At 63.9% G+C, this 57,671-nt stretch carries 51 protein-coding genes and 1 riboswitch (2 of these 52 cut by a window edge); of the genes, 23 read left to right on the top strand and 28 right to left on the bottom strand.

Features of this window, described 5'->3' with window-relative positions; all coding sequences use genetic code 11:
• The 3 genes from M4J40_RS09790 to M4J40_RS09780 form a co-directional block, all read left to right on the top strand.
• On the top strand, positions 1-338 hold the 3' portion of the coding sequence (locus M4J40_RS09790; RefSeq protein WP_251753898.1) for a hypothetical protein. Its footprint begins 190 nt before the window's first position; 338 of the gene's 528 nt are visible here — the last part of the coding sequence; its start codon lies beyond the left edge, outside the window; its stop codon occupies positions 336-338.
• Between the two features lie 100 nt (positions 339-438).
• Positions 439-891 carry a 30S ribosome-binding factor RbfA gene (rbfA, locus tag M4J40_RS09785; RefSeq protein WP_251753897.1) on the top strand — a complete coding sequence of 151 codons (453 nt, stop codon included), beginning with the start codon at positions 439-441 and terminating at the stop codon, positions 889-891.
• A gap of 95 nt (positions 892-986) precedes the next feature.
• Positions 987-1,625 (top strand): glutathione S-transferase family protein, encoded by a 639-nt coding sequence (locus M4J40_RS09780; protein WP_251753896.1) that lies wholly within the window; start codon positions 987-989, stop codon positions 1,623-1,625.
• Positions 1,626-1,627: 2 nt separating this feature from the next.
• Here M4J40_RS09780 and M4J40_RS09775 read toward each other — a convergent pair whose 3' ends face one another.
• Complete coding sequence (locus M4J40_RS09775) at positions 1,628-2,461, bottom strand: EamA family transporter (protein ID WP_251753895.1); 834 nt, start codon at positions 2,459-2,461, stop codon at positions 1,628-1,630.
• Positions 2,462-2,645: 184 nt separating this feature from the next.
• On the opposite strand from M4J40_RS09775, the gene truB reads away from it, so the two are divergent.
• The 5 genes from truB to M4J40_RS09750 all read left to right on the top strand — a co-directional run bounded on the left by truB (position 2,646) and on the right by M4J40_RS09750 (position 7,466).
• On the top strand, positions 2,646-3,557 hold the full coding sequence (truB, locus tag M4J40_RS09770) for a tRNA pseudouridine(55) synthase TruB (protein WP_251753894.1): 912 nt from the start codon (positions 2,646-2,648) through the stop codon (positions 3,555-3,557).
• A 156-nt stretch (positions 3,558-3,713) separates the two neighbouring features.
• Positions 3,714-3,983, top strand: coding sequence for a 30S ribosomal protein S15 (gene rpsO, locus M4J40_RS09765; RefSeq protein ID WP_251727742.1), 270 nt, complete (start codon positions 3,714-3,716; stop codon positions 3,981-3,983).
• 275 nt (positions 3,984-4,258) lie between these two features.
• On the top strand, positions 4,259-6,397 hold the full coding sequence (gene pnp / locus M4J40_RS09760; protein WP_251753893.1) for a polyribonucleotide nucleotidyltransferase: 2,139 nt from the start codon (positions 4,259-4,261) through the stop codon (positions 6,395-6,397).
• A gap of 212 nt (positions 6,398-6,609) precedes the next feature.
• Positions 6,610-6,885 carry a hypothetical protein gene (locus M4J40_RS09755; protein WP_251753892.1) on the top strand — a complete coding sequence of 92 codons (276 nt, stop codon included), beginning with the start codon at positions 6,610-6,612 and terminating at the stop codon, positions 6,883-6,885.
• A 260-nt stretch (positions 6,886-7,145) separates the two neighbouring features.
• A complete protein-coding gene (locus tag M4J40_RS09750) occupies positions 7,146-7,466 on the top strand; it encodes a hypothetical protein (RefSeq protein ID WP_251753891.1) in 321 nt (106 codons plus the stop codon).
• Positions 7,467-7,471: 5 nt separating this feature from the next.
• Here M4J40_RS09750 and M4J40_RS09745 read toward each other — a convergent pair whose 3' ends face one another.
• From M4J40_RS09745 to M4J40_RS09715, 7 genes are all read right to left on the bottom strand, one after another.
• Positions 7,472-8,413 (bottom strand): ABC transporter permease, encoded by a 942-nt coding sequence (locus tag M4J40_RS09745; RefSeq protein ID WP_251753890.1) that lies wholly within the window; start codon positions 8,411-8,413, stop codon positions 7,472-7,474.
• Complete coding sequence (locus M4J40_RS09740) at positions 8,410-9,459, bottom strand: ABC transporter permease (protein ID WP_251753889.1); 1,050 nt, start codon at positions 9,457-9,459, stop codon at positions 8,410-8,412. The genes M4J40_RS09745 and M4J40_RS09740 overlap by 4 nt, the downstream gene beginning before the upstream one ends.
• The gene (locus tag M4J40_RS09735) at positions 9,459-10,976 is read right to left on the bottom strand and encodes an ABC transporter ATP-binding protein (RefSeq protein ID WP_251753888.1); all 1,518 of its coding nucleotides are present in this window, start codon (positions 10,974-10,976) and stop codon (positions 9,459-9,461) included. Before M4J40_RS09735 ends, M4J40_RS09740 begins: the two co-directional genes overlap by 1 nt.
• The gene (locus M4J40_RS09730) at positions 10,973-12,388 is read right to left on the bottom strand and encodes an amidase (RefSeq protein ID WP_251753887.1); all 1,416 of its coding nucleotides are present in this window, start codon (positions 12,386-12,388) and stop codon (positions 10,973-10,975) included. Before M4J40_RS09730 ends, M4J40_RS09735 begins: the two co-directional genes overlap by 4 nt.
• 8 nt (positions 12,389-12,396) lie before the next feature.
• Entirely contained in the window at positions 12,397-13,383 is a 987-nt protein-coding gene (locus tag M4J40_RS09725) for a BMP family protein (protein WP_251753886.1), read from the bottom strand.
• A gap of 155 nt (positions 13,384-13,538) precedes the next feature.
• On the bottom strand, positions 13,539-15,944 hold the full coding sequence (locus M4J40_RS09720; RefSeq protein ID WP_251753885.1) for a hypothetical protein: 2,406 nt from the start codon (positions 15,942-15,944) through the stop codon (positions 13,539-13,541).
• A gap of 93 nt (positions 15,945-16,037) precedes the next feature.
• On the bottom strand, positions 16,038-17,069 hold the full coding sequence (locus tag M4J40_RS09715) for a LacI family DNA-binding transcriptional regulator (RefSeq protein ID WP_251753884.1): 1,032 nt from the start codon (positions 17,067-17,069) through the stop codon (positions 16,038-16,040).
• Positions 17,070-17,391: 322 nt separating this feature from the next.
• Between M4J40_RS09715 and yicI the strand changes: the two genes are divergently transcribed.
• Positions 17,392-19,710: an alpha-xylosidase gene (gene yicI, locus M4J40_RS09710; RefSeq protein ID WP_251753883.1), complete on the top strand. Its 2,319-nt coding sequence runs from the start codon at positions 17,392-17,394 to the stop codon at positions 19,708-19,710.
• 91 nt (positions 19,711-19,801) lie between these two features.
• Here the strand turns inward: yicI and M4J40_RS09705 are convergent, their stop codons facing one another.
• The 5 genes from M4J40_RS09705 to M4J40_RS09685 all read right to left on the bottom strand — a co-directional run bounded on the left by M4J40_RS09705 (position 19,802) and on the right by M4J40_RS09685 (position 25,025).
• Positions 19,802-20,869 carry an ABC transporter ATP-binding protein gene (locus M4J40_RS09705; RefSeq protein ID WP_251753882.1) on the bottom strand — a complete coding sequence of 356 codons (1,068 nt, stop codon included), beginning with the start codon at positions 20,867-20,869 and terminating at the stop codon, positions 19,802-19,804.
• Positions 20,866-21,693, bottom strand: coding sequence for a carbohydrate ABC transporter permease (locus M4J40_RS09700; RefSeq protein ID WP_251753881.1), 828 nt, complete (start codon positions 21,691-21,693; stop codon positions 20,866-20,868). The genes M4J40_RS09705 and M4J40_RS09700 overlap by 4 nt, the downstream gene beginning before the upstream one ends.
• The gene (locus M4J40_RS09695; protein WP_251753880.1) at positions 21,690-22,592 is read right to left on the bottom strand and encodes a carbohydrate ABC transporter permease; all 903 of its coding nucleotides are present in this window, start codon (positions 22,590-22,592) and stop codon (positions 21,690-21,692) included. The genes M4J40_RS09700 and M4J40_RS09695 overlap by 4 nt, the downstream gene beginning before the upstream one ends.
• Before the next feature lie 120 nt (positions 22,593-22,712).
• Positions 22,713-23,942 (bottom strand): sugar ABC transporter substrate-binding protein, encoded by a 1,230-nt coding sequence (locus M4J40_RS09690; RefSeq protein ID WP_251753879.1) that lies wholly within the window; start codon positions 23,940-23,942, stop codon positions 22,713-22,715.
• A gap of 405 nt (positions 23,943-24,347) precedes the next feature.
• Positions 24,348-25,025, bottom strand: coding sequence for an energy-coupling factor ABC transporter permease (locus M4J40_RS09685; protein WP_251753878.1), 678 nt, complete (start codon positions 25,023-25,025; stop codon positions 24,348-24,350).
• Between the two features lie 32 nt (positions 25,026-25,057).
• Positions 25,058-25,265: riboswitch (cobalamin riboswitch) on the bottom strand.
• A 284-nt stretch (positions 25,266-25,549) separates the two neighbouring features.
• Here M4J40_RS09685 and M4J40_RS09680 point away from each other — a divergent pair.
• Complete coding sequence (locus tag M4J40_RS09680; protein WP_251753877.1) at positions 25,550-26,845, top strand: solute carrier family 23 protein; 1,296 nt, start codon at positions 25,550-25,552, stop codon at positions 26,843-26,845.
• A gap of 17 nt (positions 26,846-26,862) precedes the next feature.
• Here the strand turns inward: M4J40_RS09680 and M4J40_RS09675 are convergent, their stop codons facing one another.
• Entirely contained in the window at positions 26,863-27,309 is a 447-nt protein-coding gene (locus tag M4J40_RS09675; protein ID WP_251753876.1) for a helix-turn-helix domain-containing protein, read from the bottom strand.
• A 101-nt stretch (positions 27,310-27,410) separates the two neighbouring features.
• Here M4J40_RS09675 and M4J40_RS09670 point away from each other — a divergent pair, with 101 nt between their 5' ends.
• Together M4J40_RS09670 and M4J40_RS09665 are read left to right on the top strand one after the other, a co-directional pair.
• Positions 27,411-28,436, top strand: coding sequence for a zinc-binding alcohol dehydrogenase family protein (locus M4J40_RS09670; RefSeq protein ID WP_251754261.1), 1,026 nt, complete (start codon positions 27,411-27,413; stop codon positions 28,434-28,436).
• A 140-nt stretch (positions 28,437-28,576) separates the two neighbouring features.
• Positions 28,577-28,735, top strand: coding sequence for a hypothetical protein (locus tag M4J40_RS09665; protein WP_251753875.1), 159 nt, complete (start codon positions 28,577-28,579; stop codon positions 28,733-28,735).
• A 110-nt stretch (positions 28,736-28,845) separates the two neighbouring features.
• On the opposite strand, the gene M4J40_RS09660 is transcribed toward M4J40_RS09665, so the two are convergent.
• Positions 28,846-29,925, bottom strand: coding sequence for a LacI family transcriptional regulator (locus M4J40_RS09660; protein ID WP_251753874.1), 1,080 nt, complete (start codon positions 29,923-29,925; stop codon positions 28,846-28,848).
• Between the two features lie 443 nt (positions 29,926-30,368).
• Between M4J40_RS09660 and M4J40_RS09655 the strand changes: the two genes are divergently transcribed.
• The 6 genes from M4J40_RS09655 to M4J40_RS09630 all read left to right on the top strand — a co-directional run bounded on the left by M4J40_RS09655 (position 30,369) and on the right by M4J40_RS09630 (position 37,429).
• Complete coding sequence (locus M4J40_RS09655) at positions 30,369-32,087, top strand: ABC transporter substrate-binding protein (RefSeq protein ID WP_251753873.1); 1,719 nt, start codon at positions 30,369-30,371, stop codon at positions 32,085-32,087.
• Positions 32,088-32,237: 150 nt separating this feature from the next.
• A complete protein-coding gene (locus tag M4J40_RS09650) occupies positions 32,238-33,230 on the top strand; it encodes an ABC transporter permease subunit (protein ID WP_251753872.1) in 993 nt (330 codons plus the stop codon).
• Positions 33,227-34,117 (top strand): ABC transporter permease, encoded by an 891-nt coding sequence (locus tag M4J40_RS09645; RefSeq protein ID WP_251753871.1) that lies wholly within the window; start codon positions 33,227-33,229, stop codon positions 34,115-34,117. Before M4J40_RS09650 ends, M4J40_RS09645 begins: the two co-directional genes overlap by 4 nt.
• Before the next feature lies 1 nt (position 34,118).
• Complete coding sequence (locus M4J40_RS09640; protein WP_251753870.1) at positions 34,119-35,081, top strand: ABC transporter ATP-binding protein; 963 nt, start codon at positions 34,119-34,121, stop codon at positions 35,079-35,081.
• Entirely contained in the window at positions 35,068-35,946 is an 879-nt protein-coding gene (locus tag M4J40_RS09635; RefSeq protein WP_251753869.1) for an ABC transporter ATP-binding protein, read from the top strand. Before M4J40_RS09640 ends, M4J40_RS09635 begins: the two co-directional genes overlap by 14 nt.
• Positions 35,947-35,998: 52 nt before the next feature.
• Entirely contained in the window at positions 35,999-37,429 is a 1,431-nt protein-coding gene (locus M4J40_RS09630; RefSeq protein WP_251753868.1) for an FAD-binding oxidoreductase, read from the top strand.
• 71 nt (positions 37,430-37,500) lie between these two features.
• On the opposite strand, the gene M4J40_RS09625 is transcribed toward M4J40_RS09630, so the two are convergent.
• The 5 genes from M4J40_RS09625 to speB all read right to left on the bottom strand — a co-directional run bounded on the left by M4J40_RS09625 (position 37,501) and on the right by speB (position 42,459).
• Entirely contained in the window at positions 37,501-38,298 is a 798-nt protein-coding gene (locus M4J40_RS09625; RefSeq protein ID WP_251753867.1) for an ABC transporter permease, read from the bottom strand.
• A 1-nt stretch (position 38,299) separates the two neighbouring features.
• Positions 38,300-39,151 (bottom strand): ABC transporter permease, encoded by an 852-nt coding sequence (locus M4J40_RS09620; RefSeq protein ID WP_251753866.1) that lies wholly within the window; start codon positions 39,149-39,151, stop codon positions 38,300-38,302.
• A complete protein-coding gene (locus tag M4J40_RS09615) occupies positions 39,148-40,179 on the bottom strand; it encodes an ABC transporter ATP-binding protein (protein ID WP_251753865.1) in 1,032 nt (343 codons plus the stop codon). Before M4J40_RS09615 ends, M4J40_RS09620 begins: the two co-directional genes overlap by 4 nt.
• 70 nt (positions 40,180-40,249) lie before the next feature.
• Positions 40,250-41,338, bottom strand: coding sequence for a PotD/PotF family extracellular solute-binding protein (locus M4J40_RS09610; protein WP_251753864.1), 1,089 nt, complete (start codon positions 41,336-41,338; stop codon positions 40,250-40,252).
• Positions 41,339-41,406: 68 nt separating this feature from the next.
• Positions 41,407-42,459: an agmatinase gene (gene speB / locus M4J40_RS09605; protein WP_251753863.1), complete on the bottom strand. Its 1,053-nt coding sequence runs from the start codon at positions 42,457-42,459 to the stop codon at positions 41,407-41,409.
• Between the two features lie 221 nt (positions 42,460-42,680).
• On the opposite strand from speB, the gene M4J40_RS09600 reads away from it, so the two are divergent.
• Together M4J40_RS09600 and M4J40_RS09595 are read left to right on the top strand one after the other, a co-directional pair.
• Positions 42,681-43,634: a LysR substrate-binding domain-containing protein gene (locus M4J40_RS09600; protein WP_251754260.1), complete on the top strand. Its 954-nt coding sequence runs from the start codon at positions 42,681-42,683 to the stop codon at positions 43,632-43,634.
• Between the two features lie 28 nt (positions 43,635-43,662).
• Entirely contained in the window at positions 43,663-44,844 is a 1,182-nt protein-coding gene (locus tag M4J40_RS09595; RefSeq protein ID WP_251753862.1) for an aminotransferase, read from the top strand.
• Here the strand turns inward: M4J40_RS09595 and M4J40_RS09590 are convergent, their stop codons facing one another.
• The 8 genes from M4J40_RS09590 to M4J40_RS09555 all read right to left on the bottom strand — a co-directional run bounded on the left by M4J40_RS09590 (position 44,845) and on the right by M4J40_RS09555 (position 53,084).
• A complete protein-coding gene (locus M4J40_RS09590; protein ID WP_251753861.1) occupies positions 44,845-45,852 on the bottom strand; it encodes an MBL fold metallo-hydrolase in 1,008 nt (335 codons plus the stop codon).
• 103 nt (positions 45,853-45,955) lie between these two features.
• Complete coding sequence (locus tag M4J40_RS09585; protein ID WP_251754259.1) at positions 45,956-46,633, bottom strand: DUF2161 family putative PD-(D/E)XK-type phosphodiesterase; 678 nt, start codon at positions 46,631-46,633, stop codon at positions 45,956-45,958.
• 70 nt (positions 46,634-46,703) lie between these two features.
• Complete coding sequence (locus M4J40_RS09580; RefSeq protein ID WP_251753860.1) at positions 46,704-47,459, bottom strand: ABC transporter ATP-binding protein; 756 nt, start codon at positions 47,457-47,459, stop codon at positions 46,704-46,706.
• Positions 47,456-48,289: an ABC transporter ATP-binding protein gene (locus M4J40_RS09575; RefSeq protein ID WP_251753859.1), complete on the bottom strand. Its 834-nt coding sequence runs from the start codon at positions 48,287-48,289 to the stop codon at positions 47,456-47,458. Before M4J40_RS09575 ends, M4J40_RS09580 begins: the two co-directional genes overlap by 4 nt.
• Positions 48,286-49,233 carry an ABC transporter permease gene (locus M4J40_RS09570; protein ID WP_251753858.1) on the bottom strand — a complete coding sequence of 316 codons (948 nt, stop codon included), beginning with the start codon at positions 49,231-49,233 and terminating at the stop codon, positions 48,286-48,288. Before M4J40_RS09570 ends, M4J40_RS09575 begins: the two co-directional genes overlap by 4 nt.
• Complete coding sequence (locus M4J40_RS09565; protein ID WP_251754258.1) at positions 49,230-50,237, bottom strand: ABC transporter permease; 1,008 nt, start codon at positions 50,235-50,237, stop codon at positions 49,230-49,232. The genes M4J40_RS09570 and M4J40_RS09565 overlap by 4 nt, the downstream gene beginning before the upstream one ends.
• 122 nt (positions 50,238-50,359) lie before the next feature.
• Positions 50,360-52,003 (bottom strand): ABC transporter substrate-binding protein, encoded by a 1,644-nt coding sequence (locus tag M4J40_RS09560; RefSeq protein ID WP_251753857.1) that lies wholly within the window; start codon positions 52,001-52,003, stop codon positions 50,360-50,362.
• A gap of 259 nt (positions 52,004-52,262) precedes the next feature.
• Positions 52,263-53,084: a pyridoxal phosphatase gene (locus M4J40_RS09555; RefSeq protein ID WP_251753856.1), complete on the bottom strand. Its 822-nt coding sequence runs from the start codon at positions 53,082-53,084 to the stop codon at positions 52,263-52,265.
• Positions 53,085-53,437: 353 nt separating this feature from the next.
• Between M4J40_RS09555 and M4J40_RS09550 the strand changes: the two genes are divergently transcribed.
• The 3 genes from M4J40_RS09550 to M4J40_RS09540 form a co-directional block, all read left to right on the top strand.
• On the top strand, positions 53,438-54,370 hold the full coding sequence (locus M4J40_RS09550) for a transcriptional regulator (protein ID WP_251753855.1): 933 nt from the start codon (positions 53,438-53,440) through the stop codon (positions 54,368-54,370).
• Positions 54,371-54,618: 248 nt separating this feature from the next.
• The gene (locus tag M4J40_RS09545; RefSeq protein WP_251753854.1) at positions 54,619-56,127 is read left to right on the top strand and encodes an alpha-N-arabinofuranosidase; all 1,509 of its coding nucleotides are present in this window, start codon (positions 54,619-54,621) and stop codon (positions 56,125-56,127) included.
• A gap of 171 nt (positions 56,128-56,298) precedes the next feature.
• Positions 56,299-57,671, top strand: the 5' portion of a protein-coding gene (locus M4J40_RS09540) for an ABC transporter substrate-binding protein (RefSeq protein WP_251753853.1). It continues 520 nt past the right edge of the window; the window shows 1,373 of its 1,893 coding nt (coding positions 1-1,373); the start codon lies at positions 56,299-56,301; its stop codon lies off the right edge, out of view.

The following is a 57,671-nucleotide window of genomic DNA, read 5'->3' as shown; positions in this document are numbered from 1 at the left end:
AGTGGCCGGTATGGTTTGCCAGCTTCGGACTAGCGGGACTGGCGGCGTGGCAGCTGTCGCGCTTCACGCTGAAGGCCGAGCGATCTCGATCGGCGCGACGCCACCCGGTGGGAACGGCGCAAGTCGACTATGCCGAGAGCCAGCTCATGGGCACGATTGGCGACGCCCGGGTCGATGCCACTGTAAATCCCGGCACCCGTATCGAGGTCGACGCGGGACACGTCTTTGTTGTCGCCGACGGCCAACCGGCAATCATCCTGCCACTTTCGGCCTTTGCCAACAGAGCCGACATGGACGGATTCGCCCGGGCACTTCGAGGGTTGGCCGACACGAACTGAAACGCACCGTCGTGGACCTATTCCCTATGGCCTAGGGTCCACGCATATCCCTATGATCGGGCGTCATCCGAGCGAGCGACGCCCAACCGAGGTTCCTATCATGGTCCAGCACGGACAAGGCCAGGGGCAGGCCCGAGCCCCTTCTCAACGTCAGCTTCGCGTGGGCGAACTGGTTCGTCACGCACTTGCCGAGATCCTGGCGCGCGGCGAGCTGATGGACGACGAAGTCACGCGGATGATGATTACCGTGCCCGAAGTGCGCGTCAGCCCCGACCTTCGCAACGCCACCGTCTACATCACGCCGCTCGGCGGCGGTGATCCGAAGCAGGCGGAAAAGGCGATGTCCCGTAACGCGCGGTGGCTGCGCGGGCAGGTGGCGCGTCGGATCAATCTCAAGTTCGCGCCGGAACTGGTCTTCCGCTACGATGATCGTTTCGACGAGACCGATCACATCGAGGCGCTGTTGCACTCGCCGGATGTGGCGCGCGACCTTGATGGAGAGGAACGGTCCCAAGACGACGCGGGAAAGAGCGATTCGGATACAGGCCGCTGACAAATTCCGTCAGCACCGCAACTGACAGGTCCTGACAGAACCCGGGTCGAAGCTTCTTCCAACGCGCCGCCCACGCGGCCGCAAGGAGGGAGCCTATGACCGACGGTCGCATCACGCTTCATTACGCGCCGCAGACCCGTGCGTTCGGAACCCTGGTTCTTCTTGAAGAGCTTGGCGTACCCTACGATCTCCACGTCGTGAACATCCGGGCCGGTGACAACCTCAGCCCGGCTTATGTTGCCGTCAACCCGATGGGCAAGGTGCCGGCCATCAGCCATCTGGGTGTTGTGGTGACGGAACAGGCCGCCATCGCGCTCTACCTCGGAGATCTGTTCACAAAAGCGGGGCTTGCACCCGGCGTGGATGATCCCCTGCGTGGCGATTATCTGCGCTGGATGGTGTTCTATGGCTCCTGCTTCGAGCCCGCGCTTGTCGACCACGCGATGAAGCGGCCGCCGATACCACGCAAAAGCTCTCCCTACGCCGACTACGAAACCGTCGTGAGCATCGTCCATGAGCATGTCGGGCGCACATCGCCCTTCTGGCTCGGCGATCGATTTTCGGCAGCCGATGCGTTGTGGGGATCGGCGCTATTCTGGGTCACCAACTTCGGCATCTTCGAGAAAACGCCCGAGGTCGCTGCCTATATCGAGCGGGTAACCAGCCGCCCAGCCTTCCGAAAAGCCCAAACCGACGAAGCGGCGTTGGTCGCCGCCCGCGACCGCGCTGGCTAAAGTCAGAACAGCCGAAGGCCGGCGACACCTGCCATCACCAGCATGGCGGCGGCAACCCGTCGCCCTCCGATGCTCTCGCCAAATACCAGCCGCGACAGCGCGAGAGCGAAGATGATCGACGTCTCGCGAAGCGCGGCAACGGGGGCGACGGCCGCCCGCGTCATGGCCCACAAGGCAACCCCATAGGAAAGCGTGGTCGCCGCCCCTCCGACAAGTCCAAGGCCAAGCGTTCGCATCTCGAGTCGCGGCCGAGCGCGCCCGGCGAAGACGACGCCCGCCGTAACGAAGCCGGTCAGAGTGGCCAGCAGCAAAGCATAGGCGACCGGCGCGCCCGAGAGGCGCACGCCACTGGCGTCGACGAGCGTGTAGGAGGCGATGACCATTGCATTGCAGAGCGCCGTGGCGGCTCCGGCGGCGGCCAACGGTTGCCGAAACGCGCCGAGCGCAAGCGCGCCGATGCCGGCCGAAATCAGGCCGATCGCCATCCACTGTCCGCCCCTTAGCGTTTCGCCGAAGACCGTTGCGCCCACCAGGGCCACGACAAGCGGCGCCGCGCCGCGCATCAGGGGATAGGCGAGGCTCATGTCGACGACGCGATAGGCGCGGGCGATCAACAGGAAATAGACGCTCTGGAGCAGCACCGACGCGCCGAGGAATGGCCAGCTTTCCGGCGCGGGCATGGGTTGGAACGGCAGGATGACCGCGGAGACGAGGGCGGCACCGATGGCCACGGAAACCGTCATGGCGAGTTTGTCAGTCGCGCCCTTGATCAGAACATTCCAGCCGGCATGCACAAGGGCAGCGGCAAGGACGGCTGCGAAGACGCCGAATGACATATGAACTCCTGAAGAATCGCCTGTGACGGCGACGGCACCATTTCATGCCCGCCGCATCGCCGCAATCTTCTGGCCTTGCCTTCCCCCGCCCCCCGGTGTAGGAGCGCGCCTTCCGGACGAAACGTCCGCCGTCTTCTCCGCCGCGCCGGGTTCCATCCCCAGCCGGCGAACGCAGGAACCAGGTATGGCACGCAAGAAAAAAGGCACGGTCCACGGCTGGGTGGTGCTCGACAAGCCCTATGGCATGACCTCGACGCAGGCGGTCGGCGCCATGAAGCGTATCTTCGGCACGCCGAAGGCGGGGCACGCCGGCACGCTCGACCCGCTCGCCTCCGGCATGTTGCCGATCGCGCTGGGCGAGGCGACCAAGACGGTGCCCTACGTGATGGATGGCGACAAGCTCTACCGCTTCACCGTGCGCTGGGGGGCGGAGACATCGACCGACGATGCCGAAGGCGAGGTGGTCCGCGCCTCCGATCACAGCCCGACGGCCGAGGACATCGACGCCGTGCTGGACGAGTTCGAGGGAGAGATTCTTCAGACTCCTCCCTCCTTCTCGGCGATCAAAGTCGATGGCGAGCGCGCTTATGACCTTGCGCGTGCCGGTGAGACCGTCGAGCTGGAAGCGCGGCCGGTGACGGTTCACCGGCTCGACCTCGTCGACTGCCCCGACGCGGACACCGCCGTCTTCGAAGCCGAGTGCGGCAAGGGCACCTATGTACGCGCCATCGCCCGCGACATGGGGCGGCGTCTTGGAACGGCCGGCCACGTGATCGAACTCAGGCGGCTTGTCGTCGGTCCTTTCGGCGAGGAAGACATGGTGACCATCGATGCGCTCCAGGCCGCGCTCGAAGCGGACGGCGATGCCTTGTCGCTCCTGACGCCGATCGAGGCTGCCCTCGCCGAACTGCCCCAGCTTGACGTTACCGCCGATCAGGCCGTGCGGCTGAGGAACGGCAACCCGGTTCTGCTGCGCGGTCGTGACGCACCGATCGAAGAGGATGCCGTCGGCGTGTTCGAACGCGGCCGACTGATGGCGATCGCCAAGGTTGAGCACGGCGAGCTGAAGCCAGTGAGGCTCATTCTGCCGGACTGACGGGGCGGACGGAGCTTTTCCGGCTCCGCATTGCCGCTGGCTTTCGACCGCATTTTCCTGTAGAGAGACCGCAACCTGATCACACAGGTTGCGCCGACCCGGCTGGACGACATCCCGGCCGGGCCATTTTTGTTATCCAACGACAAGGAGTCACCGATGTCGATCACTGCCGAGCGCAAGGCCGCTCTCATCAAGGAATACGCCACCCTCGAGGGCGACACCGGCTCGCCGGAAGTCCAGGTCGCGATCCTGTCGGAGCGCATCTCCAATCTCACCGAGCACTTCAAAAGCCACGCCAAGGACAACCACTCCCGCCGCGGCCTCCTGAAGCTGGTGAGCCAGCGTCGCCAGCTTCTGGACTACCTGAAGCGCAAGGACGCGTCGCGCTACACCGCTCTGATCAGCCGCCTCGGCCTGCGCCGCTGACGGTTTTTCGGGAGGGCGGTCCGCCGCCCTTCCCCTTCGCCGCTTCGGTCCTCCGAGGCGGCTCCGGTTTCCCGACGCCCTGAGACGAGGGCGTGGGTCCGCCCGCAGAAGCGGGCAAGAACGACAGGCGCTGTCGCCCCGCCGGGGCGAGCGCCGCTCCGGCGTGTTCCGCACCCTGGGGCAGGATTGCCAGACGCTCGCCTCGATCCGAGAGGAGCGTCTCGTCGTCTTGCCCGTGGGCCGCGCGCCGGACCAGACAAGAACGGAACAAACGCATGTTCGATATTCAGAAAGTCGAGATCGACTGGGCCGGCCAGAAGCTGACCCTCGAGACGGGTCGTATCGCCCGCCAGGCCGATGGCGCGGTGCTCGCGACGCTTGGCGAAACGTCGGTCCTCGCCACCGTTGTGTCGGCCAAGGAGCCGAAGCCCGGCCAGGACTTCTTCCCGCTGACCGTCAACTACCAGGAAAAGGCCTTCGCGGCCGGCAAGATTCCCGGCGGCTACTTCAAGCGCGAAGGCCGTCCGGCCGAGCACGAGACGCTGATCTCCCGCCTGATCGACCGTCCGATCCGCCCGCTGTTCCCCGATGGCTACAAGTGCGACACCCAGGTGATCGTCACCGTGCTCAGCCATGACATGGAAAACTCGCCGGACATCCTCGCCATGGTCGCCGCCTCGGCCGCCCTGACCATCTCCGGCGTGCCCTTCATGGGTCCGGTCGGCGCCGCCCGCGTCGGCCTGATCGAAGGCGCCTACGTCCTCAATCCGCCGGTCGACAAGATGGCCGAGAGCAAGCTCGACCTCGTCGTCGCCGGTACGGGCGACGCCGTGCTGATGGTCGAGTCGGAAGCTCAGGAACTCGATGAAGACACCATGCTGGGTGCGGTGATGTTCGGTCACCGTGGCTTCCAACCGGTGATCGACGCCATCATCCGTCTCGCCGAGCGTGCCGCCAAGGAGCCGCGCGAGTTCGTCGCCAAGGACGTGTCCGAAGTCGAGCAGGCCGTTCTGGCCATTGCCGAGCAGGATCTTCGCGCTGCCTACAAGATCACCGCCAAGCAGGAGCGTTACGCCGCCGTCGACGCCGCCCGCGCCAAGGTGATGGCCGAGCTGTTCCCGGAAGGGGCCGAGCCGCGCTTCGACAAGGAAACCGTCTCGAACGTCTTCCATGACCTGCAGGCCAAGATCGTTCGCTGGAACATCCTCGACACCGGCACCCGCATCGACGGTCGCGATCTCCAGACCGTGCGTCCGATCGTCGCCCAGGTGGGCGTGCTGCCGCGCGCTCACGGCTCGGCGCTGTTCACCCGTGGCGAGACGCAGGCCCTCGTGGTTGCCACCCTCGGCACCGGTGAGGACGAGCAGTTCATCGAGACGCTGGAAGGCACCCGCAAGGAGCGTTTCCTGCTCCACTACAACTTCCCGCCCTTCTCGGTCGGCGAGACCGGCCGCATGGGTTCGCCCGGCCGTCGCGAAATCGGCCATGGCAAGCTTGCCTGGCGCGCCATCCATCCGGAGCTGCCGGCTCATCACGAGTTCCCCTACACCATTCGCCTGGTGTCGGAGATCACCGAGTCCAACGGCTCGTCGTCGATGGCCACCGTCTGTGGTTCCTCGCTGGCCCTCATGGACGCTGGCGTGCCCCTGAAGGCGCCGACCGCCGGCATCGCCATGGGCCTGATCAAGGAAGGTGAGCGCTTCGCCGTGCTGTCCGATATCCTCGGCGACGAGGATCACCTCGGCGACATGGACTTCAAGGTGGCCGGTACGGCCGCCGGCATCACCTCGCTGCAGATGGACATCAAGATCACCGGCATCACCGAGGAGATCATGAAGGTCGCCCTGGGCCAGGCCAAGGGTGGTCGCGAGCATATCCTCGGCGAGATGTCCAAGGCGCTGACCGGCGCCCGCTCCTCGATCGGCGAGCATGCCCCGCGCATCGAAGTGATGAAGATCAACCCCGACAAGATCCGTGAAGTGATCGGCTCGGGCGGCAAGGTCATCCGCGAGATCGTCGAGAAGACCGGCGCCAAGATCGACATCCAGGACGACGGCACGGTCAAGTTCGCCTCGTCCGACCTCAAGGCGATCCAGGCCGCCATGAACTGGGTGAAGGGCATCGCTGCCGAGCCGGAAGTCGGCGCCATCTATGAGGGCACCGTCGTGAAGTGCGTCGATTTCGGCGCCTTCGTCAACTTCTTCGGCACTCGCGACGGCCTCGTCCACGTCTCCCAGCTCGCTCCGCAGCGCGTCCAGAACGTCAAGGACGTCGTCAAGGAAGGCGACAAGGTGTGGGTCAAGCTGATGGGCTTCGACGAGCGCGGCAAGGTTCGCCTGTCGATGAAGGTGGTCGACCAGGCCACCGGCCAGGAAATCAAGCAGGAAGAAAAGGCCGAGCCGAAGGACGAGTGACCTTCGCTTCTGGCGTAGATGTTGGCGGCCGGCGGGTTCTCCCGCCGGCCGCTTTTTTCACCTCAAACGTCGACGGGTGTCCGGCTTTCGTGCCTAACGGCTCTGGACGACTGTCGGTTTGCAGCCTTCCGCACTTGACAGGGGACCGTCGCTGGCCCTTGATGCGCGCCGACGAAAGCGCCGCGAAGCGGCTGCATCCAGGACGCTACTCCATGCTGGCCAAGACCGACGAGCTGCCCCACGAAATCCGCTACACCAAGACTGACGCCGTCATATCCGCCATCGGTGCGACCTTGCTGATCGTCTCGGAGATGCTGGCAGCCATCGTTGCCTTTGCCTGGGCGGTCGGCAGCATGCTTGGCCTCGGTGAGACGACGTTTCTGGTCTTCGTCGGCATCATGGCCGTCCCCGGCTTGGCACTGTCGTTCGGACTGACCCGGCGCATCCTGCGCGTCGAGCATTCCCTTCGCGACAGCGGCAGTTTCTGAGTTTCAGATCCCAGTTCGGTTATGGGCGTGGCGTTTGCCGCGCCCTTTTTGTTTGTGGATTGGCCACGGTCTTCGCGAGGAAGTCAGTCCGGCCCTCCGCGTCGAAAGCACTTTCGGGAGTGGGAAGTTCTGACCAGGCCGGCAACCATTCGCTTACCGAAGCTGCCGCTTTGGTCGAATCGACCGAATGTCCACGTTGTCATAGCCCAAAAACGTGCTATTTCCGCAAATGTAGGCTGGCCCTGCGAAAGGAGAGTCCGATGATTTTTCCCCGGGAACTCGTCGCTAGAATCGACGTCAGCCTGACCCGTATGCAGACCTCACAACCGCTGTCGGATGGCCTGGACGAAATAGCCACCGTGGCGCTGGGTCTGGCCAAGGGTGACCGAGACGTGGCGCGCGGGCTCATCCTCAACGACTTTGAAGACTGGCTTTCGAGAACGGGCCGTCTGAACTCCAGCTACAGTTTCGCCGGTTATCCGCAGTTCCGGAAGGGCAAGCGGCGGGTAAGCCTGTTCGGCGCCCTGGCCTGGACCTACCTGCTACCCAAGCGCACGATTTCCTTGCACCACTACGCATGAGCCGATCAACGTTCGCCGCGCCGGTAGGGTTGCATCAACGCCTGCGGGACGCGGGCACGCCGCGCCATGACGCAGAGCGCCACAATCGACAGGATATAAGGCGTCATAAGGAACACCTGATAAGGAACGCCATCGACCGCAGTCTGCAAGCGTAGCTGAAACGCATCGAAGAAGGCGAACAGCAGCGCACCAAACAAGGCGCGTCCTGGCCGCCAGGACGCGAAGACGACAAGGGCGATGCAGATCCAGCCGCGCCCCTGGATCATGGTCGGGAAAAAGCTGTTGAACGCCGAGAGCGTCAGGAAGCCCCCGCCAACGGCCATCAGCGCCGAACCGACGATCACCGCCCCATAGCGCACTGCCATCGGATTGACGCCCTGCGCTTCGGCGGCATGGGGGTTCTCACCTGTCATGCGGATGGCGAGGCCCAAAGGAGTGCGGAAGACGACATAGGCGAGCAAGAGCGCAAGCAGAAGGGCAAGATAGGTCGGCGGCGTCTGCGCCGACAGGACGGCCCCTATGAACGGAAGGTCGGCGAGAAGCGGAACATTCACCGGCGCGAAGGGCTCGATCGTCGGTGGGCTGCCCGACAACGGCACGATCAGCCGGAAGAGATAATAGCTCAAGCTAGAGGCAAACAACGTGACGCCCAGACCAGAGACGTGCTGGGAAAGACCAAGAGTCACGGTCAGAGACGCATGGAGCAGGCCGAACACGGCACCAGCCAGCGCGGCGACCAACAAGCCCGTCCAGAGATCGGCGCCATGATAAACGGCAAGCCAGCCGACCATGGCGCCAAAGGTCATGATGCCCTCGATGCCGAGGTTGAGCACCCCCGCCCGTTCGCAAAGCAGCGCCCCCAACGTGCCGAAGATCAGCGGCGTGGCGATCCGCAGCACGGCGGCCCAGAGACCGGACGAGGCGATGATGTCGAGGACGATACTCATCGGCGAATCCTGTATTGGGCGAAGAACACCGCCACCAGCATGGTGATCAGCGACAGGGCCACGGTAACGTCGGCGATGTAGCTCGGGATTTTCAGCGCGCGGCTCATGCCGTCGGCGCCAACGAACATGGTGGCCGTGAACAACGCCGCCAGCACCACCCCGAGCGGATGGAGACCGGCCAGCATGGCGACGACGATGCCGGAATAGCCGAAGCCGGGCGACAGATCCGTGGTGACGTACCCCTTGACGCCCAGGACTTCGACGGCGCCGGCAAGGCCGGCAAGCCCCCCGGAGAGGCAGGCGACCAGGAACAGGGTTCGGGCTAGCGGCACCCCGGCGAAAACGGCCCCCTCGGGGCTCAAGCCGGCGGCACGGGACTTCAGCCCGAACACAGTGCGGCTCTGCACGAAATGGACGACGAAGGCGAGGACGAGGGCAATGGCGAAGCCCCAGTGCAGACGCGATCTCGCCACCAGCTTCGGCAGCATGGCCGCGTCGGCGACCGACTGGCTTTGCGGCCAGCCAAAAGCCAGCGGATCCTTCAAGGGCCCGTCGATCAGCATCGAGACGACAAGCACTGCGACAAAGTTGAGAAGCAGGCTGGTCACCACTTCGTCGACGGAGAACCTGAGCCTCAGCCACAATGGCACGATCAGCAGGACCATCCCGGCAACGGCTCCACTCAGCAGGAGCAGCGGGATGGACAGATAGCCAGGCGCGCCGGCCAGCAACTGCGACCCGACGGCGGCCGTGGCAATGGCGCCGAAGTAGAACTGCCCTTCGCCACCAATATTCCAGACGCGGGCGCGGAAGGCGACGGCAGCAGCAAGGCCGGTCAGCATCAGCGGCGTGGCTCGCGTCAGCGTTTCCGTGGCAGACAGGCGCGAGCCGAAGGCGCCGACGAGGATGCGCCAGTAGGCTTCAAGAACCGGTGCGCCAGCGGCAGCGATCAGCAGGCCGGAGAGGGCCAGGGCGGCGGCAACGGCGAGAAGCGGCGTCAGGACGATCAGGGCGAGCGGGCGATGCTCGCGGCGTTCGAAGCGCATCAGGCCGCCTCTTTCTTCCAGGCGCCGGCCATCATCAGGCCGAGCGCACGTGCATCCACATCGTCCGCCGACACCGGTGGCGAGAGGCGGCCACCGACGATGGCCTGGATCCGGTCGGCGAGGCCGATCACCTCATCCAGATCTTCCGAAATGAGCAACACGGCGGTTCCGGCCTTTCTGGCTTCGAGAATTCGGGCGTGGACGGCGGCAACCGCTCCCTCGTCAAGTCCACGCGCCGGCTGGGCGGCGATCAGGATGCGCGGCCGCTCGGCAAGGTTTCGGCCGAGTATCAGCTTCTGCATGTTGCCGCCCGACAGGAGGCGGGTGCGCGTGCGGGCCCCACCGCCGCGCACATCGAAATCGCGGACGATGGTCTCGGCGAAGGCAATGGCCGCTCTCCTGTCGACAAGACCCCGGCGGGAAAAACGCGGCTCGTCGATGCGTTCCAGCACGGCGTTCTCCCAGACCGCCATCTCGCCGATCGCCCCTTCGCGCGTCCGGTCCTCGGGAATGCGTCCGATGCCCGAAGCAACGGTGTCGGCGACCGAGAAATCGCCGATGGCCTCCCCGTAAAGCAGGATGTCGCCCGCACTGCGCACGAGCGTGCCGGACAACAGGCTGGCGAGCGCGGCCTGGCCGTTGCCCGAAACGCCGATGATGCCGAGCACCTCTCCTGCATGCAGCCGGAAGCTCACCTCCTTCAGGCGATCGACGCCGTCGATGCGAACCGACACGGAGGCCGCTTCCAGCACCGGCGCGCCACGCTCATGCGCCTCGCGCACGGGCCGGGCAACCCTGTGGCCGACCATCAGCTCGGCCAGCTCGGCCTTCGATGTCTCGGCAGCGCGACGCTCGGCCACCACCTTGCCGCCCCGCAACACGACGACGCGATCGGCCGCCGCCATGACCTCGTCGAGCTTGTGCGAGATGAAGATCAGAGACAGGCCCTGGCGCGCCATCTCCTTCAGCGTGGAGAACAGCGTCTCCGCTTCAAGGTTGGTCAGCACCGCCGTCGGCTCGTCGAGGATCAGGATACGCGCATCGTTGTAAAGCGCCTTCAGGATCTCGACGCGCTGCTGCTCGCCGACCGACAGATCGCCGAGTCGAGCATCGGGATCGACGACAAGGCCGAAGCGTTCGGCAAGCGCCTTCAGCTTTGCCCTGGCCCGGCCTGATTCCGAGCGGAGCGACCAAAGCTTCTCCGTGCCGGTCATGACGTTTTCCAGCACGGTGAGATTGGGTGCCAGCGAGAAATGCTGATGCACCATGCCGATGCCGGCGTGGATGGCGGCACGCGGTCGACCAGGAGGCAGATCGGCTCCGGCGACGCGAATGCGCCCCTCGTCGGGCGTATAGTGGCCGAACAGGATGCTCATGAGCGTCGTCTTGCCGGCGCCATTCTCCCCGAGAAGCGCGACTATTTCCCCCCGCGCCAGCGTCATCGAGATGCCGTCGTTGGCCTTGTTGCCACCGAAGCTCTTGCTGACACCATCGATCTCGAGCACGTTTTCGGTCATGACGGCAGTCCTGCAACGGGGAAGCGGTGTTGCCAGCGGCCATCCGCTTCAAGCGATGCCGCGAGCGCAAGAAGCTGAAGATCCGCGCCGAGCGGCGCAAACATCTGCACGGGAAGCGGTAACCCCTCGCTATCTGCGCCGAACGGCAGCGTCAGTGCCGGGAAGCCGGAAATGTTGGCGAGGGTGGCCAGCGGAGCCAGGGACACCATGCGCCTGAGATGAAGATCGGCATCGGCGTGATCGAACGAAAACGCGCCAATCGGGGGAGGCGGAGAGGCCAGCATTGGCGTCAGCAGAACGTCGACCCGATCGAGCAGACGCCAAAGATTGCGCGACACCAGAACACCGGCGGTTTGCGAGCGCCAGAGATCGGCGGCGGAAAGAGCCCCGCCCCGCGCTGCGAAGGCCTGGGTAACGGGCTCGGCGAGCGCGATGTCGATGCCGGGCGTTTCCGATAGTGTTGCGAGGTTGGTGCAGACGAGATCGTAAAACAGCGCGGCCGACGCCTTCGCCATGGCCTCGACATCCGACCAAGCGACGGGCACGAGGCTGTGGCCGCGGGCCTCCAGAAACTGACCAGCCGCTTCGATGGCGGCGGAGCGTTCGGGCGTCGTCGGCAGCTCTGGCCCCGTTTCGCAGAGGATGCCAACTTTGAGAACCCCGGTCCTCGGTTCGGCCAGGGCGACATCGGCGAAGGGACCGCGCGTCTTGCCGCTGACGGCCGCGAGCAAGGTGGCGCTGTCGCGCACGCTACGCGACACGCAGAGTTCCGAGGCGATGCCACCCAGATGATTGCCGAAGGCAGGCCCCGCCGGCATGACGCCCCGGCTCGGCTTCAGCCCGACCAGACCGCAGCAGGCGGCCGGCACACGGATGGATCCACCAGCGTCGGTGGCATGGGCGATGGCGACGATGCCGGCGGCCACGGCCGCCGCCGCCCCGCCCGAAGAACCGCCGGGCGTGCGGGCGGGATCGATGGGATTGCGGGCAAGCGGACCAATTGCCGGCTCGCTTGCCAGCGCCAGACCGAACTCCGGCGCGGTTGTCAGTCCGAAAGGCAACAGGCCGGCGGCCCGGAACCGACGCGCAAGATCGGAGTCGGGGGCATCGGGTCGATCGCGAGAAAACAATCGCGAGCCGGCGATCACCGGCAGGCCGGCAAAAGGACCGCCGAGATCCTTGGCGAGCGTTGGAACGCCGCAGAATGGCCGCGCGGCGAACCAGTCAGGAGCGGCGCGATGTTCAGCGTCGGCGGCGCTCGCCTCCCGTTCCGCCAGTTCGACGTCGATATGACAGAGCGCGCCGAGATCGGCATGCGACGCGGCAGCGGCGAGCGAGGCCGCCATGGCCTCGCCGGCAGTGAGGCGACCACTTCGGATCGCCTCGGCCAGTGTTGTCGCGTCGCCTTTCATGAGCCGGCTTACTTCGGCTCGGCGGTGTCGCGCGGCACCTCGAAGGCGCCGGACTTGATCTTCGCCCTCACCTCTTCCATCGCCGCCTCGGCATCGGCCGGCGCGACGCCCTTGGCATAAGCGATATCGCTGCCGCCTTCCTTCATCAGGCCGAAGGCGGTGTAGTCCTTGCCGACGGGCTTGCCGGCGGCGGCATCGGCCACGGCGGCGTTGAGGATCGGCCGGAAGCCCCAGAGGGCGTTGGCGAACACGGTGTCGGGATAGCGGGGTGTATAGTCGATCAGCGAACCGACCGCCTTGATGCCGCGCTCCTTGGCAGCGTCGGCGGTACCGATGCGTTCGCCGAACAGGATGTCGGCACCGGCATCGATCTGGGCAAGGCCGGCCTCGCGGGCCTTCGGCGGATCGAAGAAGGTACCGATGAAGGTGACGAGGTGCTTCGCCTCCGGGTTGACCGCCTTGACGCCGGCAGCGAAGGCATTGATCAACATGTTGACCTCGGGGATCGGCATGGCGCCGACCGAACCGACGACGTTGGACTTGGTCATCTTGCCGGCCAGCATGCCTGCGAGATAGGCGCCGTCATGGTTCCAGGTGCCGAAAACACCGAAGTTGTCACCGGCGGCAGCCCCCGACGAGCCGAGCACGAAAGCCGTCTCGGGATAGTCGGCGGCCACCTGACGCGCCTCTTTCTCCACGGCATAGGCCTCGCCAATGATCAGCTTGTTGCCGGCCTCGGCATACTCGCGCATGGCGCGCGGGTAGTCGGTGCCCGAAATGCCTTCGGAGAAGGTGTACTCGATGGCCCCCTCGGCAGCGGCATCCTGCAGGGCCTTGTGCAGGCAGGAGTTCCAGGCATTCTCGACCGGCGAGGCATGAATGCCAGCCACCTTCAGTGGCGTGGCGGCCCGAACCGGCAGAACAAGGCCACCGACGCCGAGCGCAAGGCCCGACGCCAGCACGGCACGGCGGGAAAGACGAAAGTCCCTGTTCATGGAGATCCCCTCTGGCTTCTTGATTGTGTTCTGAAAGCCCTATCAGTGCCCAAATTTTTGTCAAGTTATCGCGGGGCACAAATTTGGGCACTCGAACGACACCAACAGTAAAGGCATCACTTCCGGCTGTATAATCAGCAAGTTCGCGTCTGGAATCAACCGATCCGGACCAGATCGAGAGCGCGGATATCGGCTGCATTCCGCATGCCCGCCATGCCACCGGGGCTGATGTAGGTGTCATTTGCCGAAAGGCAGCTCATGTTGAAGAAATCGGCGATCTCCACACGATAACTTCCCGTCTCAAGGCGCAGAGGCAGCGTCGTCGAGCGTCGAAGCGGGTTGACCGGCGTCATGTGAGGCATCTGCACGACCCCCGATCCAACTTGTCGCCCGTCATCACGGAAAACGCTCACACGCTTGACGGCGTTGGTGACGCCGGTCTGGATGTGAAAGCTGTGGTTCCGGTAGAGAAGCGCCAGCCGATAGTCGCCCGCCTCTTGCACCACAACCTCGCTGAAGATCAGCCCGTCGCTCCGTCGCTCCACGTTGGGGCTGTCGATGCCGACGGTCAGAACGGCGCCAGCCTCGATCGCCGCTTCCAGCGAAGGATGCGAGGCATTGCCGCTTTCGGCGAAGCGCGAGACGACACGATAGGCGCGGCGGACACCGGCCCGAAGCGGCACGGGATCATGCCAGACGGTGTCGGGAAGATCGCTCGCCGCCACTTCGCCATCCCGTAGCACGGTAAAAAGCAGCCCGTCACTCCGGCCAGAGCGCGGAAGCTGGCCTTCGAAGTTGAGCCGCACCCGTCCATTCTCAATGACGAGATCGGTGATCACCGGCTCGCGCGGCGAAAAGGCCCTGGGGTCGTCGTGGGTGGCGACATCGACCATGGGAATGAAGGAAAGATCGGCGTTATCGGCAACAAGATCGCCGAAGAACAGTTCGATGCGGTTGTCGTCCCGCAACTGGGCGTCGGCGATAAAGCCCTCCACCGGCGCTCCGTTGAGACGCACCTCGCGCAGGGCATAGTGCCCTTGCGTGGTGGCGCGCGGCGGCAGGTTGAGCACGAGGCCGACGCGTCGACCGTGATGGTGGAGGTCGCGAAGCTCTGCCTTGCCATCACCAAGCCGGTCGCGGGCATGCGCGGTGAGGAAAGGCTTGAGATGGAAGCCGCCCGCCTCCGGCCGATAGCCGAAGATCGCCGTCGTCACCATGCCGAGATACCCACCGACCGACCAGAGCTGACGCGCCGAGGAAATGCGCGGCCCGTCGTCGAACCATGTGCGCCCGGTCAACCACTCCTGATTCTCCACATTGTCGAGATTAAGCGCGGCGGCGCGGGTCAGCGAGTCAAAGGCATGATCGAACGCGGCGACAGCCTCCGCTTCGACGGCGGCCAGCAGTTCGTAGGCAGTGACGAACGGCCATATGGCGCGGTTATGGTAGCAGAACACGTCGGGCTGAGCCGGGTAGTAGACGGGAACTCCGAAAGGCACGTGCGGATAGGACGCCAGAATGCGCCGGGCCCGATCTTGACCGGCGACGCCGGTCAAGATGGCCAAAGACAGGCCCAGCATGTCGAATTTCTCGACCGGCCAGGCTGGATTGTCCGGCGTGGTGATCGAGGCGTAGAGACCTCTTTCTTCCAGCCAGAAGCCGCGATCGATAGCCGCGCGAAGATCGTCGGCCCAGCCGGCATAGCGCGCAGCGTCCGCGTTGTCGCCCCGCTCGACGGCGAGGCGGGCAATGAGACCAAGGACCTTGTAGTGACATAGGTTGGTGGAAAGCGCCTTTGACGTCGCGATGGTCGTGAGATCGTCGATCACCCATGGCGCGTAGGTCTGGTCGCGCCAGTCGAGGAAGGATTGCTCGCCTCGATAGAGGCCATCGCTCGGATCGAAGGCTGCGAGACGATCGGCCGCCACTGTTCCGGACAGAGCCCGGAACGCGACGTCGGCAAAGGCGGCGCGGGCGTCGCCATGCAATGTCGCGAGCAGTGCCTCGGCCCCAAAGGCCCAGGAGACGCGGTCGGTGCTGACGGGCCAACTGCCGCCCGAACCTGTGTCCTGGACGATCTGCAAGCTATCCGCCGGAAGCTCCTCGGGCGGGACATATCCCTCACGAAATGGGCTTACCTTGTAGAGAAGGGTGGTTGCCGCTCGCTCGGGATCAAGGACCGCAAGCCCGAGATGGGCGGCGTAGGACACGTCGCGGGTCCAGACGTAAGTCCACTTCTCACCGGTCTGGTAGCACTCGCAGGGGATGGGCTTGCCATGGCGATAGGCTCCGTCGCGAATGGACGAAACGGCGTTGAGCCGGGCATCGTCGACCGCCTGGGCGAAAAGCGCGTCGAACAGCGGCGAACCGGTTACGATCCGTGGCTCGCCTGTTCGTTCCTCAATCCGTCTGTGGCGATTGGGGTTGTCGCGCCGCGTCGCGGTGGTGGTCAGCTCGAATATCCGGTTGCCGCCAGACGCGTCGACCTTCACCTCGACGGTTTCGTCGCGTCCGGATGGCTCCGTCGGATAGGGCGGAAAGGACTGGCTTTCCTTGCGCATGATGGTCTCCGGAAGACGGCGAATCGAAATGGGGCCGTCGTCCAGATCTACGCCGGTCCGTCGCCGCCCGGAACCCGATGGCGCCCGATGCCTTCAGACGAGGGTGAAGGCATCACTGTCGCGGCCGATCAGTTCCCACGGCCAGATCTCCTGGACGAGAGTGCCGCCGTAGCTGTCCGCGAAGCGCGGCATGGAAGCGAGCAATGCCTGGGCAAGGCGCCGCCCGAGCCCAAACAGATCGAGCCGGAAGCAGGTGAGCGGCGGCGCCATGAACTGGGCGATGGTCGTATCGGCCGAGCAACTGAGGATCGCCACGTCGCGGCCCGGCTGCAGGCCGGATTCCGAAAGGCAGGCATAAGCGCCCACCACGGCCCGGTAGTGAGGAAAGATCACCGCCGTCGGGGGAGAAGCCATGGCCAGGAAGTCGGTCATCGCCTTGTAGCCGCCTTCCTCGTGGGTATCGGTCTTGATCATCAGCGCCTCGTCGACCGTCAGGCCATGGCCGGTAAGCTCACGCCGATAAGCGTCTTGCAGCATGGTGTCGAGACGATAACCGGGGTCTCCGGTGACCAGCGCCACGCGACGATGGCCAAAGCCGGCGAGACGGTCTATGGCGGCGCGCATGGCGAAATCGAAATCGAGGTCCATCCAGGGATGGGTGCCGCCGGACCACGACCGTCCCATGGTGGCGAACGGGAAATTCCGCCCGGCGAGATAATCGAGGCGCGGGTCGTTGTCACGCGTCTCGGCAAGGATGAGAGCATCCGCCTGCTGACGCTCGACGATGCGCTTCACGCGGTCGAGCATGTCGAGATCAGGCTTGTTGAGGTGGATGACGAGGTCGAGACCGTGCTCGGCGAACTGGTCCTGAATGCCGCGCGACAGCTCCATGAAAAACATGGTGTCGGTCTTCGAGGTGAGGTCTGTGGAGAGCAGCAGCGCCACGACATTGAGCGTTCCCTGCCGGAGGCTGCGTCCGGCCTGGTTCGGCGCATAGCCGAGCGCCGCCGCTGCCTCCAGCACGCGCTTGCGCGTTTCGGCATTGACCTCCGGATGCCCGTTGAGCGCGCGAGAGACGGTTCCGATGGAAATGTTGAGGCGGCGCGCCAGCTCCTTGATGCCCAATCCCTCATCCTCCGCGTCCAGCGCCGAAGCCCGTTCCGGAGGGGTCGACCATCTGCCAAGCCGACTTTCACCAGAATTCCGGCAGGCGATCAATAGCGGAACACCCAGCTCGGCTCGGCATGTTCCCTCCGGGTGCCCGTCCAGGCCGGCGGCAGCGCTCCGATACAAAAGCCCTTTGACAGGAGGCGTCGCCACAGCTATCGTCGTAAACGTTTACGGAATAGAGGAAGGCCGTGGAATCGCAAGCCCCACGAAGGTCTTGGCGACGAGCGGCGGACGCGTGGCTCCCCCCTGGTTGGCGGAGCGCCCGGGGAGGAGCACAATGAAGTTCAGCGACGGCAACTGGCTGCTGCCGGCAGGCATGAGCATCGTCAACCCGCATCATGTTCATGCGGTGCGGACGGACGCTCGCAAGGCCGAGATCATCGCTCTTGCCGTACGTGGTCGCGGTCGCGCCGACCAGATCAACGCGCCGACGCTGACGCTGACGCTGAGCGCGCCGATGGAAGGCGTCATCGGCGTCCGCATCGAGCATCACAAGGGAGCCGCCAGGCGCGGTCCGGCCTTCGAGTTGTTTCCCGACGATGCATTTCGGCCAACGATCTCCGATGACGAGGCCGCCCTCTCCTTCACGTCCGGAAACCTCACGCTCACCGTGTCCAAGGATGGAGAATGGCGCACCGAGGCGACACGCGGCGGCAAGCGACTGACCGGCACCGGCTTTCGGGAAACCGGCCATGCCAGCATCGGTGGCGAGCCACCACATGTGTTCGAGCGCCTCGACCTTGAGGTCGGCACGCTGGTCTACGGGCTTGGCGAGCGCTTCTCTCCCTTCGTCAAGAATGGCCAGAGCGTCGACATCTGGAACGAGGACGGCGGCACGTCCACCACGCAGGCCTACAAGAACATCCCGTTCTTCCTCACCAACCGAGGCTGGGGCGTATTGGTCAACGATCCCGGCCGGGTCGGTTTCGAAGTCGCTTCGGAGAAGGTGTCGAAGGTGCAGTTCGCCGTCGAAGGCGAAGCGCTCGAGTACTATCTGATCGACGGTCCGACGCCGAAAGCGGTGCTTGAACGCTATACGAGGCTGACCGGCCGACCGGCCCTGCCGCCGGCCTGGTCCTTCGGTCTGTGGCTGACCACGTCCTTTACCACCGACTATGACGAGGGCACCGTCAACTCCTTCGTCGATGGCATGTTCCAGCGTGACATTCCGCTGCATGTCTTCCATTTCGACTGCTTCTGGATGCGCGGCGTCCATTGGTGCGATTTCGAATGGGATCCCGAAGTGTTCCCCGATCCTCAGGGCATGCTGGACCGCCTTCGGGAAAAGGGGCTGAAGATCTGTCTCTGGATCAATCCCTATATCGCCCAGGCGTCAAAGCTGTTCGACGAAGCGGCGGAGAAGGGCTATCTCCTGAAGCGACCCGATGGCAGCGTCTGGCAGTGGGATCTCTGGCAAGCCGGACAGGGCATCGTCGACTTCACCAATCCCGAGGCCGCCGCCTGGTATGCCGGTCACCTGAAGCGTCTCGCCGCCATGGGCGTCGACGCCTTCAAGACGGATTTCGGCGAACGCATTCCGACCGACGTCGTCTGGCACGACGGGTCGGACCCGCAGAAGATGCACAACTACTATCCGTTCCTCTACAATAAGGTGGTTCACGACGCGCTGGTTGAAGCCTGTGGCGAAAGCGTGCTGTTTGCCCGATCGGCCACCGTCGGTGGCCAGCGCTTCCCCGTGCACTGGGGAGGCGATTGCTACTCCGACTATCCGGCCATGGCCGAAACATTGCGCGGCGGTCTGTCGCTCGGCCTTTCCGGCTTCGGTTTCTGGAGCCACGACATCGGCGGCTTCGAGAACACCGCCGAGGCCGACGTCTACAAGCGCTGGTGCGCCTTCGGCCTTCTCTCCAGCCACAGCCGCCTGCACGGTTCCAAGTCCTACCGGGTGCCCTGGCTCTTTGACCAGGAAGCCGAGGCCGTGCTCAGGGACTTTGCGCGCCTCAAGTGCTCGCTGATGCCCTACCTCTATGGTGCCGCTGTCGAGGCATCGGAAACCGGCGTGCCGGTGCTCAGGGCCATGCTGCTGGAGTTTCTCGACGATCCGAGCGCCGAGACGCTCGACCGGCAGTTCATGCTGGGTTCGTCGCTGCTCGTCGCTCCGGTTTTCGACAAGGACGGCGAGGTCTCCGTCTACTTGCCGGCCGGGCGCTGGACGCAGCTTCTCACCGGCGAAGTCGTGGAGGGACCGGTCTGGCGGCGCGAGACGCATGGCGTCATGAGCCTACCGCTCTACGTGCGGCCGGGCAGCCTGATAGCCTTCGGTAGCAACGACCAACGGCCGGACTATGACTACACCGATGGCGTCACCTTTGCCCTCTACGAGCTCGCCGACGGCGCCAGTGCCATCGCAACAGTGCCCGATTACCGCAGTGGAGCGCCGGCACTGACGCTCACGGTGCGCCGCGACGGCAACGTGATTACCGCGACACCCGACCGAGACCAGGCCTATGCGCTTCGCCTCGTCAGCATCCGGCATGTCGCCGCCGTCGAGGGCAGCGACGACTTCGAGCAGCGTTCCGGTGGCGTTTCCCTCCGCGCCGCCGGCCCGCTTCGGATCACCCTCCCTCCGGCCTGACGGCATCACCGTCCAAGGCAGCGATCCGAAGCAAAAACCCCGGAAGCGGCGCTTCCGGGGTTTTTCTTGGTCTATCGAAAAGAGCCGCCGTTCAGAGGCGCTTTTCCGTCGTCCCGTCAAAGACGTGAATCGCAGCATCAGCAAATGCCAAACCGACGAGATCGCCATTGGTGACCATCCGGCGGCCGGTCTCCACCACCATCAGTTCGGGCGTCGTCGCGGTGGACACGAAGGTCGTGGAGCCGGTGGATTCGGTAAAGGCAACGGGCGCGTCGAAACGGCCTTCTCCAGGTGCGGTCAAGGTGATGTGTTCCGGCCGGATGCCAATCAGCACGTTGGCGCCGATGGGCGCGGCAACGGGAATCGTAAGGCGGATCGGTCTGTTCCCCAGATCGATCATCGCGGCGCCACCGTCTGCCACGGTCGCCGGCAGGAAGTTCATGGCGGGGGACCCGATGAATCCGGCAACGAATTTATTTGCCGGCTTATCATATAGATCAAGCGGCCGTCCCTGCTGCTCGATGATGCCGGCCCGCAACACCACGACGTGGTCGGCCATGGTCATGGCCTCGATCTGGTCGTGCGTCACATAGACCGACGTGGCGCCGAGCCGATCGTGCAGAGCGCGGATCTCCTTGCGCATGTGGACGCGCAGGGCGGCATCGAGGTTGGACAACGGCTCGTCGAACAGGAAGGCCTTGGGGTTGCGGATGATCGCTCGGCTCATGGCGACGCGCTGGCGCTGGCCGCCAGAGAGCTCGCGCGGATAGCGATGAAGAAGCTCCGAGAGGCCAGTCGTCGCCGCCACCTCGGCGGCGGCCTTCTTGCGTTCCGCCTTGGAGACGCCGTGAACCCGCAACGAATAGGTGAGGTTCTCCTCAACCGTCATGTGCGGATAGAGGGCGTAGGACTGAAACACCATGGCAACGTCGCGCTTGCGCGGCGGCAGCATCGTCACCACCTCGCCGGCGATCGAGATGTCGCCACCGGTGATCTTCTCGAGGCCGGCCAGCGAGCGTAGCAGCGTCGACTTGCCGCAGCCGGAGGGGCCGACCAGCGCGACGAAGCTGCCCTTGTCGATCGAAAGGTTGATGTCCTTCAGCGCATGGTAGGCGCCATAGTGCTTGTTGACGCCGGAAAATTCGATCTGCGTGGTCATTTCAGGGCTCCGGAGGTCAGGCCAGAGACGATGCGCCGCTGCAGCAGCACGAAGGTCGCCAGAATGGGGGTCACATAGATCGAGGCAAAGGCCATGATCCGGTTCCATTCGTTGGTGTTCGGGCCCATGAAAGCATTGAGGCCGACCGAGCTCGGCTGCAGCTCGATCTCCTGAATCAGAGACTTCGAGTAGACGAACTCGCCGAAGGCCTGCATGAAGATCAGGATGGCGGAAACGAGGATGCCGTTGCGGGCGAGTGGCAGCACGATCGACCAGAAGGCGCCGACGCGCGAGTTGCCGTCGACGAGCGCCGCCTCCTCGAGCTCCATCGGAACGCTCATGAAGGTAGCGCGAACCAGCACGATGAAGAAGGGCATGCTCTTGGCGGCGATCGCCAGGATTACCGCCGTACGGGGATAGTCGAGGATGCCGGTCAGCGTGAACAGCACGAAGATCGGCGTGATCATCAACGAGGCCGGCAGCACCTGCAGCATCAGCACCAGGAACAGACCGACATCGACCCAGACGTTGCGATAGCGAGCGAGCACATAGGCGGCGCCGGTGCCGAGCACGGCAATCAACGCCACCGATCCCGACGCGATCACCACCGAGTTCCACAAGAACCGCCCCATGCCCTTCAGTTGGAAGACGAAGGGGAAGATCGACCACTGGGGATCGTCGGGCCAGAAGGACGGCGGTGTCGCGAACATCTCCGAGCCGGTCTTCAGCGCGGTGATGTACATCCAGTAGAGCGGAAAGAGATAGATGGCGGCGAGCAGCAGCGCGATGACGAGCAGCAGCCGGTTCCTGTAGGTCTCGCTCATCCTCTCACCTCGTGACGGGTCGACCGGACGTAATAGACGGACGCGAGCATCACGACGACGATCATGATCACCGAAATGGCCGCCCCCTTGGCAAAGTCGTACTGTTTGAACGAGAGGTCCCAGGCCCAGTATTGCGCGACATTGGACGAGTTGCTCGGACCGCCGGCGGTGATGGCGGCGAACAGATCGAACTGCTGCAACGTGAAGATCAGGCCAAGCGAGATCAGCGCACCGATGGTCGAGCGCATCATCGGCAGCGTGATGGTCCAGAACCGGGTGAGAGCACCGGCGCCGTCGAGCTCCGCCGCTTCGTAGAGATCGCCAGGGATGGACGACAGGCCAACCGAAAGCAGGATCATGTTGAAGGAGGCGCCGAGCCAAATGTTGGCGATGATGACGCTCCACAGGGAGAAGGTTGGGTCGGAGCGCCAGAAGACGTTGCCGGAAATGACGTGAAGCTCGCGCAGCACGAAGTTGAAGACGCCGAAGTCGCCCGACAGCAGCCAGTTCCAGACGGCGCCGACCACGAGGCCCGGCATCACCCAGGACACAAGGAACAGGCCACGTAGCCACGAGGCGCCGGGGAAATTCGTCCAGAAGAACAGGGCGAGCGCGAAGCCGAGCAGGAACTGGCCGGCGATGGAGGCGGCCAGGAAGGTCGCCGTGTGGCCCATGATCGGCCAGAACTCGGGCTGGGCGATCAGCTGACGGTAGTTTTCAAAGCCGACCCAGGGACGGATGAAGCTGCCCAGGCTGAACATGTCCACGGCCTGGAAGCTCATGACCACGTTGTAGATGAGCGGCACGCCGGAGAGCACGATGAGAAAGGCGAGCGGGATGCCGATCAGGCAGAGATCGAATCCCCGGCCATCGACGAGGCTTGAATAGAGGCGTCGCATCGGTCCTCCCCGCATCCGCGCCTGGCCCGATCGCCTGCGCGGAGCATCGCCCTTGCCCGGGCAATGCGGTCTACACAAAGGAGCGCTTCGGCCGAAGCCGAAGCGCAATCTTCAATCCACTCAGCCCAGGATGCCCTGGATGGTGGCGGCGGCCTGGTCGAGCGCGTCCTTGGGCGTCGCCTGACCGGTGAGCGCCGACTGGATCGCGTCCTGGATGGCCTTGGAGATCTTCATCCAGTCGGGATGCGGGCCACGGGGCTGGGCGTATTTCAGCTGCTCCATGAACACCTTGACGGCGGCATCCTTCTTGGCGTCGCCGGTCGGGGGGATCTCGATGTTGGCGCGAGCGGCGAGCTGCCCCCAGTCCGGGAAGACGCGCGGATCTTGCGACACGAAGTATTCGAGCGCCTTGAAGGCCGCGTCCGGATGCTTGGAGTTCTTGAAGATCGCCCAGTTGAAATCGCCCATGGCCGACGAGCGCGGCGCGCCAACTTCCGGCACAGGCATGAGCGTCACGCGCCAGTCGAATTTGGCTTCCTGCGACATGCGGTTGAGTTCCCACGGCCCGGAGATCACCATGGCGGCGTTCCCCGAGTTGAAGGTACCGGTGGAATCCCACTGACCGCGTGTCAGCGTATCGGGCGATGCCAGCTTCTCATCGAGCAGTGTCTTCCAGATGGTAAGCGCGCGGACGGCGCCATCGGTGTTGATCTTGTCGAAGCCGCCGCCGGTCATCTGGGCCCACGGCAGGAACTGGAAAGTTCCTTCCTCCGACGCCTTGGCCGAGAAGGCGATGCCATAGACGTTCTTGTCGGGATCGTTGAGCTTGCGCGCAGCGTCGACCATCTCGTCCCAGGTCTGCGGCGGCTTGTCCGGGTCGAGCCCCTTCGCCTTGAACATGTCGGCATTGTAGTAGAGGGCGATGGTGTTGGTGGCCTTGGGAACGCCATAGATCTTGCCGTCCCAGGTGACGGAAGCAAGCGGACCGGGGAAATAGTCTTCCTTGTGGATTACGTCGGACTTGGCAATGCGATCGGTGAGGTCGAGAAAGACGCCATGCGAGGCGAACAACGCGTGCTCGGGATTGTCGATGGCGATGATGTCCGGCGCCTGGCCGGTGGAATAGGCGCGCATGGCCTCTGACGTCACGTCATCGAAATGGATCTGTCGGTAGACGACCTTGATGTCAGGGTTCTTCTCGCCGAACTCCTTGGCAAGGTTGAGGCCCGGCTGGCGCTCGTCGTCCTGACACCAGATGGTGATGGTGACGGGGTCGGCAGCATGCGCCGCCATGCCGAGCGCCGCGGCGCCGGCGTAGAGCGCCGCCCCCAGGATTGCCGATGTCTTCATGCTCCCTACTCCTCCACAGTTGGCCGACCGGTCCTAGCTCAAGGATGACCGAAGAGACCGATAGGGCGGGCGACGGTTCGGCAGATCGTCCAAGCCTCAAAAGAGCAAGGTACACCGTTCGCCATCCATGCCCACAAGCATGGCAATGACGTTCGTAGACCTCAGCTCGGACAGGACTTTCCTCCCTGCCTACTCGCTCCCGTAAACGTTTACGACGTTATGCGGAAAGGTTCTCCACTGTCAAGACCACCGGAGGTCGACCGGCAATGGCGAGGCGCACCGGCGGCATGCCAACAGGACGCCACACGAAGTATGCGGCCGCCGCGGCAAGCTCACGGAAAAGCAAACCGCGCCGCTCCGAAGATCCGGAACGGCGCGGAAAAAGAGGCTTACGAAGAGGAGCCGTCAGGCGGCGTCGTAGAGGCGACGCTCGACCAGGAAGCTACCACGCAGGCCATGAAGGAGCTTGGCACCGGCCAGCACAGCCAGATCGACAAGCGGCTCGACGATGATCACCAGCATGTAGGCGCCGCCGAACGAGCTAATGGCAGCGAAGTTGTCGACGGTGAAGCCCTGACCGTAAAGCGCCCAGAAGCCGACCCAGGCGACGATACCCGCCTGATAGGCGGTGGAAAGGGCCAACGCCTGCCGATACTTCAGTTCGACATAGGGCGTCGCCGGCGCGATGACGCGGTTGGCCAGAGCGGAAAGGCCAAAAAGCGGCACCAGAAGCGTGGTGACGTTCATGCCGTATTGCGGCAGATCGAACTGGGCGAAGAACAGCCCCTGAATCAGAAGGCCCAAGGCAAGACCGATGGCGGCAGGAGCCGCGCCGAACAGCAAGAACAGTGTCGACCCGAGAATGAGATGCACCTCGGAGACGCCAACCGGATAGTGCGGCAATACCTCGAAGAAGGAAAAGACGAGCGCGGTCGTGGCCACGGAGCGCAAGCCAAGCGAAAGAACGCCGGTCTCCTTCGCCATGTTCCAGGCAAGCTTCAGGCCGTAGCCTGCGGCGCCCGCCGCCGTGAGATAGCTGAGCCACAGTTTACCATCGGCCACCAGGCCGGGTTCGATATGCATGTCGGTCTCCTTTTTCCGTCTCACCCGACGGAGTCCGAGTGTTCGTGCAAGGCCGGTCTCCTGGCTCGCGGATCGCTGCCTGCTGTCCGCCTTCCCGGGGAGATCCCAGTGGCTTTCTGGACGGAGGCTCACCGCGCACAGTCGCGGGGGCGGCCGGGGTTTCGGATCGTGATCCTTCCCCGTTCCCGTTTCATCCCGGCGGCCGAATGCCGCCGAAACACCTGGCACGCCTCCACCTGCCGACAAGCCGCGCTGACTGTCAAGGCGTTTCGTCCCGGGAAACGATGTCGTTCGGGCGCCGGCAAGGTTGATTTTTCTGTGGATTGTCAATGGGTTGAAATCTGACCATATGGTCAAAATGTTCGTTTTCGTCATAAAAATCAGCGCGTCACGCGTCCGACCGTCCGACATGCTAGTAGAAGGCTGCTCTTTCGCCTGCGCAGGTGTTGGGGATAGTGACCATCTCGCCTTTCCCATGCGGCCGCCCACGGGGGGACGGACCGGGGACAACAGACGAGACAATCATGACAACAAGCCCAACCGAAGGCTGGTTTCCGCGCTGGAAGCTGACCACCGCCGATCGTGTCGCGCCCGAAGAGCGCCTGCCCTGGCCGCAGACCCTGATCGCCGGCTTCCAGCACGTCGTCGCCATGTTCGGCTCGACAGTGCTGGCACCGATCATCATGGGCTTCGACCCCAACGTCGCCGTACTGTTTTCCGGCATCGGCACGCTGATATTCTTCCTTATCGTCGGAGGCCGCGTCCCATCCTACCTCGGGTCGAGCTTTGCCTTCATCGCCGTGGTGATGGCTGCCTCCGGCTATGCCGGCACTGGCGCCAACGTCAACATCGGCGTGGCGCTCGGCGGAATCATCGCGGCGGGCGCGCTCTACGCGCTGATCGGCCTGATCGTCATCAAGATCGGCTATCAGTGGATCGAGAAGCTGATGCCGCCGGTCGTCACCGGCGCCATCGTCGCCGCCATCGGCCTCAATCTGGCGCCAATTGCCGTGAAGGGCATATCGGCAACCGGATTCGACCGGACGGTCGGTCTGATCACCATCGTCGCCGTCGGCGCCGCCGCCGTCTATGCGCCGGGCATGCTGCGCCGCATTCCGGTGCTGATCGGCGGCCTCATCGGCTATGCCGTATACTGGCTGGGGGCTGCCTCGTTTGGCGATGCGCCCATCGACTTCGACAAGCTCGACGCCGCCCCCTGGTTCGGCCTGCCGACGTTCACCGCCCCGACCTTCTCGACGAGCGCCATGGCGCTGATCGCGCCCGTGGCGATCATTCTGGTTGCCGAGAACCTCGGGCACATCAAGGCAATCGGCGCCATGACCGGTCGCAGCCTCGACCGCTACGTCGGCCGAGCCTTCCTTGGTGACGGCCTCGCCACCATGCTTTCGGGCACCTTCGGCGGCACCGGCGTTACCACCTACGCCGAGAACATGGGCGTGATGGCGGTGACGAAGATCTACTCGACGCTGATCTTTGTCGTTGCCGCGGCGATAGCCATCCTGCTCGGCTTCTCGCCCAAGTTCGGCGCTCTGATCGGCACCATCCCCGGCCCGGTGATCGGCGGCCTTTCCATCGTCATCTTCGGCCTGATCACCGCCACCGCCGGCCGAATCTGGGTGGAGAACAGGGTCGACTTCTCCGAAACCAAGAACCTGATCACCACGGCGGCAGCGGTTATCGCCGGCGCTGGCGATCTCACGCTCAACATCGGCGGCTTCACGCTGGGTGGCATCGGCACCGCGACCTTCGGCGCCATCCTGCTCTACGCGCTGCTCGATCGCGGCCCGAAGCGGGCCTGACGAAGACCCCAGCCGATCTATTCGATCGGCTCAGGATCGTATCTTGCCCACTGGTGTCCGCCGGCCGTTTGGCCGGCAGGCACTGGTGGGTTTTGTTTTTCGCGGGGATCCAGTCCCTTCGGTTTGCCGAACCGGCTGATATTTGCGTCGCCCCAGGTCTTCAGGGCCATCAGCACCGGCTCCATCGAGCGACCGAGCGGCGACAAAGAGTATTCCACCTTCGGGGGCACCTGTGGATAGACGGTGCGCACCACCAACCCATCTTCTTCCAGTTCGCGCAGCTGATTGGTCAGCATGCGCGGCGATACCAGGACGAGGATTCGGCTCAACTCGCCGAAGCGAAGCGTCCTCGCCAGAAGATGAAAGAGGATCACCGACTTCCACTTGCCGTCGATGAGACCGACGGCCGCTTCAACCGAACACCCCGGCACACAGTCAAAACGGGAATGCCGGACCTTGGCCATGACACTATCCTTTTCTGCAGTACCTGCGTTCGTTGTGCGTATTGGCACCTCTCGTCTGTAAGGAAAATTATTGCGCATATCAACAGAAGAGGAAGCTCATGATGAAAGCCGTCGCCTATCGTCAAGCCGGCACCATCGACCGTCCGGACTCTCTCCTCGACATCGACCTGCCGACACCCGTCGCCACAGGGCGAGATCTCCTGATCGAAGTTGCCGCCATCGCGGTCAATCCCGTCGATACCAAGATACGCAAAAGCGCCCCGCCCACGCCCGGCACCTTCAAGGTGCTCGGTTGGGACGCGGTGGGCCGCGTCGTCGCCATGGGAAACGAGGCGACCACCTTTCACCCCGGCGACGAGGTCTGGTACGCCGGTTCGATCGCCCGTCCCGGTGCAAACAGTCAGTTCCATCTCGTCGACGAGCGTCTCGTCGGCCGCAAGCCGAGATCGCTCACCGACGCCGAGGCGGCAGCGTTGCCGCTCACCGCCATCACCGCCTGGGAGATGCTGTTCGATCGGCTCGACGTGCGGCGCGTCGTTCCCAGCGCCGCCGAGGCCATTCTGATCGTCGGAGGAGCAGGCGGCGTCGGATCCATCGCTATCCAGCTTGCCCGCACGCTCACCGACCTCACCGTTATCGCCACGGCATCGCGCCCAGAAACGGCGGCCTGGGTGCGCGAGCTTGGCGCCCATCATGTCGTCGATCATTCGCGTCCGCTCGCCGACGAGGTAGCCTCACTCGGGATCGGCGCACCGGCCTTCGTCTTCTCGACCACCGAAACGCATCGCCATCTCGGAGAGATCGCGAAGCTCATCGCGCCGCAGGGACGCTTCGGATTGATCGACGATCCGGACAGCCTCGACATCATCGGGTTCAAGCGCAAGGCGGTGTCGGTGCATTGGGAGCTGATGTTCACCCGCTCACTGTTCGAGACGCCCGACATGGGGGAACAGGGGAGGCTGCTTACCGAGGTCGCCCGCCTCGTCGACGCGGGCCGGCTCCGTACGACACTCACCGAAGTGCTGCGGCCGATCAACGCCGACAACCTCCGCCGCGCCCATGCGATCATCGAGAGCGGCCGAGCACGCGGTAAGATCGTGCTGGAAGGCTTTTCTCAAGAAAACTGAAGCATCCCCAAAGAAAATACGACTCGGTGCGGCGGCTTCAGCCCATTGGAGAGAGGGGTGCGTGGGGCTATATTCGGGGTGCAAAGAAAAGAACGGAAACGGGTTCCGGGAGACGCCCGGAACGGGAAAGGACAAAAATCATGTTCGGCACCCTGAAGCACCTCGCAAAGACCTTCCGCGCTCCTGCCGCCGCCGAGCGCGAACTCGTCTACATCACCGCCGCCGATCGCTACGATCTCGAGGCTCGGACGCGCCACGCAGCGCGCGGCCTCTGCCGCCAGCGCGCCTTCGACTGCTGAGCCCACGGCCCGTCATGGGCCAACGAACCCCGGCCGACCACCCCGGCCGACGCCGAGCGCTCGATTTCCCTGACCGGATCGGGCGCTTTGCCGTATCTGTTGGGCGGTCATCATAGAACGACGGTGGCGGCAACTCTCTCCGGCACGGTTTCGGAGACCTCGATCCTGGGCACGTCCAGGAAATGAACATCAACGTCGGCGGTACCCTCGATGCGGCCAATGATCGCTTGGGCAAGCCACTTCCCGGCGGTGCGAAAATCTTCCCGCGCGGTTTCGATGGCAGGCCGGAACTTCCGGAAAAGGTCGGAGGACTCTTTCACCACCACGTCGAAATCGCGACCGAGAACAAGACCGGCGGCTTCAGCTCCGGCAGTCACCGACAGGGCCGCCACGGCGCCGCCGCTGACGAACCCGTCCGGGCGATCGGCGCGCCGCATCAAACGATGTATTTCATCCTGGATGCGCTCGTGGGGGCTGTCGGTATCGATGCTCCCCACCGATACCCTTTCGAGGTTCAAGACCGCGACTGCCCGGCAGAAGCCGGACGTCATGTGGCGCGCGTAGGAGAGCCCCGGTGGCGGCCCGACCAGCGCCAGACGACGACGACCGAGACTGGCGAGGCGCCGAACGGCTCTTTCGGCATAGGCCTCGTTGTCGAAGTCGAAGTAGGGATGGACGATTCCCATGTCGGTGCGGCCATGCGTCGCGAACGGAACCCCGCGCTCGGTCAGAAAGCGAACGCGCGCATCGTTGGGTTCGATGCGGGCGAACAGAATGCCATCAGCCGCCCCGGCCTCTACGATGTCGCGGATCGGTCCCAGCGGATCGGCCGCAGGATCGTGCAACATGACGACCAACTGGTAGGCCGAGGCCGACAGAGCCTCGGAAATACCGTAGATGAGCTGCGAGTTGATACCCAGCTCCTCGGCCTCGGTGGCCAACACCAGAGCGATGACGTGACTGCGCCCGGTGCGGAGACGGACACCGGCCCGGTTCGGCTGGTAGCCGAGGCTCTCGGCAAGTTGGCGGACGCGCGCCTTGGTTTCCTCGCCAATGTCGGGCGCATCGTGCAGGGCGCGCGATACCGTCGTCACGCCGAGGCCGGCCAGCCGGGCGATAGTCTTGAGCGTCGGCCGGGCAGCCGGCTGAGCGGGCGCGTCTTCCGAGCGCGTCTCGTCGTGCGATACCATGTTGTCAATCAGCGCAAATCCCCCGGTCGTTGCCGACGGCGCTGCCCCTCCCAATCGGCCACCCTACATCCTTTGGGCGAGGAACAGAACAGAGGCTTGCGTATTGTTGCGCCTTTGGGTAAGGCTACTGTAACGTTACAGGAAAGAATGCTGCGGGCAACCGCGGAAGGCGCGCGGCAGGTCACAAGCTGGGATATCGCGAATTTCAGAGGGAATTTTCGTCGTATTTCAGTGACTTGCTGATGGGTGGAGCGAGAGGAGCCAACAGTCGCCGCTGTTCCGTCATCGGCCGCACGGTCGGATCGTTTGGGTAGTTCCCTTTTTCTGACCGTTACTTGCCCATGACTCTCTCGAAAGGTGTGCAACCCTACGGCGTAGGCCGTCCGGGAAGCGTTTGTTCGCGGCGGGGAAGCTATCGCCGCAGGAGGAAAGGGAGGATCGAGATGTCGTTTGGTATCAATCGCCGCACCTTCACGGTCGTATCGGCCGCGGCCCTGATGGCGACGGTGGCCGGCTCGGCCCTGGCGCAATCGGGCGAATATCCGCGCAACGAGACGCTCTACATGAGCGGCGCGCAGTGGGGCAACATTGTCGGCTTCAACCCGTATTTCGGCAATTTCGCCAACGGCCTGATCGGCCTCGTCAACGAGACGCTGTTCCGGTATGACCCGATCGCCGACAAGTATATCGACTGGCTGGCCGAAAAGGGCGAGTGGGAAAGCCCGACCGTCTTCAAGCTGACCGTCCGCTCCGGCATCAAGTGGAGCGATGGCGACGACTTCACTGCCGACGACGTGAAGTGGAACATCGATCTCGGCAAGCTGCCGACCATCTGGTGGACCGACCTCTACAAGAGCATCAAGAGCGTCGAGGCGTCCGGCAACACGGTGACGGTGACCTTCGACGGCACGCCAAACTACCAGGCCTGGCAGAACGCCCTCTGGAACATCCCGATGATGAAGCCTTCCCAGTGGAAGGATCACGCCAACGAAACCGAGATCACGTCCTGGACGCCGGATGAACCGATCGGCACCGGCCCCTACGTGTTCGACAAGGCCGGCTACGACCCGACGACCCGCGTCGTCTGGACCAAGACGCCGGACGGCTGGTGGGCGTCCAAGGCCGGCATTTCGCCCGACCCGAAGCCCAAGTACATCATCGACCTCGTCAACTCGTCGAACAACGTGGCGCTCGGACTGCTGCTCTCCGGCAAGCAGGACCTCAACAACAACTTCCTGCCGGGCGTGGCGACGCTGATCAGCGGCGGCTACGGCCTGCACACCTACTACGACAAGCCGCCCTACATGCTGCCGGCCGTCACGTCGTGGCTCTTGCCGAACACCAAGAAGGCCCCGCTTGACGACGCCGCCTTCCGCCGTGCCCTGGCGTTCTCCATCAACACCGATCAGATCGCCAAGGTCGACTACGGCAACGTCGTGTTGCCCGCCAGCCCGACTGGCCTGCTGCCGGCGTGGGACAAGTACATCGACAAGGAAGCGGTGAAGAAGCACGGCTTCAGCTACGATCCGAAGATGGCGGCCGAGATTCTCGACAAGGCCGGCTACAAGAAGGGCGCCGACGGCTTCTACCAGACGCCGAAGGGCGAGCCGATCGACCTCAAGATCGAGGTTCCCTCGGGTTGGTCGGACTGGATGCAGGCCGTACAGATGATTTCGGCCGACGCCAAGGCGGTCGGCATCAAGATCACGCCGAAGTATCCCGACTTCAACACCTACCAGTCGCAGCGCAACACGGGCAATTTCGATCTCATGATCGAAAACTCCCAGCCGCTCAGCGACACGCCCTATACCTACTACCGCTACCTCTACCAGCTGCCCATCCTGAGCTCGCAGACCAACTACAACTTTGCGCGCTTCGAGGACAAGGAATCCTGGGACCTTACGGTGCAGCTCGCCAAGACCCCGCGTACCGACATCGACAAGATGAAGGAAATCACGGCCAAGCTTCAGGTCAACTTCATGGACCAGCTGCCGATGATTCCGCTCTGGTACAACGGCGCCTGGGCGCAGATGAGCACCTCGACCTGGAAGAACTGGCCTGCCGACGGCACCGATCGCCAGTATATCCCGATCTCGTGGCGCGGCTGGCTGCAAATGACCGGAATCGATACCATCACCCATCTCGAGCCGGCCGGCGAGTAAGTCGCCGCTTCCCCGTCCCGGCGGCCAACGCCACCGGGACGTCTCCGCCCGAACGAACGAACGACTCGCTCGCGCAGAGCCCGGACGACGACCAACGTCGCCGTCCGGGTCCGGCCGGTGGATCTTTGTTCCCTTTCCGGAGCCCCGACCGTGCTGCGCTACCTCGCCCGGAAGCTATTCATCTATCTCCTGACGTTCATCGTCGCGGTGACCATCGACTGGGCCATCCCCCGCTTCATGCCGGGCAATCCCGTCGACGCGCTCGTGTCGCGCATCGCCCTCATGCCGGATGCCAACGCGGCGCTGACCTCCTATTTCATGGCGGCCTTCAACCTAGACCAGCCACTCTGGCAGCAGTACCTCAACTTCTGGTGGGCGCTGCTGAATGGCGATCTCGGCCGCTCGATCATGCTGTTCCCGACCCCGGTGACAACGCTGATCGGCCGCGCGCTGCCCTACACTCTGGGCTTGCTGCTGCCGTCGATCCTGCTGTCCTGGTATGTCGGCAACGTCGTCGGTGCCCTGGCAGCACGACGCAAGCTGCTCGACAACAGCGTACTGCCGCTCGGCTATCTTCTCACCGCAACGCCCTACATGTGGCTCGGCATCCTGCTCGCCTGGGTGCTCGGTTCGACGCTCGGCTGGTTCCCCCTGGCTTTCGGCTATGACCAATCGGTCAAGGCCGAATGGTCCTGGCTGTTCTTCGGAAGCCTCGTCTACCACTGGGTCCTGCCATTTGCCTCGCTGTTCATGGTGGCGCTCGGCGGATGGGCGATCGGCATGCGCAACATGATCATCTACGAGCTCGAAAGCGACTACGCCAACTACCTGATGGCGCTGGGCGCGCCGCACCGGCTCGTTCGCAAGTACGCCTTCCGTAATGCCATGCTGCCCCAGATCACCGGTCTCGCGCTGCAACTTGGTGCAGTGGTCGGCGGCGCGCTGGTGACCGAAATCGTCTTCTCCTACCCCGGCCTCGGCTGGCTGGTGCTCTCCGGCATCCAGAACCAGGACTACTTCGTGATCCAGGGCGTGTTCCTGTTCATCATCGTCGGCGTGCTGCTCGCCAACCTGATCGTCGACGTCGTCTACGTGATCGTCGACCCGCGCACCCGCGTCGGATTGCAAGGAGATGCCGCATGACCAGCACCATCGGTTCATCTGCGACGGCTCCCGCCTCCAAAAACGTCCGCAGCGAGGTTTTCTATTTTGCCTCTCGCAACACCAAGCTGGTGATCGGCGCGGTCGTCTTCATCGTTTTCCTCCTGGGCGCGATCTTCGGGCCGATGCTCGCAACCCACGAGCCCATGACCTTCGATGCCCCCCCAGGTCTGCCGCCCTCGGCCGACTTCTGGTTCGGCACCACGCTGTTCGGTCAGGACGTGTTCTCGCAGTTCGTCCACGGCTTGCGTTCCAGCTTCATCGTCGGTGCGCTCGGCGGCATCACCGCGGCGGTGATCGGCATGCTGGTCGGCTTCTTCGCCGGCTACCGAGGCGGCATCATCGACGAAGTGCTGAACATGCTGACCAACGTCGTGCTGGTCATTCCCACCTTCGCGGTCCTTCTGGTGGTCGCCGCCTATCTCAGCGTGCGCGGCCTCGGCACGGAAGCGATGTTCATCGGCCTGACCTCCTGGCCGTGGGCAGCGCGCGCCATCCGCGCCCAGACCTTCTCGCTGACCTCGCGCGACTTCGTCGGCATGGCCCGGCTCAACGGCGAGAGCACGTTCCGCATCATCTTCGGCGAGATCGCGCCGAACATGAGCTCCTATCTGGTGATGACCTTCATCCTGCTGTTTGGCGGCGCAATCCTCACCGCCGCGACGCTGGACTTCATCGGGCTGGGACCGACCGACTCGATCTCGCTCGGCCTGATGATGAACTACTCGGTGATGAATGCCGCGCTGCAGCTCGGCATGTGGTGGTGGTTCGTGCCGCCGGGTCTAGCCATCACCGCCATCGTCGGCTCGCTCTACGTCATGAACGTCGGCCTCGACGAGGTGTTCAATCCCAAGCTAAGGGCGCTCTGACATGCTTGCGGTATCCGACCTCAAGATCCACTACCGGACGCTCGCCGGCGCCGTCAAAGCCCTCGACGGCGTCAGCTTCTCCGTCGCCGACGGCGAGATCATGGGACTGGCCGGCGAGTCCGGCTGCGGCAAGTCGACGCTCGGCAAGGCGCTGATCCGCCTTGAAGAGCGCATGCAGTATGTCGGCGGACAAGTGACCCTCGACGACAAGGTGCTGCCGATCGCCGACGACAAGGCGATGAACCCCTACCGCTTCAGCGAAGTGTCCATCGTTCCGCAATATGCCATGAGCGCGCTCAACCCGACGCGCCGCATTGGCCGGATGATCGACGAGCTCCTTGAAGCGCGCGGTCTCAAGGGAGCGACGCTCCGGCCCGAGCTCGAACGGCGCCTCGCCATTCTCGGTCTCACGCCCGACGTGCTCGGCATGTACCCGATCGAGCTCTCGGGCGGCATGAAGCAGCGCGTCGTCATGGTCCTCTCGACCCTGCTCGACCCGTCTCTGCTCATCGCCGACGAAGTGACCTCGGCCCTCGACGTCGCCTCTCAGAAGAAGGTGGCGGGCGCGCTGGTCGAGTTCCGCGACCGTGGCTACGTCAAGTCGATGATCGTGGTCACCCACGACTTGGCCATCCTTGCCCAGGTCGCCGACAGCATCATGATCATGTATGCCGGCAAACTGGCGGAGAAGGCGCCGACGCGCACCATCGTCGATGCGCCAGCGCACCCCTATACGCGCCTGCTGCTCGGCTCGCTGCCCGAAGTCGGCATCCGTTTCGAGGAGAAGCGGCTGCCGGGCATCAAGGGACGGCCGCCGTCCCTGCTCTCGCCGCCGACGGGCTGTCGTTTCCGCGACCGCTGCCCGCTGGCCTTCGACAAGTGTGCCGAAGAGCCCCCCTTCATCGAGATCGCTCCCGACCATCAGGTCGCTTGCTGGAAGGCGGACACCCATGCTCAAGGTTGAGAACGTATCCAAGGTGTTCCGCTCCGGCGCCTTTGGCGGCAAGAAGAAGCGGGTGATCCACGACGTCGACTTCGAGGTGAAGCCCGGCGAGGTGGTTTCGCTGATCGGCGAGAGCGGCTCCGGCAAGACGACCGTTGGCCGTATGATCCTTCGCCTCACATCGGTCAGCGAGGGGCGCATCACCTTCGATGGCGAGGATGTCTCGGCGCTGAAAGGCGCCAGCTTGAAGGGCTATTATCGCCGCGTCCAGGGCGTGTTCCAGGATCCCTTCAGCTCATTCAACCCGATCTTCAAGGTCGGCCGCGTCTTCCGCACCATCCGCCGCGAGTTCCTGTCCGATCTTGATCAAGCGACTTGGGAAGAGCGGCTGACGGGCGCGCTCAACGCTGTCGGCCTCGAGGTTGCCGCCCTCGACAAGTTCCCCCACCAGATGAGCGGCGGCCAGTTGCAGCGCCTGTTGATCGCGCGGGCACTGGTGCTCGACATCCGTCTGCTCGTCGCCGACGAGATCATTTCGATGCTCGACGCCTCGACCCGCATCGACGTGCTCAACCTGCTCGGCGATCTCAAGCGTCAGGGGCTGTCGATCATCTTCGTCACCCACGACCTGGCGCTGGGTAACTACATCTCCGACCGGATCATCATTCTACAGAAGGGTGTTATCGTGGAGATGGGGGCAACCGACCGCGTTTTCGGCGATCCGCAGCACCCCTACACCCGTTCCCTGCTCGACGCCGTGCCGCACCTGCACGAGCGGTGGAGCGAGGAGGAACTCAAGGATCTGGGCCTCGTCGCCGACACGGCCCGGTTCGGCGGTCACCTGATCGAGCATCGTGAAAACCATCTCGTGCGCGTCTACTCCTGAACCAAAGTACGGAGGGGCCCATCACCCTGTCCCGCGCACCGGCTGGCATGCTATGCCGGTCGCAGACATGGAGCGGGGCGACGCGATGATCGGGCATAACGAGGCTGAGGCTTTTTCGGAGTTGCGGGCGGCACTCGGTCCGTCAGGATTTCTCGCAGGCGATGATATCCCCGCTCGCAACCATGCCGATTCCTCCGTACTGCCACCACTGCCTCCGCTCGCCGTCCTCAGGCCTGCCTCAACCGATGAGGTGTCGGCCGCTCTCGTTATCGCCTCCCGTCACCGCCTCGCCGTCACCGTGCAAGGCGGGCTGACAGGCCTGTGCGGCGGCGCAACCCCGGCCCCAGGCTCACTGGCGCTTTCGCTCGAGCGAATGAACGGCATCGAGGAGATCGATGGCCGGGCCATGACGCTCACGGCCAGGGCCGGTACGCCGCTGGAGGTCATGCAGAAGGCGGCCGAGGCCGAAGGCTTGCTGTTTCCGGTCGATTTCGGCGCACGCGGCACGGCAACGGCCGGGGGTATCGTGTCGACCAACGCCGGTGGCAACCGCGTGTTGCGTTACGGCATGACGCGCGCCTCCGTGCTGGGGCTCGAAGCGGTGCTCGCCGACGGTACGGTGATCGGCTCGCTGAACAAGATGCTGAAGAACAACGCCGGACCCGACCTGAAGCAACTGTTCGTCGGATCGGAGGGATTGCTGGGCGTGGTGACGCGGGCCGTGTTTTCGCTTCAGCCCTTGCCCCGTTGGACCGGCTTGGCGCTGATCGCCGTTCGCGACTTTGAGGCGGCCGCCGACATTCTTTCCAGCGCCCGTGCCGAGCTCGGCCCGATGCTGTCCGCCTTCGAGGTGATGTGGCCCGACTACTGGGCCATGGTGACCGGAAACGTACCAGGCCGTCGCGCGCCCTTTGCCGACAAGCACGGCCTCTATCTGCTGGTCGAGGGGCATGGCCGCGATGGGGAACGCGATGGCTCGACTTTCGAGGCCTTTCTCGAGGGCGTGTATGAAGCCGGGTTGGTCGAAGACGCCATGCTGGCGCAGTCGCTGTCCGACATGGAGGCCTTCTGGGCGATCCGCGACGCCTCGGCCGAGATCGAGCCGGTTCTTGGCGAGCATGAGAGCTTCGACGTCGGCCTGCCTCCCGGAGAGGTCGGCCGTTTCGTGGACGCCTGCCGTTCTGCGCTGGCGCGGGAGCTGCCGGCGAGCCGAGCAGTGTTCTTCGGCCACGCCGCCGACGGAAATATCCACGTGATGGCCTCGGTGCCTGACCCCGGCCCGGCCGGACATCACGCCGTGGAAAGCGTAGTCTACGGCGTGACGCGAGAGTTCTCAGGCTCGGTGTCAGCCGAGCACGGCATCGGAGCGCTGAAGCGCGGCTGGCTCGGCCACAGCCGATCGCCAGCCGAAGTCGCGCTGATGAGGAGCCTCAAGGCGGCAGTCGACCCGCATGGCCTCCTCAACCCGGGCAAAGTCATATAGGCAACTGTTTTCAAGCAGTTCCCGACGCAAAACCGGTCCTCAGTTTTGCTGGAACTGCCCTAGCCGGAAGGTCAGTCCTTCGAGGACATGGCGCCCATCAGCTTCGGCAGGTCGCCGAAACGGGCGATCAGGCCGAACACAGTAGCCGTCACCGCCACGAACAGCACTGACACCGCCGCCATGGTTGGCGTGTAGCCATAGCGCAGCGCGTTGAACACCTTGATCGGCAGCGTCTCCTGCACGAAGCCGATGGTCATGTAGGCGACGATGTATTCGTTGAGCGACAGCACGAAGGCAAAGGCGTAGCCGGAGACGACATAGGGCAGGATCAGCGGCAGCACGACCGTGCGGAACACGGTGCGATCGTCGGCCCCCATGGTGGCGGCGGCCTCGGTCAGCGAGCGGTCGATCGACGAGAAACCCAGCGTCAGCGTGACCAGCGGCAGCGTCACGAAGAAGATGGCGTGGGCGATCACCGCCGTCCACGGCTGACCGTAAAAGCCGGACGTGGCCCAGAAGGTGAGGAAGCCCAGCGCGGTGATGACCGGCGGCAGCGTGAAGGGCGCGACGCCAAGAAGCTGAAACACCCGCGCCCAGGGCGCCACGCGCCGCCAGAGGAACCAGGCGAGCGGCAGGGCGATGGCGACGGCGAGTGCGGCGGACGTGATGGCCAGCAGCACCGAGGCCACGAGTGCGCGGAACCATTCTGGATTGACGAAGATCTCGGCGAACCAGTGAAAGGAGAAGCCTTGCGGCGGAAAGGCGAGATTCTGCTTCTCGTTGAAGGACACGCCGGTGACGACGACGATGGGCGCGGCGAGAAAGATGCCGACCAGCGCGAGATAGAGGCGGGAGAGGAAGCGCTCCATCTCAGGCCTCCAGCTTCTTGCCGACGAACATCGTCAGGGTGACGAGCGCCAGCGACACCAGCACCAGGAAGACCGCCATGGCCGCCGCGAACGGCATGTTGGACTGATAGAGCGCCTGGTCGGTGATCAGGACCGACAGAGTCCAATGGCTCGGCCGTCCAAGGATCTGCGGCAGAAGGTAGGAGCCGAGCGCGAAGATGAAAGCCATGATCAGTGTGGCGATCAGCGTCGTACGGAGCGCGGGTAGCACCACGGTGAAGAAGGCCTTCAGCGGCGACGCGCCCAGCGTGCGCGCCGCCTCGGTCAGGGTCGGATCGAGCCGGACCATGGAGGGGTAGAGCACCAGCACCGCATAGGGCATCGCCTGATAGACCATGCCGGTCAGGACGGCGCCGAAGCCCGGCACGAGCGCCTTGGGCGCGTCCATCAGACCGACGCGGACCAGAAGGTTGGTGATGCCGGCGGTGCGCGACAGGAGCGTGGACCAGGCGAAACCGATGATCACTTCCGACAGCGACAGGATGGAGAGAAGCGCCACCAGCCAGATCACCTGCGTCTGCCGCCGCGAACGGGCAATCAGGTAGGTGAAGGGCACGGCGACGATCAGAGACACCACCGCCACTGCAATGGCGAGATAGAGCGAGAAGGCAAGGACGTTGCCAAAGAATGGCGTCAGGAAGCGCGCGTAGTTGGCCAGCACGAAATCCGGCACATAAAAGCCGCCCTGCTGACGTCGGAAAAAGCTCACCAAGACCATGGTGCCGAAAGGCACGATGAAGAAGACCGTCAGCATCAGGCCGGGAAAGATCACCGGCAGATGCTGGGCAAGCCCATGGGCCGGTTCGCGCCTCATCGGGTGAGCACCACGGAACGAGCAGGATCGAGGCGGAGGCCGACCCGATCGCCTATGGCGACCTCCGGACGGGCGCGCGGGCTGGTGACGGCGATCACCTGCGTGCCGCCGGCATCGAGGAAGAACTCGATGGCGCCACCGAGATCGCGGACGAAGGTGATTTTTGCCTCCGGCAGATCCTCGGTCGGTGCGGTCAGCTCGACATCCTCCGGACGGACCGACAGCGTCGCCTTGGAGACGCCGTAAGGCATGGCGACAGAGGTCTGGCGACCGAGCAGCGTGACATGGTCACCATCGCGCGCGATATCGATCAGGTTGGTGGAACCGATGAAATCGGCGACGAATGTGTCGGCCGGCTTGCGGTAGATCTCCACCGGCGACGCCGCCTGGCGGATTTCGCCGCCCTGCATGACGATCACCGTGTCCGCCATCGTCATCGCCTCTCGCTGGTCGTGGGTGACGACGATGGTGGTGATACCGAGTTGCTGCTGCAACTGGCGCAACTCGACCTGCATCGCCTCCCGAAGCTTGGCATCGAGCGCCGACAGCGGCTCGTCGAGCAGGAACAGGCGCGGACTGACGGCCAACGCTCGAGCTATGGCGACGCGCTGACGCTGACCGCCCGAGAGCTTGGAAACGGCGCGGTCGGCGTAGCCCGGCAAGTGGACGAGAGCCAGAAGCTCTTCGACGCGATGAGCCTGTTCCTCCCTAGAGAGTCCCCGAATCCTGAGTGCATAGGCGATGTTGCCCCCGACGGTCAGGTGAGGAAACAGCGCCAAGGACTGGAACACCATGCCGAGGTTACGCTTGTGGGTGGGCAGGCGGGTGATGTCCTCGCCGTCGATCGAAATGGAGCCGGCGGTCGGCACGTCGAGGCCGGCGATCATCCGGAGCAACGTCGTCTTGCCGCATCCCGATGGTCCAAGCAGACAGACAAAGCGCCCGTTGGGCACTTCGAGGTCGACATCGTTCACGGCCTTGACCGGGCCGAACTCCCGGCTGACACCCTTGAGGACCAGACCCGACATGAAGGTTTCCAAGCTGGCGGGAAAAGAGGCGCCCCGCGGACGGGCGGGACGCCGGAGATATCGGGTCGGATCAGCCGACGATCAGCTCGGTCCACTTCTCGTTCAGCCAATCGGCCTTTTCCACCTGCATGTCGTAGCGCGGAATGATCGGATCGATTTCCGACGACGCGGCGGCGAACTCGGCATCCGTCAGGTCGGTGAGCGAGCGCTTGACGGTCGGCGCGGTGCCCACCTTGCGCGTTACCAGCGCCTGGATTGACGGCTGGCTCATGAAGTCGATGAAGAGATGGGCCTCCTCGACTTTCTTCGACGCCTTGGAGAGCGCCCAGCAGCCGGAATCGAGGATGCCGCCTTCCTTGGGGAAGGTGGAGCGCACGGGGAAGCCGTCGGCGATCGCAAGGCCGGTTACGTCATGATAATACTGGCCCATCGGAATCTCGCCCGACTTCAGCGCCTGTTCGAACTGCGCTTCGTCGCGATACCACAGGCGCACATTGCCCTTCAGCTCGGCAAGCTTGTCGAACGCCTTGAGGATGCCCTCCTCGGTGTCGAGCGCGTTGGTGCCGCCGAAGAAGGTCTTGGCCGTGACTTCCAGCAGGAATGAGTTGGAAACCAGCGCCATAAGACCGAGCTTGTCGGCGTTGGAGGCGTCCCACAGATAGGCCCACGAGGTCGGCGCTTCCTTGTAGACGTCGGTGTTGGAGACCAGCGTCACATACCAGGCCACGGCGCCGATGCCGGCGATGCGACCGTCAGGATACTTGTTGACGAAGGCCGGGATCAGGGCGTCGAGATTCTTGATCTTGGCGGCGTCGAGCGGTGCCCACAGCTCCGTTGCCTGCCCCTTCAGCATCGAGGTCTGCGAGATCATCGATACATCGGCCGGCGCCTGGCCGGCGTTCGCCGCCTGCTGCAGCTGGACGAGCCAGGCCTCGCCCGTCGGTTCGGCCACCGACTCCACGGCGATACCAGTCGCCTTGGTGAACTCGGGAAAGACGTTCTTGTCGAAGGAATCCTTGAAGTAGCCGCCATAGGCGCCGACCTTGAGCGACCTATCCTGGGCGCGGAGCACGTTCGGCATGGCGAGCACGGCGGCGCCGGTGGCACCGGCCGCGAGCAGAGCACGGCGACTGACTGTAATGTCCGTGAGCTTGGTCATTTGTTTGGTCCCCTTTTCGTCCGGCTCTCTCCGCACAAGACAAAGGCGCCGGTTCCCCTCGTTAAGACTTATTTACTCTTTTTCAGCGCCGGGCTGAACACCATCAGACTCAGGATCTCGAACAGCATCTGAGCTCCGACCTGAGCCGTGTTGGTGGTCGCATCATATTGCGGGGCGACCTCGACCACGTCGCCGCCGACGAGATTCAGACCCTTGAGCCCTCTGACGAGCGCCAGAGCCTCGCGACTGGTGAGGCCACCAACTTCAGGCGTGCCGGTGCCGGGCGCGAAAGCCGGATCGAGGCTGTCGATGTCGAAGGAGAGATAGGTCGGGCCATCGCCCACCACCTGCCGCGCCTTCTCGATGATGGCGGGAATGCCGAGCTGGGATATGTCTCTGGCGTCGATCACCGTCATGCCACTATCGCGCGAAAACTCCCACAGATACTCCGACGAGCCACGGATGCCGATCTGGATGGTGCGGGTGGGATCGAGCACGCCGTCGAGTACGGCATTGCGGAACGGGCCGCCGTGATGGAACTTGGTGTCGTCGAACGGGGCACCGGTGTCGGAATGGGCGTCAATGTGGACAAGGCCAACCGGGCCTTGCGCGCCGACCGCCCTGAGGATCGGATGGGTAATCGAATGATCGCCCCCGACGGACAGAGGCAGCACGCCGGCCGCGACGATGGCGGCAATCGTCCGCTCGATATCCTCGTGACTTTGCTCCAGACGAAAACGACCACGAAACGGTACATCACCGATGTCGGCGACGGAAATATCGTGGATGGGCGCCGTGTCGAGCACCTCGTTGTAGGGTCCTATGCGTTCGATGGCCCTGAGCGCGCGTGGTCCGAAGCGCGAGCCGGGGCGATTGGTGACGCCGAGATCCATCGGCATGCCGAGAAGGGCAACATCGAGATCGCCGAAGTCAGGCGCGCTCCAATCGATGGAGCGAGCGGCGGCCGATAGCAAAGTAGGCATGCCCGCAAAGGGAGCAGCCCGGGTGTTGCCGTTGAAAATACGCGACGCGACGCGAGCATAACGGGGGTCGTAGGTTTCACCCGGCTTGCCGGTATATCTCTCCCGCAGCGCCTTGAGCCGCTCGGCATCCCAAACCATAGATGATCGACTCCTCGACATGTCACACGGCGGTTTACCGCAGTCGTGACGGCTGTCGGTGTGCCCGCGACCGCTCTGGCGCACCTGATGAACTGTTCCCCGGAGCGCTGAACGCCCTCGTTTGCCCAATCAAAAGGCAAATCCATTTGAAATGCAATTCACATTGATTTATCCATGCATGTGAATTTTTCTCACAGACGGATCCGATGGGCGACCAGGGAATTCCCAGCCGGCTGCCGCCGCTCAACTCGCTGCGCGCCTTCGAGGCAACGGCTCGCCGTGGCTCGGTGTCGGCGGCCGCGCGCGAGCTTGGCGTCACCCATGGAGCCGTCAGCCATCAGGTCAGGGCGCTTGAGGAAGCGTTGGGGTCGTCGCTGTTCGAGCGTGGCAGCCGCCGTATGCGGCTGACCGCGCAGGGCGCTCTTCTTCTTCCCGCCGTCGCCCAGGCCTTCGGCGACATCGCGGCGGCAACGGCCCGCCTGCAACGCCCCGAGGCAAGCGGCACGCTGACCATCATGTGCGTTGCCGGCCTGCTGTCCTTCTGGCTGTTGCCACGCCTTCACGACTTCACCGACGCCTACCCCGGCATCACGCTGAACCTTTCGGCCGGCAACGATCCGGCGCGCGTCGGCGATCCGGAAGTCGATCTCGTCATCCTTTACGGGCGCGGTAGCGTCGAAGGCTGCTGGAGCCGGCTGTGGAGCCCGCTTCGCCTGTTTCCAGTGGTCTCGCCCAGCCTGATCGCCAGCCGTCCCTTGCGGTCGGTGCGGGACCTCCGCCACCACAGCCTTCTGCATGGCGACCGTGGCGACGAATGGACCACATGGCTGAGCGCCGCCGACGCGGCCGACCTGCCGCGCGGCCGCCAGCACTTCCTCGGCGATGCGCGCCTGTCCACCGAGGCGGCCGTGCATGGACAGGGCGTCGCGGTGGGCGACACCATCACCGCCGCCCGGCTGGTCGCCGACGGCGACCTCGTGGTGCCATTCGATCTGTCCGTTGCCGCCAACGACAGCTTCTTCATCGCCTGCCGCAACGAGATGCGGTCCGCTCCGATCGTCAAGGCCTTCGTCGATTGGATGTTCGCGACGCTCGATGCCGGCGCCCTGCCTGAACCCAAGCTGTCGCCCCGGTCGTCTCAGCGACGGCCAACCAACCCATCGCCCGCTCCCTGAACCTCGCGCCGCCACAGGATCTACGGATATGCCGCGTCTCAATCCGCTCGTTGCCGATCTCGCTCCGCCGCCCATTCCCTCCGTTCAGGCATGGGCGCGTGCCTATGACGGCAGCCTTGGCCCAACGGTCGATTTGTCTCAGGCCGTGCCGGGTTATCCGCCGCACCCCGAGCTGATTGCCCTCCTGAGGGCGGCGGCCGCCAATCCATCGACGGCCGCCTATGGACCGATCGAAGGGGACCATACCCTGCGCGACGCGCTCGCGGCGGACCAGAGCGCCCTCTATGGCGCGGCAATCGCGGCCGACAACATCCACATTACCGCCGGCTGCAACCAGGCCTTCATCTGCGCCGCCCTGGCCGTCGCGGAACCGGGCAGTCGCGTACTGCTGTCCAACCCGTTCTATTTCAACCACGAGACATCGTTGCGCATGTTCGGCATCGGCATCGGTCTCGTCGACTGCCCGGCGGAGGACGGCTTCCTGCCGGACCTCGACGCTCTCGACAAAGCGATCGCGCCCGACGTCAGAGCTTTCGCCATCGTCTCGCCCAACAACCCGACCGGCGCCGTCTATTCGCCGGCCCTTCTCGCCGACATCCTGGAGCTCTGCCGCCGGCGCGGCATCTGGCTGATCCTGGACGAGACCTATCGAGACTTCCTGCCCGCCGAGGCGAGGCGGCCACACGACCTCTTCCTGCGCGCCGGCTGGGGCGACGGGCTCATCTCGCTCTATTCCTTCTCGAAGAGCTTCTGCGTTCCCGGATATCGCCTGGGCGCCGTGACGGCCAGCCACACTGTCGTGGCCGAGATCGCCAAGATCATGGACAACTTGCAGATTTGCGCCCCGCGCGTCGGCCAGATCGCGGTGGCGGAGGCACTGCCGAGGCTCGGCACCTGGCGTGAGACGAACCGGGCCGAGATCACCCTTCGCGCCAACGCGCTGAAAGCCGCCATTGCCGAGACGACGGGTTGGGAGATCGGCGCCGTCGGCGCATACTTCGCCTTCGTCCGCCATCCCTTTGCCGGCGTATCATCTGCACGCGTCGCGGAAAAGCTTGCCCGACGTGCCGGGATCGTCACCGTGCCCGGCAGCTATTTTGGGCCCGGACAGGACGACCATCTGCGCTTCGCCTTCGCCAACGCGACGGCAGAGACCATTGGCCTTCTGCCCGCACGGCTCAATCGGCTTGGCACGGTCATCGGCGATTGATCAGGCCGACGGCCGCCACCACGAGCCACCCACCGGCAGGGCGACGAAGTCATCATCGGCCAGCCCCGCCTCGGCGCGTGCCTTGGCAAGCCTCACTGGCGGTTCGTCAAGCGCCTCGTCGGTGAGCTGGAAGCAACCCCAATGGATGGCGATGCTCCGCCTCGCCCCAATGTCCCGATGGGCGAGCACCGCCTCCTCGGGATTCATGTGGTGCTCCTTCATGATGCGACGCGGCTCATAGGCGCCAATCGGCATCAGTGCCAGATCGAACAGCACGCCATTCCGCTCACGCGGCTTCAGGCGCTCATGCGTCTCGCTAAAATGCTCGCCATAGCCGCTATCGCCGGCAAAATAGCAAGAGAAGCCATCGGCGAAGATGGCGAAGGCGCCCCAAAGCATGCGGTTCCGGTCGTTGAAGCTACGGGCCGACCAGTGCCGGGCCGGCGTCAAGGTCATGTCGAGGCCGCGATAGGTGTGGCTTTCCCACCAATCGAGTTCGATGACGTTGCCGATACCCCAGCGCCGCAGCAAGGCACCGACGCCAAGCGGGACGACAAACAGCGTCCGACCACCGAAGCGCCGGTTGATGTGGCGCACCGAGGATCGGTCGAGGTGATCGTAGTGCCCATGGGAAATGAGCACGACATCGATCGCCGGCAGATCGTCGAGCGCAATGCCCGGCGGGACGAACCGCTTCGGACCGAGAAAACTGAAAGGCGATGCGCGCTTGCTGAAAACGGGATCGGTCATCACCGTAAGGCCGCCGATGCGGAGCAAGACGGTGGAGTGGCCAATGAAGGTGGCGGAGGTCTCCGGACCGGCGATGCGCGCGAGATTCGGATCCACCCTTGGCGTCGGGCTTTTCGGCGGATGCGGCTTGCCCTCACGCCGCGCCTCGCGCTTCCACTCCCATATGTCACGAAGGGTCGCGCGACCGGCTTCCACATCCGGGTCGTGGAACCCCTCCGGCGTATGGTGGGTCTTGGCGGGATCGTAGTAGGGATTCATTGAGGCAGGTCGCTCCGATGCACCGACGGGTCAGGGAAATATGGCATCGCCTTGGAAAACCGCCATATCTGCCCGATGTTTGAACGTTACACATTGCCGTGAGCTAAGCGGCCGCTGGCTCCTCGGCCGGCAGGTAGGCTGCCCATGCAACGAGCGCCGCACCGCCACTGTCGGTCAGGCGGTAAACGCCGCGCTCGACCCGCTCGAACCAACCGTAGACATCGGCCTGGAGGATCTTCGCCGCGTCGGGAGCGATCGGCTTGAGATCACGTGGCCTCTGCGGCCCATCGCGCAAGGCCCGGGCAACGACAAGTGCCTGCTGGCGATATGCGGTCATCTGCGGAAGGCGCGTCGAGCCACCCAAGATGGGGTCCCCCTTGCGGCGGCGAAACTCGTCGACGATGCGCGAGCGGCGGCGGCCGTCGCGGCGTGGCTTCCAGGGCACTGGCTCGACAATCACCTCAATCAGGCCGGTGGATGTGACGGCGATCAGGCCGAAGCCCAGGAAACGGCATAGCTTCCTGACGCGCGGATCGCCCTCGCGGCCACGACCGCGTATGGAAGCGCCGATCGCGAGCCACACCTCGTCAGCCGCCGCCGTGCGATCAACGGCTTGCAGAACCAGCTCCAGGGTGAAGGCGCGCTTGAGTTCGCCGATCACCACCAACTCGGGCTCGCCATCGGACAGACCGACGAGGTCGCATCCCTTCACCTCCCCCTTGACGGACAGGCCAAGGCTTTCGAGGTGGCGTTTGACGGGCAGGTAGAGGTCGGTTTCCACGAGGAAGAACTCCAATCGGCGACTCGCCATTGGTAAATCCTCACCTGCCGCCGGTAAAGAAAGCGTGGGGCTAGCCCGGCTCCGTCTCGCGCGTAAAGCCCTTGCTCGCCACCATCAGCCGCCGGGTGTAGTCGGACACCATCCTGCCACCGGCAAGATCGGTCGCGGCGAGCGTTTCCACCACCTCGCCGCTTTTCATGACAGCGAGGCGGCCGCACATGTGCGTAACGACGCCAAGATCATGGCTGACCATGACATAGGTGAGGCCATGGCGACCGCGCACCTCCTCCAGGAGGTTCAACACTTCGGCCTGCACCGAGGCGTCGAGCGCCGAAGTCGGCTCGTCGAGCAGCAGAATCTCGGGCTCGACGATCAGGGCGCGAGCGATGGCGACACGCTGGCGCTGGCCGCCGGACAGCTGGTGCGGGTAGCGGAAGCGGAAGGACGATCCGAGGCCAACCTCGTCGAGCGCCTTCAGGATCCGCCGTTCGCCGTCGCCGATGCCATGAATGGCGAGCGGCTCCAGCAGTTGCCGATCGACGGTCTGGCGCGGATGCAGCGATGCGTAGGGATCCTGGAAAACCATCTGCACCGCGCGGCGAAAGGCACGACTACGCCGGCTACCCGACAGCGCCTCGCCGTTCACCTCGATGGTGCCGGCGCTGACCGTCGCAAGGCCGGCGACAGCGCGCAACAGCGTCGACTTGCCCGATCCGCTCTCGCCAACAAGACCGAAGGACTCGCCCTTGCCGACGGTAACGCTCACCGACTTCAGCGCCTGAAAGTCGTCAAAGGTCACCGACAGGTTTTCGATGCGGATGGTCACGCCGCCCACTCCTTCTGTCGCTCGAGCACCGGCAAGGGATGCCGGCTCTCGCCGATCTTCGGCGTGCAGTCGAGCAGACCACGCGTGTAGGGATGCTTGGCGCCGGCGAGATCGGCGGTGGCCAGTTCCTCGACGATCCGGCCGGCATACATCACCAGTACCCGATCGCAGAAGGAAGAGACCAGGCGGAGATCGTGGCTAATGAAGATAAGGCCCATGCCCTTGTCCCGCACCAGACGATCGAGAATGCCGAGCACTTCGAGCTGCACGGTGACGTCGAGCGCCGAGGTCGGCTCGTCGGCAATCAGCAGCTCGGGGCCACAGACCAGCATCATGGCGATCATCGCCCGCTGCCCCATGCCGCCCGACACCTCGTGTGGATAGAGGGCGAAAACCCGCTCCGGATCTTCGATCTGCACCGCCTTGAGCATCTCCAGGGCACGACGCCGCGCCTCACCTTTCGAGATGGTCTCATGCTGGCGCAGCGTTTCGGTGATCTGGCGGCCGATGGTCATCACCGGATTGAGCGAGAACTTGGGATCCTGCAGGATCATCGCCATGCGGCTGCCGCGCATGTCGCGCCAGGTGGACGGAGTGGCTGCCAGGAGATCGACGCCGGAAAAAGACAGCGCGTCCGCGCGAACGATGCCGGGAGGCGGCGTCAGCCCCATGATGGCGCGGCCAGTCTGCGACTTGCCCGAGCCACTTTCGCCGACGATGCCGAGCCTCTCCCGCCCGAGCTCGAAGGACAGGCCGCGCACCGCCTCGACGACGCCGGTGCGTGTCGGATAGGTGACCGACAGGTTGCTAACGGTCAGCAGCGGCTTCATCGGCCAGCCCCCCGTGGATCGAGTGCGTCGCGCAATCCGTCGCCGAGCAGATTGAAGCCGAGGCTGACGATCAGAATGGCGATGCCGGGCATGGTCGCTACCCACCACTGGTCAAGGATGAAACGGCGGCCCGATGCGATCATCGTGCCCCACTCCGGCAGAGGCGGCTGGGCGCCAAGACCCAGGAAGCCGAGGCCGGCCGCCGTCAGGATGATGCCGGCCATATCGAGCGTAACGCGAACGATCAGCGAGGAAAGACACATCGGCATGATGTGCCGGAGGACGATGCGGGTTGGCGAGGCCCCCATCAGACGGACGGCGGCGATGTAGTCGGAGTTTCTGACGCCCAGCGTTTCGGCGCGAGCGAGGCGGGCATAGGGCGGCCACGATGTGAGTGCGATGGCGATAACCGCGTTCTCGATACCCGGCCCGAGAGCGGCCACGAAGGCCAGCGCCAGGATCAGCTTCGGGAAGGCCAGGAAGATATCGGTGATGCGCATCAGCACTGCATCGACATAGCCACCGGCGAAGCCGGAGACGGTGCCGATCAAGAGGCCGACCGGGGCGGCGATGATGGCGACCAGCGCCACCACGGCGAGCGTGATCCGCGACCCTATGAGAAGACGGGACAGGATGTCGCGGCCCTGGTCGTCGGTCCCGAGCAGGAAGCCGGGCGAGCCCGGAGGCAGCAAGCGGGCGCCGGCCAGGTCGCCGATGGTCGCCGAACGCGGCGCCAGTAGATCGGCGAAGACGGCGACCAGCACCAGGGCGAGGATGATCAGAAGTCCGGCGACGGCGAGACGGTTTTCCGAAAAGCGCCGCCATGTGACGTAGGCGCGACCGAGCCTTGCCTGATTGCGGGAATGCGGCTCGGCCGTGAGCAGCCACTCGCGCCAGCTTTCATTCGACGTCGTCGAGGACGCCGGTGACGAGGGATCGGTCATCTTGCGCGAGTCCTCGGGTCGAGCAGCCGATAGAGCAGGTCGGACAGCATGTTGATGGTGATGAACACCGAGCCGATGACGATGGTGCCGCCTAGGACGGCGTTCATGTCGGCGTTCTGCAAGGAGTTGGTGATGTAGAGGCCGATGCCCGGCCAGGAGAACACCGTTTCGGTCAGGACCGATCCCTCGAGCAGGCCGGCATAGGACAGGGCGATGACGGTGACGAGCGGCACGGCGGCATTGCGGAGCGCGTGGAACCAGACGATCCGACGCTCGCTGAGCCCTTTGGCGCGCGCGGCGACTATATACTCCTGTCCGAGCTCGTTGAGCATGAAGGAGCGCGTCATGCGGCTGATGTAGGCGAGCGAGAAGTAGCCAAGCAGCGAGCCGGGAAGGATGATGTGGCGAAAGGCATCCCAAAGGACGTCCCATTGCCGCGTCCACGCGGCATCGAAGAGGTAGAGGCCGGTGATCGGAACAAAGGTGTACTCATAGGCGACGTCGAGGCGGCCGGGATAGGCGACCCATTTCAGCTTGGCATAGAACAGCAGAAGCGACAGCAGCCCCAACCAGAAGATCGGTACGGAGTAACCGATGAGTCCGACGATGCGGACGATCTGGTCGGCGATCGACCCGCGCCGGACGGCGGCGACGACGCCGAGCGGCACGCCGAGCCCCGCGCCGATCAGCGTGCCGACCGTGGCAAGTTCAAGCGTCGCCGGAAACACCCGGATGATGTCTTCCATCACCGGATTGGTGGTCAGGACCGAGGTGCCGAAATCACCGGTCAGGGCTTGCTGTAGGTAGAGGACGAACTGACGCCAGAGCGGCAGATTGAAGCCCATTTCCTCTCGGACGCGCTCGACGACCGACGCCGGAGCACGATCGCCGACGATCGCCAGCACCGGATCGATGGGAACGACACGGCCGATGAAAAAGGTGACAGCGAGCAGGCCGAGATAGGTGGTCGCCAACATGACGGCGAACCGGCCGATGTTGACCATGATGCCGCGGGCGCGCCTTAGCCCCACGGTTCGCTTGGCGCTCGAATGAAACACGAGTTGGACCGCTCCTCACTTGCAAGGATGGAAGAAGCTCCGCCTCCCGAGGAAGGCGGAGCCTGCATTCATTCCTTGGAGATGGGAGCAACCAGGTTCGTGTCGTAGGAAGGACCGAGCCTGAAGCCCTTCAGCTTGGACGAATAGGCGGCGACCTCGATCTGCTGATAGATCACGACGAACGGCCCACTCTCGAGCACCTTGCGCTGCAAGTCCTGATACATGGCCGCACGCTTGGCCGAATCCTTCTCAAGCAACGCCGCCTTGGTTTCGGCGTCGAGGTCCTTGGGATCCCAGGCATTGCGCCAGGCGAGCGTCTTCACCTTGCCTTCGTCGGAGTTGTCCGGATTGGCCGTGAAGGTTTCGGCGTTCGAGTTTGGATCGAAATAGTCCGAACCCCACTGGCCGATGTACATGTCGTGTTGGCGAGCACGGTATTTGGTGAGGGTCTGCTTGCCGTCGCCGGGGATGATTTCCAGCTTGACGCCGGCTTGCGCCAGGGTCTGCTGGAAGTTTTCCGCAATGCCGGTCACCGGCTGCGTGTTGCGGGTGTCCATGGAGACAGTGAAACCGTCGGCGAGGCCGGCCTTGGCGAGCAGATCCTTGGCCTTGGCAACGTCGAACGTGTAGGGCTTGTCGTCGATGGAACCCAGTTGTCCCTTCGGCAGGAAGGACTGGTGAATCTCGCCAATGCCCTTGATCAGGGTGGCGCCGATGGCGTCGTAGTCCACCAGATACTTGAAAGCCTCGATCACCTCGGGCTTGGAGAGGTTGGGGTTCTTCTGGTTGAGGGAGATGTAGTAGACTGTGCCCTTGGGGGCCGAAATCGTGTCGAGATCGGGATTGGCGGTCGCCGCTTCGAAGTCACCCGGCTCAAGGTTGCGGGCGACGTCGATATCGCCGTTCTCAAGCGCCAGGCGCTGGCCGGCGCTTTCCTTCATGTGGCGATAGATCACCCGCTTCATCTTGGCAGGTTCGCCGAAATACTGGTCGTTGCGCTCGAGAACGACGGCTTCGTTGGCCTTCCAGGTGATGACCTTGAACGGCCCGGAGCCGGCCGAGTTGGTCTTGAGCCAGTCGTTGCCGAAATCGGTATCCCACTTGTACTCGTCGGACGGCGTCACCGCCTTGGCGTGCTCCTTGACCAGTTTCTTGTCGAGCACCGCGCCGGCTGTCGAGGTCAGGACGTTGAGCACGAAGGACGTGGCATAGGACTTGTCGACGGTGAAGCTGACGGTGAGCGGATCGACCGCCTTGACCTTCTCGGTCACGTTATCGCCGGTCAGTCCGAACTGCCCGAACAGGAAGGCCGGGCTCTTGTCCATCTTGATCAGCCGCTCGACCGAAAAGACGACATCATCGGCAGTGATCGGGTTGCCGGAAGCAAACTTCAGGTCGGGCTTCAGCTTGAATGTGTAGGTGAGACCGTCATCGGAAACCGTCCAGCTGTCGGCGATATCGTCCTTGACCTGGGTCGTGTCGTCCAGATCGAGCCGGACAAGAAGAGAGTAGGAGTTGCCGGTAACCTCAGCGGTGGAAAGCTCGAAAGCCTCGCCGGGATCGAGGCTGATGATGTCGTCGATGGCGAAGCCCTCGACCAGCGTATCAGCAGGCGTGACAGCAAAGGACGGGCCGCTCAATGCGAAGAAGACCGCCATCGCAGCCCCGGCGGAGAGATATCTCAGGTTCTTTCCCAGGATTGGCATGCTCATCTCAGTATTCCCCTTTTCATATATATCGGTGGTTTCTCCACCTTTGGTCGCCCAGTGCAGCCGGCAAGGAGCCACGGAGCTGCCGATTTCATATCATATCCCCGCCGATGACGAGGCATGAGCGCCCACGCCATTCGACCAATGGAGCGTGTGCCAAGCCTCGACGAGCGACGTGAGGCCTTGTTTCTGAAAGGAAAGTCGTAACCACCCACTATGGAATGGTCAATAGGCAGGCATGCCCAACGCCGTGGCAGGCAGTTCAGACACGAAGCAGACTTTCGATGCGCCTCGCGATGGCATCGGTGTCGTTGGCGCCAATCACCTCGGCCGCCTTTGCCTTGACCGCGTCAGGGGCGTTGCCCATGGCTATGCCGAGACCAACGCCAGTCAGCATGCCCAGGTCGTTGAAGTTGTCCCCAAAGGCGACGATGTCGTCCGCATCGACCCCGCGCTCGGCAGCCCAGGAGACAAGACGGCTACCCTTGCTGCGTCCTGCCGGCATCACATCGATGCGGTCGTGCCAGGAATACTCGATGCCGTAAGCCGGCATAGCCTCGGCTTCCGCATACCAGTCGGCCAGTCGGCCGGCATCCGAGTGGGTGACCACGAACTTCCAGACATTGGGAACGGTATCGAGAACCGCCTCCACCGACTCAATCCGCCGCAGCTCCGGCTTTGGACGGGTCGACAGACCGTCGATCCAGGCGCCGAGCTTTTGAAGATGCGGCGTCGGCACTTCGTAGAGCATGACGTCGTCCAGATAGACCAGCATGTCGACGCGGTGCCGGCGGCAGGATGCGACGAGGCGGCGCGCGTCGGCGAGATCAAATGGCTCACCACTCACGACGCGCTCGGCTGGAAAATCGTAGACATAGGTGCCGTTGCAGCAGATGGCCGGTCCGGAGAGCCTCAGCTCCTCAAAATAAGGGCGGGTCACCGAGTGATGGCGGCCAGTGACCAAAACCACCTCAAGTCCCCGTTCCTTCGCAGCCCCAAGCGCAGCGATCGTGCTCGGACGGATGCGCCCTTCCGGATCGAGGAGCGTGCCGTCGAGATCGAGGGCGATCATCCGATAGGGCATGTCTTTCTCCCGTAGCGCCAGAGGGCAAACCGCGCCTTCTGTGGGCGCCCTCCCCTCGACATTCCCCCAGCCGACCTGGAGCATTCGCCGACTGGACCGAAACACCCGGCCACCAAGCGAGCGCGCCGGCTTCCTCCGCCGAAGCAACCGCTCGTCGAGCAGGCCGGCTCAGCCTGACCGAGGGTCCTCTAGCGGACCCTGCCGATCCTGTCGATCCGTAGTCGCGCCACTAGCCGGACGAACTCGCCCCCCGGTCGGACCACGACCAACGGACCGTAGCACGCGATGATTTGCAATAGACTCTATCACGATTGATGATATGAAAAGAAAGACCTTGCTTTCGAGTGAACCCCTTGAACAGAAACTTCCTTACGCTGCACGCCGCCGACAGCCACGCCACGCTCAAGGGGATAGCCTCGCCGACACGGCTCGACATTCTTCGCCTCCTGCATGGCAAGGGGCCAATGAATGTCAATGAAATCAGTGCTGAACTGTCATTGCCGCAGTCGACTGTCGCCATGTCGGTGCAAGCACTCGAGGAAGCGGAGCTGATCGACACCAAGACGGTAAAGGCCAAGAAGGGACACCAGAAAATCTGTTCGGCGCGCTACGACGAGATCGTTATCAGGTTTGATGATCCGGGCGAGCTGCCGCGTGACGAGACGATCGAGGTGTCGATGCCGATCGGCCTCTATACCAGCTGCGACGTTCGCGCGCCTTGCGGTCTCTGTTCGAACGACGGCGTCATCGGCCTTCTCGACGTGCCGAACTTCTTTCTCGACCCCAACCGCATGCAGGCTGGCCTGATCTGGTTCGGCAGAGGCTATGTCGAGTATAAATTTCCGAACAATGCCAAAGTCTTGAATGAAGAGATCAGCGCCGTCGAATTCTCGATGGAGCTGTCGTCGGAAGTGCCGGGCACCAACGCGGACTGGCCGTCCGATATCACGCTCTGGGTCAACAACGCTTTGGTCGGCACCTGGACTTCGCCGGGCGATTATGGTGATAAGCGCGGCGTATACACACCACGCTGGTGGAAGCTCGAGGGCTCCCAATACGGCAAGCTCAAGACCTGGACGATCTCGGAACGCGGGACGTTCATAGACGGTATCAGGATTTCCGATGTGAAGTTGGCCGACCTCGGCCTCGATAACCACCACTCCATCCGCATGCGGATCGGCATTTCCGATGAAGCAAAGCATCCAGGTGGCATAAATATATTCGGTCGCGGCTTTGGAAACTACGACCAGGATATCGTCATGCGCCTGTATAGATCCGAAAAATAGATTTCATCTACCTCTACACTATTATCCTGCTCCAAAAATTCGCACGGATCTCAGCCAGCTACTCACTGATCTATATCAGATACGCTAGCCCTCGCTACAAGATACACCTTATTATTGCCCGCCGGCCCCTGGTTCAGCCTTTGGTCGCGAGCAGCCATAGGCCAATTGACAACCCTCCAGGTCCGAAACATACTGCCCGTTATGTACCATAAAACATAATATAAACTACAGCGGGTATGAGGGCCGACGTGAAAGCGAATGTGACCATCCACCGGGATTTCACGATTTCCCAGGTCGACGACCGTGTCTACAGCTCCTTCCTGGAGCACTTGGGGCGCGCCATCTACACCGGCATCTACGAGCCCGGGCATCCGACAGCCGATGCCGACGGCTTCCGAGGCGACGTTCTGGACCTCGTGCGCGCCATCCGGACACCCTATGTGCGATATCCGGGAGGCAACTTCGTTTCGGCCTACAACTGGGAGGACGGCGTCGGCCCGAGGGAAAGTCGCCCGACCCGCCTCGACCTTGCCTGGCGCACCCGCGACAACAACCATATCGGCGTCAACGAGTTCGTCGACTGGTGCAAGAAGGCCGGCACCAAGCCGATGCTGGCCGTCAATCTCGGCTCGCGCGGCCTCGACGCTGCCCGCAACTTCATCGAGTACTGCAACCATCCGGGCGGGTCCTACTGGAGCGACCTGCGTCGCCAGCACGGTTGGAAGGATCCGCACAACGTCAAGCTCTGGTGCATCGGCAACGAGATGGACGGCCCTTGGCAGGTTGGCCACAAGTCGGCCGACGAGTACGGCAAACTCGCCAACGAGACCGCCAAGGCGATGCGCCTGTTCGACAAGTCGGTGGAACTTGTGGTCTGCGGCTCCTCCAGCTCCAACATGCCGACCTTCCCGGATTGGGAAGCGACCGTTCTCGACCACACCTACGACACGATCGACCATCTCTCCTTGCATATGTATTTTGCCAACAAAGAGAACAACACACTGAATTACCTCGCCCAGACCGAAACGCTCGACAGGTATATTCAGTCGGTCTCCGGCGTGATTGACTATATCAAGGCGAAGAAGCGTTCCAAAAAGAACGTCACCATTTCATTCGACGAATGGAACGTCTGGTATCACAGCAACGAGCAAGACAAGAAGATCCTTGAAGGAGACGACTGGCCAGACGCCCCCCATCTTCTGGAGGATATCTACAACTTCGAGGACGTGCTGCAGGTCGGCAGCGTGCTCAACACGTTCATTCGCCGCGCCGATCGCGTGAAGATCGCCTGCATCGCCCAGTTGGTGAACGTCATTGCCCCGATCATGACGGAAACCGGTGGGCCGGCCTGGAAGCAGACGATCTACTATCCCTTCCTGTTCGCGTCCCTCTACGGCCGAGGCACCTCGCTGCGCACCATCGTCGACGGGCCGACCTACACTGCGGACGTCGGAAGCGACATCCCCTATCTCGACGTGTCGGTGGTCCGTGCGAACGAGGGCGACGCCCTGACTTTCTTCGTGGTGAACCGTCACCTCACTGAAACGCTCGACTTCACCTCCGCGCTTCATGGCTTCCCGGCGGCGCGAGTCGTCGAGCACATCCAGATGACCCATCCCGACCTCAAGGCCGTCAATTCGGCTGCCAACCCGGACAACGTTGTGCCGAAAACGGTTGGAGGGACGCTCGTCGAGGATGGCGCGCTCCGCAGCAAGCTGCCGCCGCTGTCCTACAACGTCATCCGTCTATCGGTTTGAACCAACAGGCCGCCTTCGGAGGAATGGCGGCCGGTTCCGATCTCATGCCGACGTGGCCGCGTGCCCGGCGGCGAGCAGAAGGAGGATAAATCCCGCTGGTCTGGAGGACGCGGTTCGCCGCTTTGGCGACGCACCGTGCAACGTGGGCATTGTTGAGGGAGGACTTACCGCATGAAACTTTGGAGAACGTTCCTTGCCGGCGCCGCACTCGCGGTTCTGGCCAGCACGGCTCAGGCGCAGGATATATCCAACCTGCCGCGCAAGGAGACCGTGATCATCGAGAACCCGGAGGGTACCGTCAAGAACCCCGGCTGGTTCAACATCTGGGTGAACGGCGGCGGCGGCCTATCGACCGGCCTGCAGCAGCTGACCATGGACACTCTCTGGTACATCGACCCCGATCAAGGCATCGACGGTCCGTGGTACAACTCGCTGGCTGCCGAAAAGCCGATCTACAACGCCGACTTCTCCGAGATGACGGTGAAGCTGCGCAAGGGCATGTACTGGAGCGATGGCGTCGAGTTCACCGCCGATGACGTCGTCTACACCGTGCAGACCCAGATCGACCATCCGGGTATGGTGTGGAGCCCGCTTCTCGCCGTCAGCGTCGACAGCATCAAGGCCACCGATCCCTACACTGTCGTCTTCAAGCTGAAGAAGCCGAACTCTCGCTTCCATGCCCTGTTCACAGTGCGCTGGAACGCCATCTGGATCATGCCCAAGCATGTGTTCGAAAAGGTCGAGGACCCGCTGAAGTTCGACTTCGCCAACCCGATCTCGATCAGCGCCTACAAGCTCAAGAACTACGACCCGCAGGGCAAGTGGTACATCTGGGAGAAGCGTGAGGACTGGCAGCGGACGCCGCTCGGCCTCATCGGCGAGCCCGGCCCGAAGTATGCCGCCTATGTGGACGGTGGCCCGCCGGACAAGAAGACCATTGCCCAGCTGAAGCACGAGCTCGACATCATCCACGACAACACGCCGGAAGGCATGTTCACGTTGGTCGAACAGTCGAAGTCGCTGGCCACCTGGTTCAAGGGCTTCCCCTATGCGCATCCCGATCCGACCCTGCCGGCCGTGATCTTCAATACGCAGAAGGCGCCATTCGACAACGCCGACGTGCGCTGGGCCCTTGCCCTGCTGATGGACATCAAGGCCATCGACCTCGCAAGCTACCGCGGCGCGGCAACCCTGTCGGCCATCGGTGTGCCTCCGACCGGCGTCGCGATGCCGACCTACCAGGCGCCGATGCAGGAGTGGCTGAAGAACTTCGAACTCGATACGGGCAAGAGCAAGATCAAGCCCTATGATCCGACGATCCCCTCGCAGATCGCCGACATGCTGCGCAAGCAGCCGAAGTTCAAGGACCAGATCCCGACCGATCAGACGGCGATCGACAACCAGTTCGGCTACGGCTGGTGGAAGCCCAATCCGAAGGCGGCCGGCGAGTTGCTTGAAAGAGCCGGCTTCAAGAAGTCCGGCAATCAATGGCTGCAGCCGGACGGCCAGCCCTTCCGGATTCGCCTGACCGTCGAAGGCGACTC

This window comes from Pleomorphomonas sp. JP5 (assembly GCF_023721815.1).
Lineage (GTDB): Bacteria > Pseudomonadota > Alphaproteobacteria > Rhizobiales > Pleomorphomonadaceae > Pleomorphomonas.
Note: the sequence above shows the minus strand (reverse complement) of the source record. Positions and strands in the feature narration are given on the sequence as shown.

Excerpts from the sequence above, each read along its gene's own strand:
- rbfA (WP_251753897.1), top strand. The coding sequence starts at position 439 with ATGGTCCAGCACGGACAAGGCCAGGGGCAGGCCCGAGCCCCTTCTCAA.
- M4J40_RS09780 (WP_251753896.1), top strand. The coding sequence starts at position 987 with ATGACCGACGGTCGCATCACGCTTCATTACGCGCCGCAGACCCGTGCG.
- M4J40_RS09775 (WP_251753895.1), bottom strand. The coding sequence starts at position 2,461 with ATGTCATTCGGCGTCTTCGCAGCCGTCCTTGCCGCTGCCCTTGTGCAT.
- truB (WP_251753894.1), top strand. The coding sequence starts at position 2,646 with ATGGCACGCAAGAAAAAAGGCACGGTCCACGGCTGGGTGGTGCTCGAC.
- rpsO (WP_251727742.1), top strand. The coding sequence starts at position 3,714 with ATGTCGATCACTGCCGAGCGCAAGGCCGCTCTCATCAAGGAATACGCC.
- pnp (WP_251753893.1), top strand. The coding sequence starts at position 4,259 with ATGTTCGATATTCAGAAAGTCGAGATCGACTGGGCCGGCCAGAAGCTG.
- M4J40_RS09755 (WP_251753892.1), top strand. The coding sequence starts at position 6,610 with ATGCTGGCCAAGACCGACGAGCTGCCCCACGAAATCCGCTACACCAAG.
- M4J40_RS09750 (WP_251753891.1), top strand. The coding sequence starts at position 7,146 with ATGATTTTTCCCCGGGAACTCGTCGCTAGAATCGACGTCAGCCTGACC.
- M4J40_RS09745 (WP_251753890.1), bottom strand. The coding sequence starts at position 8,413 with ATGAGTATCGTCCTCGACATCATCGCCTCGTCCGGTCTCTGGGCCGCC.
- M4J40_RS09740 (WP_251753889.1), bottom strand. The coding sequence starts at position 9,459 with ATGCGCTTCGAACGCCGCGAGCATCGCCCGCTCGCCCTGATCGTCCTG.
- M4J40_RS09735 (WP_251753888.1), bottom strand. The coding sequence starts at position 10,976 with ATGACCGAAAACGTGCTCGAGATCGATGGTGTCAGCAAGAGCTTCGGT.
- M4J40_RS09730 (WP_251753887.1), bottom strand. The coding sequence starts at position 12,388 with ATGAAAGGCGACGCGACAACACTGGCCGAGGCGATCCGAAGTGGTCGC.
- M4J40_RS09725 (WP_251753886.1), bottom strand. The coding sequence starts at position 13,383 with ATGAACAGGGACTTTCGTCTTTCCCGCCGTGCCGTGCTGGCGTCGGGC.
- M4J40_RS09720 (WP_251753885.1), bottom strand. The coding sequence starts at position 15,944 with ATGCGCAAGGAAAGCCAGTCCTTTCCGCCCTATCCGACGGAGCCATCC.
- yicI (WP_251753883.1), top strand. The coding sequence starts at position 17,392 with ATGAAGTTCAGCGACGGCAACTGGCTGCTGCCGGCAGGCATGAGCATC.
- M4J40_RS09705 (WP_251753882.1), bottom strand. The coding sequence starts at position 20,869 with ATGACCACGCAGATCGAATTTTCCGGCGTCAACAAGCACTATGGCGCC.
- M4J40_RS09700 (WP_251753881.1), bottom strand. The coding sequence starts at position 21,693 with ATGAGCGAGACCTACAGGAACCGGCTGCTGCTCGTCATCGCGCTGCTG.
- M4J40_RS09695 (WP_251753880.1), bottom strand. The coding sequence starts at position 22,592 with ATGCGACGCCTCTATTCAAGCCTCGTCGATGGCCGGGGATTCGATCTC.
- M4J40_RS09690 (WP_251753879.1), bottom strand. The coding sequence starts at position 23,942 with ATGAAGACATCGGCAATCCTGGGGGCGGCGCTCTACGCCGGCGCCGCG.
- M4J40_RS09685 (WP_251753878.1), bottom strand. The coding sequence starts at position 25,025 with ATGCATATCGAACCCGGCCTGGTGGCCGATGGTAAACTGTGGCTCAGC.
- M4J40_RS09680 (WP_251753877.1), top strand. The coding sequence starts at position 25,550 with ATGACAACAAGCCCAACCGAAGGCTGGTTTCCGCGCTGGAAGCTGACC.
- M4J40_RS09675 (WP_251753876.1), bottom strand. The coding sequence starts at position 27,309 with ATGGCCAAGGTCCGGCATTCCCGTTTTGACTGTGTGCCGGGGTGTTCG.
- M4J40_RS09670 (WP_251754261.1), top strand. The coding sequence starts at position 27,411 with ATGAAAGCCGTCGCCTATCGTCAAGCCGGCACCATCGACCGTCCGGAC.
- M4J40_RS09665 (WP_251753875.1), top strand. The coding sequence starts at position 28,577 with ATGTTCGGCACCCTGAAGCACCTCGCAAAGACCTTCCGCGCTCCTGCC.
- M4J40_RS09660 (WP_251753874.1), bottom strand. The coding sequence starts at position 29,925 with ATGGTATCGCACGACGAGACGCGCTCGGAAGACGCGCCCGCTCAGCCG.
- M4J40_RS09655 (WP_251753873.1), top strand. The coding sequence starts at position 30,369 with ATGTCGTTTGGTATCAATCGCCGCACCTTCACGGTCGTATCGGCCGCG.
- M4J40_RS09645 (WP_251753871.1), top strand. The coding sequence starts at position 33,227 with ATGACCAGCACCATCGGTTCATCTGCGACGGCTCCCGCCTCCAAAAAC.
- M4J40_RS09640 (WP_251753870.1), top strand. The coding sequence starts at position 34,119 with ATGCTTGCGGTATCCGACCTCAAGATCCACTACCGGACGCTCGCCGGC.
- M4J40_RS09635 (WP_251753869.1), top strand. The coding sequence starts at position 35,068 with ATGCTCAAGGTTGAGAACGTATCCAAGGTGTTCCGCTCCGGCGCCTTT.
- M4J40_RS09630 (WP_251753868.1), top strand. The coding sequence starts at position 35,999 with ATGCCGGTCGCAGACATGGAGCGGGGCGACGCGATGATCGGGCATAAC.
- M4J40_RS09625 (WP_251753867.1), bottom strand. The coding sequence starts at position 38,298 with ATGGAGCGCTTCCTCTCCCGCCTCTATCTCGCGCTGGTCGGCATCTTT.
- M4J40_RS09620 (WP_251753866.1), bottom strand. The coding sequence starts at position 39,151 with ATGAGGCGCGAACCGGCCCATGGGCTTGCCCAGCATCTGCCGGTGATC.
- M4J40_RS09615 (WP_251753865.1), bottom strand. The coding sequence starts at position 40,179 with ATGTCGGGTCTGGTCCTCAAGGGTGTCAGCCGGGAGTTCGGCCCGGTC.
- M4J40_RS09610 (WP_251753864.1), bottom strand. The coding sequence starts at position 41,338 with ATGACCAAGCTCACGGACATTACAGTCAGTCGCCGTGCTCTGCTCGCG.
- speB (WP_251753863.1), bottom strand. The coding sequence starts at position 42,459 with ATGGTTTGGGATGCCGAGCGGCTCAAGGCGCTGCGGGAGAGATATACC.
- M4J40_RS09595 (WP_251753862.1), top strand. The coding sequence starts at position 43,663 with ATGCCGCGTCTCAATCCGCTCGTTGCCGATCTCGCTCCGCCGCCCATT.
- M4J40_RS09590 (WP_251753861.1), bottom strand. The coding sequence starts at position 45,852 with ATGAATCCCTACTACGATCCCGCCAAGACCCACCATACGCCGGAGGGG.
- M4J40_RS09575 (WP_251753859.1), bottom strand. The coding sequence starts at position 48,289 with ATGAAGCCGCTGCTGACCGTTAGCAACCTGTCGGTCACCTATCCGACA.
- M4J40_RS09570 (WP_251753858.1), bottom strand. The coding sequence starts at position 49,233 with ATGACCGATCCCTCGTCACCGGCGTCCTCGACGACGTCGAATGAAAGC.
- M4J40_RS09565 (WP_251754258.1), bottom strand. The coding sequence starts at position 50,237 with ATGGTCAACATCGGCCGGTTCGCCGTCATGTTGGCGACCACCTATCTC.
- M4J40_RS09560 (WP_251753857.1), bottom strand. The coding sequence starts at position 52,003 with ATGAGCATGCCAATCCTGGGAAAGAACCTGAGATATCTCTCCGCCGGG.
- M4J40_RS09555 (WP_251753856.1), bottom strand. The coding sequence starts at position 53,084 with ATGCCCTATCGGATGATCGCCCTCGATCTCGACGGCACGCTCCTCGAT.